Here is a 57,671-nt window from a genome sequence, read left to right on the forward strand (position 1 = left end):
GTATAGGGCGCAGCCATATCGTAAACCCATTCATACACGTTGCCACTCATATCGTAAATACCGAGTTCGTTGGGCTGTTTCTGCTTGACTGCATGAATGCCGCCGTCGCTGCTCGTCCAGCCGACCTGCGATAGCGTATTGCTGCCGGAATAGGTGTATCCTTTGCTTTTGTTGCCGCCTTTGGCTGCAAATTCCCATTGTGCTTCGGTAGGAATTTGGAAATTCATATCATCGGGAATAAGCCCCTGATTGTGGGCTATGTCATTCAGGCGACGGGCAAATTCCACGCTTTGGTTGCGGGTGATGCTGGCGACAGGTGTCGTGTTGCTACCTCCGCCGGAACCCATAACGGCATTCCATAGAGCTATGGTTACTTCCGTTTCCCCGATCCAATAGGAGGAAAGCGTTACCTGATGTTCATGTGCCTGATTTGCCCTCTGTGTGCCGGGCAGTGCCGCTTCCGCATCCGACCCCATCGTGAACGTACCGCCCTCGACATAAATCATCGTAAACCGAACTCCGTTTATCGTATAATCCGCCGATGCGCCGGAGGGAGGAGTAACAACCGTTGCTTCGGGAGTGAATCCGTCGGATACGATGCCTGCGCTCATGTTGCCGGCGACATCCACCGTCTTCAATGTAAACACATACTCGGAACCGTTCTTCAATCCGGCGATTACCGCCTCTTGTCGTCCTTTACCTATCTCTATGGCTGTTGTCCCGCCGGGAGAATAGGTAATGGACACTTTGGCAAAATCCGCATCCGTGGGGTCTGTCCAGCGTAAAGTCACCTTGCCGTTGCCTGCTTCGCCGGAGAGTTCCGACACTTCGGCGGGAGGTGTCACATCGCCCGGATCGACGGAAACGGGGATACACGGGGGCGTAACGACGCTCCGTCCGGCATTGCCCGCCGCATCTACCGTCGTCAGGGAAAACGTATATTCTTCGCCGTTTATCAACCCCGTGATCAGGGCGGTCTGTATGCCCTTTCGGGCGAGAATCGCTCCTTCCCGTTGCGGGTAGGTAATCTCTACATGGTCGAAATCGTCCTCTGTCGGATCGGTCCAATTCAGCGTTATCTGTCCGTCTCCGACAATCGCATTCAAGGCGGTAACCGCCGAAGGAGGAACCGTATCGGGTTCCTCGAAAGTTTCATTTTCGCCACATGCTGCAAACAGCAGGAGCGACAAGAGGGGAAAAACAGCCCATACGTGCCGTTTCCCCGTCTTCGATGATTTTATGGAACTACATTTCATGTTTTCTCTGTTGAAAGTTATTCTTTGAAAAAATCTCTCGGCGTATAGTTTCCCACTTCGTCCAGTTTGCCTCCATATACTGGAAAGAGGCTTGCCTCGCCGTAATTCCTGATGCGCTCCACGTTTTTCAGGATTTCCATGTCCTGTGCGGAAATCTCGAAATTCACGTCCGCATTCGCTTCCATGTGTTCAGGGTTGGCGGTCTTGGGCAGAGGGAGAAGACCGAGTTGCAGGCAATAGCGGATGCAAAGCCGGGCGACGCTTACGCCATACCGGTTTGCCATATTCTGCACATGCCGATTCTTCATCATCTCGCCGTGTCCCATCGGTGAATAGGCTTCCACGAGCATATCGTGCTTGTGGCAGTAATCGACAAGCGAAAAGGGCGTATTGCTGACATGTGCCAGAATTTGGTTCACCATCGGCTTCACATCGCCGTTCCGCAACAGATTCTCTATATCTACCTGCTGAAAATTGCTTACGCCGATAGCCCGCAGACGACCTGCTTTGTATGCCTTTTCCATCGCGCACCATGCGGCGAGATTGCCTTCGAAATAGTGATTGTCCTCGCGGAAGGCAGTCCACGGCTGCGGTGCATGGATAATCATCAGGTCGATGTAGTCGAGCCCCAACCGTTCGAGCGAGCCTTCGATGGCGGCTTGCGTTCCGTCGTAGTCTTTGATGGCAGCATCGAGTTTGGTCGTGACGAAAACCTCTTCCCGTTTCAGTCCGCAGGTACGGATACCTTCGCCCACGCCACGCTCGTTGCCGTAACCCTGCGCCGTGTCAAAATGGCGATAACCGATTTCCACCGCACGCCTTACGGCTTCCGCCGCCTTGTCATCGTCAATCATCCATGTTCCGAGTCCGAGTTTGGGGATTCTCACCCCGTTGGAGAGCATAAAGCTCTCCGATAAAATCTTGTTGTCCATCGTTCTTATTTTTATTTGTTCATTGTACTCATGTCGATCACATAGCGGAACTTCACCTTGCCGTCCAGCACATTCTTGTACGCCTCGTCTATGGTGGCAGCATCGGCAGGGATTATTTCAACCTCCGGGTAGATGCCATGCGCTACGGAGTAGTCCAGCATCTCCTGCGTCTCCTTGATACCTCCGATAAGCGAAGCATATACCTTACGATGTGCCGCCGTCAGTATCATTTGCAGCGTATTTATTTCAGCTTTACCGTCAAGCCCGACAATGGCAAGTTCTCCTCCCATTTTAAGCATACGGGCGTACATTATCGGGGTAAAGTTTGCAGGAATGGTACTAAAGATAAAATCGAAGGAATTTGCAAGCCCTTTCAACTCCTCTTCATTGTTTACATTCACATAACGGCTTGCCCCCATTCTTAACGCATCGCCGCGTTTCTCCTCCGTGATGTCGAAGACCGTAACGTCCGCTCCGAGATCGACCAGATATTGCACGGCCATGTGTCCCAAACCGCCATAACCGGCTACGGCAACCTTTTGTCCCTTCTGCACATTGCTGAAACGGATAGGCGACCATGTCGTGACCCCTGCACAAAGCAGCGGGGCTATACGTTTCATGTCTGCATCTTTGGGAATGGATATGGCAAACCGTTCGCTTACCACTATATTGTCGGAATATCCGCCCTGCGAGAGTTCGCCGCCGTGATACTTGTCGGGATAATCGTATGTGAATGTCGTGCTGTTTTCGCAGAACTGCTCCTTATCCGCATCGCACATGGAGCATGAGCCGCAAGAATTTACCATGCAACCCACTCCGGCGTAATCGCCCACCTTGAATTTGGTCACGTTCTTGCCGACAGCGATAACCTCTCCGGCTATTTCATGTCCTAACACGCACGGTGCTCCGTTTCTCTCCTTAATACCCTCTGCTTCGTGTATGTCGCTATGGCAGATTCCGGCATAAAGGATTTTAATTTGCACATCATTATCGCCAATCGGATGGCGTGTAAACTCATAATCGTGAAAATGTCCGTCCTCGGCATGGAAGGCAAAGCCCTTTGCCGGAATACGGTCGTTACTTTGTTGTGCCTGACTTGTTGCTACTGCCAGCAACAGGCCGGCAATCAATAATAGATTTCTTTTTGTGTTCATAATCGCTTCGTTTTTAATTTCTGTTGCAAAATTAGGGAGGTTGCCTTTGCCGGCCGATACCCCCACAAAGGCGATATTTACCATTTTTACTTTTTCCGGCGGAATTATCCGAAAAACCGCCGCAACTACACAGTAAATCACTACTTTTGCACCATAAAAAAAGATAGTATGGATGTAATAGAACTGAACTCGATAGAGACCTATTGCCGGGTATTCGAGCTGCCGTTCACTCATCCGCTGGTTGGAGTGGTGGAGTGCAACGAACCGGAGAAGCTGAAACCCTATATGATCAATTGGGGATTTTACGCCTTGTTCCTGAAAGACATGGCGAGTTGTACCATCACCTACGGCAAGACACGCTACGACCACGGCGACAAGAGCATCATCGCCTTTGCACCGGGGCAGGTCTGCGCGTTCGAGGCCATACCGGGCAAAGACCCCAAGTTCGTCGGTGTGTTGTTTCATCCCGATTTCATTCACGGCACGGGATTGGGGCGGAATATCCTGCGCTATTCGTTTTTTGCATACTCCTCCAACGAGGCCCTGCATCTTTCCCCTTCGGAGTTCCGAATCATCCGCAACCTGATAGAGATTATCGGGACGGAACTCGAAATGGCGACCGACGACCATACGCACGGCATCATCTGCGATAACATTCAACTGTTGCTCGACTACTGCGTGCGTTTCTACGACCGCCAGTTCACCGAGCGGCATGAACTGAACCGTGACGTGTTGCAGCGTTTCGAGAACCTGCTCAACGAATACTTTATCAGCGGCGATGCCGAACGGTTAGGACTGCCGACCGTGAACTATTTTGCGGATAAGATAAGTCTGTCCCCAAACTATTTCGGGGATTTGGTCAAGCGCGAAACGGGAGTGTCCGCCAAAGAATACCTGCGGAAGAAATTGTTGGAAGCGGCGAAAGAACAACTTTTGAATCCGCAGAAAAGCATCTCACAAGTCGCCCAATCGCTCGGTTTCCAATATCCGCAGCATTTTGTCCGGTTCTTCAAAAGCATGACAGGCACGACACCGGGCGAGTTTCGGGAGAGGCTGCATAGATGATTGTCGATAGATGAAAAATCAGGGCTTTATTCCGTTCGAGGCGGAACAAAAACGATTCACTTCGTCCCTTTCGAGGTGGTGCATTCTCCCAGACGAGTGGAGTAGAACCGTCGTGGCGGAATATCCTTGACGACAAAAGACCCGAATCCGGACCACCTCACCGGCTCGCCGAAGGCAAGGGTGCGCTTGGTAATCTCGACTGCCTTGTCGAGAATTAGGGCGATTCGGTCCTGCGACATTGCACTGTTGAGTTCCAGTGAAATGGTCCGGATAAGGGCTTTCTTGTTCATGGATTATCGTTCCCTGTATTTTCGCTTACAGATAATCTTCCCTATGCGGGGTGAACACGTCCACCACTTCACCGCCTTCGAGCACCTCGAACGAATGAGGTATGTTGCCGGGGATGGCATAGGTGTCGCCGGCGGTCAGTATCACGTCGATGTCGGCCGGAGCCTCCACTTTCAGACGGTATTTGCCTGAAATGACATACCCGCATTGTTCGTGCGGATGCTGATGGGTGGTGGCGAAATTGCCTTTCACATAGTTCATCTTCGTTACCATCGATTTCTCGCCGACGGCGAGCGAATCCAGCGACACGCCCTTGAACACACGTTTGAGCGCATCGGCTTTCTTTACTACGATTTTCGTTTCCATTTTTTCTTGTGTTATTACGGGTTAAGTATAAGTTCCATCTGAATGTCGCCGCGCACATACGCCGGATGGTATTCCTTCAATTCACGGAAGCCGAGTTTCCGGTAGAGCGATATGGCCGGACGCAGGACGGTGTTGCTTTCCAGAAAGAGTTTCCGCGCGCCCGTTTTGCGTGCCTTATCGATAGCCGCCTCACAGAGCATTCGGCCTATGCCGAATCCCCGGCTTTCGGGGGCGACGGCGAGTTTCGCCAGTTCGTAATCGTAGCCGCCGCTTTTCATTTTGCACATGGCGCATACTCCCACGGGATCGCCGTTGTGGAGCGCGACGAGGATAAAGCCGCCTCGGTCGATGATATGCGTCTGCGGGTCGTCGAGAAGCGCCGTGTCGTGCGGTTCGAGCTCCCAATGGCGCGTTATCCAATATTCGTTGAGCGATTGAAACGCTTTTTGATATTCCGGCGAGTAGGACACGATTTCTACTGCCGATTGCTTGCGTCGTCTCTTCACCTCCTTCACACGTTCCAGCAGGGATTTCTCCCCCAGAAGGTATTCCCATTCGTCGATTGCTCTCCACAGGTCGTGCGTTGCTTCCCGACAGATACCCTCGACGGCCTTTTCCACGTCGGCGCATGTCTCCTTGATGGAGGCGGCCATTTCAAGTCCCTTTCCGGAAAGGCGCACGAGGTTGCATCTGCCGTCGGAACGTTCCGTATCGCCGGCAATCAGCCCCCGGGCTTTCATTTCCTTCACGATGTTGCTCACCGACGGGTGGGAATGTCCGATTTCGTGGGCGATCGACGTCACGGTCTTCGCCTCGCCGCCCGCCAGCACGAAGAAAACCGGAAACCATTTGGGCTTGAAATCGTTGCCGTACAGACGGTATATGTCGGCAGCGTCCGCCGTGATGCGGTCCGTGAGCAGCCGCAGCCTGCTCCCAATGGCCATTTTACCTGTTTTGTCGAAAAATTCCATACTTGATTATTTTTATCGTTCTTAAATACGTAATCAATTACGCAAAAGTATGTATATTTTTTCATCCGGCAAAACAAACCGCCGGAAAACAAGAACGGCGAGTTGTTTCCGCACGTTTTTTTAACAGAATCGCCCCTGCCGGATTTTGTGGCAGGGGCGATATCTATCCGGCATGCGTTCCGATGCACCATCGTGTATGCCTATTTCATCAGTTCCTCGAATATCTTGACCACATATTCGGCAATCTCGCAGTCCTGCGCTTCCGTGCCGCCACCCACTCCGATCGCACCGACAATCTTCCCATCGGCGAACAACGGATAGCCGCCGGCCACGAGAGTAATGCGCGGGTCGTTCGTCTGAATGCCCATCAGCGGGGCACCTTCGGCGGCCGCTGCCGCCACCTCCTTTGTTTTACACTGCGTCACGGCTGCCGTGTATGCCTTGCCCGGTACGAGCGTGATGCTCAATACCAGCGCATCGCCATAACGACGATAGACACGGGGCAGTCCATGACGGTCGGCAACGGCAAAGCTGATGTCGATACCTAATTCCTTACTTTTCTCGCGCGCTGCGGCGCACAGTCTGTCGCACACTTCGTCCGACAGAATCTCTTTGTTCGTGATTTGAGCCATACTGAATGTCGTTGAGAGGATTGCAAGCAATCCTGCGGTTAATAATCGTTTCATACGTTCTTTGTCTTCATTCGACGGCAAAATTATATAAGCAGCTATCTATAAGCAATATGTGATAAATTTATCACAGTATGATTCTTTCCCCATATCGCAGGATTTGGCTATTTTTGCGTCCTATAAACTATCGAATGCGTATGTATGAGTATAAGATACCCCCGATCGATCTGGACTGCGGCGTTACGATTACGCAATATGTCATGGGTGCGAAGTGGAAACCTTACCTGATTAACTGCATGACGAAGGGCATTCACCGCCCCGTGGAGTTTCAACGAGTGATAAAGGGTGCGACCCGACGTGTGCTGGTGCAGCAATTGGGCGAACTGGAATCTGTCGGGATCGTGCGCCGTGTGGTGCATGACACCGTGCCGATGAAAACGGAGTATTTTCTAACGGAGTTAGGCGAGTCGCTCGTGCCGATTATCCGCATGATGGATGCGTGGGGCAACGAACATCGCGGAATGTTCGACGAAATGGGCAATATCCGTGCGGCAGACACCGAATAGAAGATGGCATGTGTTGCGGATCCCGGGCCTTTGTGGGCCGCCGGCTTTCCGCCGTTCACGCCGCGATCTTTTGAAAAACTGCGTATCGACCTCCGAATTAACAGGAAACAATTTGTCGGATTGGAGAATAAGCCGTAACTTTGTGGCATAAATCTCGGATAAAAGAGTTTTGTAATCCTCATCGGAGGGCTCGGATATATGGGCCGGATAAGATGACCGGGTGGAACCGATCAGATTATCCGACCCATTTTTGTTTGAGCATGAAAAGAGACACCATCGATTTCGGACATGACAGCGTGTCCGCATTGTTCCGCCGGATGTTTGCGGCCCGGTTGCTTGTCGGATTGTTTCCGCTGTTCCCCTTGCGGCTCGGAGCGGAGGGGATATGGCTTGCGATGCCGATAAGCGAGTTCCTTACTTTGTCTTGTGCGGCGGTCTTCTTTCTCAAAAACAGATGAACATCGATATGGAACTGATAAAGGTTATGGAAAAATGGCCGGATTTCGATAAGTTCGATGCCATTAACACCGAGGCTTTCCCGGACGACGAGCGTCTGCCGTCAGTGGAATTTCTCGACATCGTTTCAAGATTCGGCTGCCGGACGTATGCGGCCTGCGACAAGGACGAAACGGTGGGCTTTGCAGCCATAGCGCATTGAAGCTGGCTTTCCTGTGGTTTCTTGCCGTTGATTCCGAACGACGAGGCGGCGGCTATGGCAGCAAAATCCTCGACTTGCTGAAAGCGAAATTTCCCGACTGCCAGCTCGTCCTGGATATGGAACAGGTGGCGGACACATCGGCCGGCAACCCGGAGCAGCGCAGACGCCGGCTGAAGTTCTATGAACGCAACGGATTCCACCGGACTATGGTCGGAATCTCTTATTTCGGGATGAATCTGGAGATAATGGTTACCGACCCTCCATTCCGGATGGAAGATTTCGAGGCGATGCTGCGCAAACTCCCCGCAAGCGATTTCAAGCCCGTGATGTATCCGTTGTAGTGCCGTGCATCCATACGAAAGTTCGGTTGTCGGGTAAGTGATGACTATTTCGTCCGCAGCGGCACGAAGACGATTTTTCTGATGCCTTTGGAAACGACGAACTCTTTGCGTTTCGGGGAATAAAATCGGCGTGGTGGAATGTCCTTGACGACGAAAGAACCGAATCCCGACCATTTTACGGGTTCACCAGCCGCAAGGGTGCGTTTGGCAATCTCGACCGCCTTGTCGAGAATCAAGGCGATTTCGTTCTGCGGCACGGGCGGGTCGAGTTCCTGCGAAACGGTGCGGATAAGGTTTTTCTTGTTCATGTTATTTATATTTCCTACTACTCTATTAAGGATTATCAATATCTACTCAATATGTTTATTGTTTTCCTACATTAACAACAAGTGAGACCTCTATAGATTAGTTTGCTTTGTTTTTCCCCTATAGGCACCCGGATTAAAGTAAACCTAATTCTGTTTGCAATCCGACTGTATGTAGATGTAAAAACAGCCCTACTTTATACTTCGATTTGTATGGGTCAATCGAATAGTCCGTTTACCAAATTGACGGCATCATCCTTCTTTTGGTTGATGATTTTTGCGTACACCTGCGTCATCTTTACATCGGCATGGCCGAGCAGTTTCGAGGTGGTGTAGAGGTCTGCTCCAAGGGTCAGCATCATCGTGGCAAAGGTGTGCCTCGCGGTGTGAAATGTAAACCGCTTGTCGATACCTGCGGCTTTCGCCCAAGGTTTGATAAGCAGGTTCATCATCGACGGACTGGGCAAATCGAACACATGATCGTCTGCTGTCTTTTCTCCTCGTTCCGGCATCCACTTCAACGCTTCAGGAGAAAGCGGCAGATAAATCGGTTCTTTGGTCTTCTGCATGGACACTGCCAACCGATATTGTCCTCTATCGACGAAGACATCTTTCCACTTCAATCCAACAATATCGCTCACGCGCAATCCGCAGAAGCAGGAGAACAAATAAGCGGACTTTACAGCCTCATTATTCATCGGAGTGGCAATCAATGCCCGCACTTCCTCGATAGTCATATATGACCGCTTGCTCTCCGGCAGACGAATCTTGTCCGAATTATTGATTTTGGTAAACGGATTGACTTTGATAATCTCCTCACGAACGGCAGCGTTCAAAGCTCCATTCAGGATACGGTAAGGTGTGGAGTGTAAAGTTCGACACACGTTTCCCTTTTGGGCGATATTCCGTCATCAGATAATCGAGGTAGTCCTGGCAGAATGCTTTGTCTATCCGATCCATTGTCATTCGTTCTCCTGCATAATCTTTCAAAATGCGAATGGTAACTGAGATTTGGTTCCCGTCTTTCTTTCCCCATTTTGCCTGATTCTCTTTATACGTATTCATCCAATCAAGCAAGAATACCTTTTCCCTATTCTCGATCCCTGCCTCTCCATTCGTCAATTCAATGATGCGTTTCGACTTGATGGCATTGGCTGCGTCCATCGTAACCAGATTCTGTTTCCGAGCATTATTATCCGTTTCCGGGATGATATACATTTTGAGGTACTCGTATGTCCGCTTTCCGTCGCGGTATATATCCAGATACAAACTCTTACTTCCGTCACTCAGCGGTTTCATCCGAAGACGGATCGGTTCTTTGACTTTCGTCGGCTTCTTTACTCGTGGCATAAGCAATTCCTTTTTTCGTTATTTCTGTCGCAAAGGTAGAAATAATAATCCAAAACAAGGAACAAATAAGAAACAAAAATGTACCAAATAAGGACCAATCAACCGAAAATAATGAAAGCAACTGAAAAGAAATATACCCTTATAAATAGCTATAAAACAGCGTATTTATTTTCATTTGTTTGGTTGTTGTTTTCATTTCAGATATGTATTATATAAATCTGGTAAATTTTAGCATATGCAGATAATAAGTGAGACTCTCCACGTCCAAGAAGTGTATGACTTTGTTATATACCATCTTGGCGTGGGGCTATTACTTATTATTTATATGCGGGCTTACCAGAGCCATGATGGGATAATATAGTATATAGCTCCCACGCCTTTTCATCATGCATGGGAGCATAAATAAATTAAAAGCACACAAATAATTATGAATGAATTAACTTGTCCCTGTTTCATGAAAACAGATCTTGAACTCGCGGTTGACAAATTATCCTTTCTTGAAGAAAACTATTCCTGCATGAATTCTCCCGAATATCTTAAGACTCTTCCCAAACATGAACTGTTATGTTGCTTGTGCCTGATCGATGTAGTTATACTTTCTATCAAGCAGAAACGTTATACATGTACAATCACAGAGCTGATTCGGTTATATGAATGCAGAGAAAATATTATTTTGGTAATTTTCGTAAAATATAAATTCCATCCACGCCTGTAATATCTTCAGATAAACAGACATATCACGGGAAGTGAACAGAATACCTCTTATAGATTTACTTCTAAAAGAAGCTATCTGTTTCGCGGAAATAGAAGGTTAAGGGATACAAGGTACGGATACAAGGCTCTTAACAATAGCAGGCAAACTATCCAAAACCATCACAGGATTATCCGTAGAAACAAGATTCACACCCAACGTTACCATCTCCCGCAAATCTTCAGGTGTATTGATGCCCTGTACATTCACAGTCATCCCCAATTCCTGCGCTTCCCTGATCCATTGAGGGTGGTCACGATATTCTTTCCGATGATAATGAATTCCCCGTATCCCCATTTCATAGACCTCAGCCGGTGCCATTCCCCCTTTGAGACAGGCCACTACCGCCTCCGGATCAATCCGAACGAGCTCTTTGCATATATCCAAATTAAACGTGATATACTGCACCTTATTCTCCACTTTATAATACCTCACCGTATCCAGCACAGCCTTTACCACAGTCATATTTCTCTCGAAACTATCATGCTTCTTAATCTCGATAAAAAGTTTGGTTGGAGATTCCGACTGCTTAAGTTGCACAAGAAAATCCTTCAATTGAGGTAACTTTTCACCATTAGACAGTTTCATATCTTTCAATAAATCATAATCGGTATCTTGAAAGGAAAGACCATTCATTTTTTTATCATGCCCTACCACCAAATAACCGTCTTTAGTGAGCCATACATCCATCTCCGAGCCATAAAGCCCCATTTTTTGGGCATTCTTCAAAGCGGTAACCGAATTCTGTGCCGCTCCTTCCGTATTCCAATACCCCCGATGGGCAACAATGCCCGGCTCCCGGTTTCCTCCGTTCTGAGAACGGAGAGAAACACTTGGGCAAGCCAAAAAATAAACTAATACACAAATCGAAAAAACACGCATATGTTTTAATGATAATAATTACATAATATTATATTTATACCTTTGAAAGTACGCTACTTCAAGGTGACCATCACATTAACGGTAGAAACCACTTCCATCTCATTCGCTCCATCAACTGATGAAACAAGCTTGTAGGAAACCGCTTTATCAAAATCGACAGCAGAAGAACCCGAAATCTGCTCCACATCATTTATATAAACCTTATCTGATGGAGAAAGCGTTTCAAAAACCGGAACTAACGCACCTGTATCCGTACCTTCGGGAAGAGTCACATATAAATCGAACGTAGTATAATCAAAAGCACTTCTATCCAATATACCTGCCACACCGGCTACCCTGAAAGATTTAAATTCGGGATAATAGCAAGTATACAGTTTATAATGACGTTCCGTCCCTGAATAAGCCTCCACCAAGATATCCATCGGAGAGGATAAATCGTACTTGGTATTTGAGGAATATAACCGATCGTTTATAAATACCTTGGTAGAATCGGAAGCGATTGAGAAATTCAATTTCTGAGACATGCTGATAGATAAATCCTTATTGTTATATCTCATTTTATAGGGCAACATCAACAACCACTCATCATTCTCCTTCTCTTCGGCATATATCTCGTCATAATAAATTTTAGACGAAAGTTTATCGATATCCGTCACATTATCTACCACGTTGACTATAACAGAAGCCGTGTCTACCCTCATGTCTTTACCCAAGTCCAGATAAGTGGATGCCACACACACCACCCGGTAAGTACCTGGTACGGAATATGAGTAAGTGAATACTCCCTTATTGACTACCATACCGGTATTGTTCTGACTCCGTAATTCATAATTATGCGACTCATCGCCTGTGAAAATAGCTACCTGATCGGCAATACCTGTGAACTTAACCACCATTGACTCATTGAGTTGAAGCGTAGTCTTATCTACCGTCATTCTTGCATAAGGAGTAGCAGACGACTCGTCTTCACAAGCTATAAACAGCAAAGTCATACATGCCCCCGACAATATTCTATATAGAACTTTCATATTCATCTTGATTACTTTTTATGATATTAATAACCCGGATTTTGCATAACCGCTCCTTGAGAAAGGTCAATCTCGGCTTGAGGGATCGGGAACAGTTCATTCACCCCTTTCCGAAAATAAACTCCCCGCTTGTTGGTATTCGCCAATCCAAAAGCCTTTATTACTTCCGCAGCACGTTTTTGGCGGACAAGATCAAAGAACCGGTCCCATTCGAAACATAACTCTTTGCGACGCTCCGACCAGATCTGATCGCGCATGTAACCATATCCACCGGCCAAATAAAGATTTCCGTTTCCGTCGATGATATTTGCCTGCCGTTTATTAGTATTTAACTGTTCGAGCGCACGGGCTCCTTCACCACATTCATTAAGAGCCTCGGCATAAATCAACACTACTTCGGGATAACGGATTATCCGCCTGTTTTTACCATTGTCGCCCGTATATAAAGGTCTTTCCTTAATGGGTGTATACCATTTCAAAGTCAATTTCTGTTGCGGACCACAGTCGAGCATCTCCAAATCGGGAGCACTTTCCTTTTGGCCTACCATACTCCTGCGACGCGGATCGGTTCCGAACATGGATTCCAAAATAGCTTCCGTAGCCCACATTAACGGAGAATTACAATAAAGCGTCTGATAGATAGCATCACCTTCATTGTCATTTCCAGTAGAACCATCTCCCGATTCCTTGAAAACAATTTCAAAAATAGAACCTTTGCAAAATTCTCCGGACTGGAAAAACTGTTCGTAATACCTCAGTACATTTCCATAGAAATCCTTATATTCAAGAGAATATGCTCCTTTCAGCATCGGAAGTGTAGTCTCCGGCAGTTCATAGGGATCGGCAGAATGATTCAGCGCTTTAGGTTTGAACCAAAGACGTTCGCGAAGCTCTTCCCAATCTTCTTCGGAAGCATCATAATGCAATATGTCACCAAAGGTCATTGTAGTTCCATCTACAAAATACTCACCCAGCCGAACGACTTCTTCCCATTTTCCGGAAGGTATGCCGGGAGTGGCCTGATACATGAGTACCTTCATAAGCAATGCCACTGCCGCACTCTCACTGGCCCTGCCCGCATCGTCGTCAATAAACTTCGCAGGAAGCATGATAGCCGCTTCACGCAAATCTTTTTCTATGTAAGCGTACACCTCCTCTGCCGAAGACCGGGGAACAACCAAGTTGTCAACCATTTCTATCTCCGGACGAATAGGTACTCCCCCATAAGTTTTCACCAGATTAAAATAGAACAAAGCCCGCAAAAACTTTGCTTGTCCCAATATATAACGGATATCACGATAAGATGAATATTCTTCATCCGCCAATCTCACCCTGTGGGCATTAGCAATCACCTGATTGGCACGATATATACCTTTATAATTAATGGTATACCTCTTCTGAATCCATTCATTGGACGTATTAAAGCGGAAATTGACCAATTGCCCCATTTGGGTAGTCAAATCTTCATCGGTTCCTTTCACATCATCTCCACATGCCTCACCAAAACGCCAGTCACACTGGTTATAAACCTCCATTTGTAATACATCGTACGTGGCATTCAATGCTGATTCCAGTTTATATTGAGTATCATAAAAATTCTCATCCGTTGAATAGCCGAGCACATCTTTATTCAAGAAGTCTTCACACCCAGTCAAGAAGCAAACAGCTAGGCTAAATATCGTAATTTTAAATACTGTCTTATTCATATTCCCAACTTTTATAAAGTAATATTTAGTCCAAAAGTAAATGAACGTGCCTGTGGATAGTTTCCATGATCAACGCCCATGCTAAGATTATTGCTCTCGGTTCCGGAGACCTTGCCCACTTCCGGATCAAATCCATTATAGCCCGTCAATGTCAATAGGTTATACGCTCCGACAAACATCGACAGATTCGTCAGATGCCAACGGGAAGTCAGCTTGTTGCTGAAATTGTAAGTAAGCCGTACTTCCTTCAAACGTATATACGAGCCGTCCTTCACCATGAAATCGGAAGCCCGAAAGTTACGGGCTTTATCCGAGCCTCGTAAATCAGGAACAGAAGCATCCAGATTTTGCGTAAAGAACCGGCGGCTATCGATCGCATACTCTTCTCCTCCCGACCAATGCTTATCACGAATGTCGGCATATACATTTCCCTGAGCCGCATTATTAAGGTAGTAATCCATCACATTAAAAATCTTATTACCAGTCTGTCCCTGGAAGAATAACTTCAAGTCGAAATTGGCATAACTGAATGACATCGGGATACCAAAGACAAAATCAGGCAGAGGTGAACCCAAATAGGTACGATCTTCGGCAGTGATCTTTCCGTCATTATTCAAATCTTTAAATCTGAAATCGCCCTGCCGGGTAGATAAATCGAATTCATTTTTACCGGCATCATACTGGGCACTGGCTTTCACCTCGTCCAGAGAGTTGAAAATCCCGTCTGTCACATACCCGAAGAAACTTCCAATAGGCTTACCTACCGCAGTTTTCGTCACATAATCAAGAATACTCGATTCGCTAAGATAACCTCCGTAAACCGGTTCGTCACCCAATCCCAAACTTACAACTTTATTCTTGATATAAGACACGTTGAAACCAATTTCATATCTAAACTTTTTAATCTTGTTACGGAAATTGACAGACAGCTCCACACCACTGTTACGAACCGAACCGGCATTGGTCATCGGGGCATCATCATCCACATTATCGAAGTCATCGAATCCGGTAGAAAGCGGAACGGGCACACGTAAAAGCATATCAGTCGTCAACTTGGTAAACCATTCCAAGCCTAAAGTCAAACGGTTGTTGAACAAACCGAGATCCAATCCCACGTTAAATGTCTCGGTCTTCTCCCAATGAATGTCCGGATTGCCTATCAAAATGGAAGTGGTGCCCGGATAAACCCGGTGATTGCCTATACCAAACGAATAATTCTTTTCGGTATTCAAAAGAGTATAACGGGAAAGTTCGTTGATACGATTGTTGCCTAACTGTCCCCATCCAAATCGTAACTTACCAAGCGAAAGCCAGTCTTGATTTTGCATAAACGGTTCGGAAGTAAATTTCCATCCCACGGATACGGAAGGGAAATATCCCCAACGTTCGTTTTTGGAAAAGATAGAAGAGGCATCGGCACGAAAATTAGCTTGAAAAAGATAACGGTCGAGGAAATTATAACTTAAACGACCTACAAATCCCAATGCAGTCCATTCATTATCCAGTCCGGCCGCATCATCACCGGTATATCCGCTCGACAAAAACCAAAGATCGGAAGAATTGCTCGCAGTCCCTTTACGGGTACCTTCCATCCAACTGTTTTTATAACCTTCGGCTGTCTGCCCCAATAGTACAGAAATATCGTGTTTTTTGTCCTTCCAGGCAAAAGTGAACAGGTTATTGATCTCCCACTTGTTGGTTTGGTTACGCCGGTTGTAAATCCGGGTCAGATCGTTGGGCATCGCAAAGTCTTCATCCAGTTTATTAACCTCATAGAAACGTGACCGCTTCCCGATAACAAGGTAATCGGAAAATTTAAATTGATAAGTCAGCAACTTTCCTAATTTGGCAGTGAGGTTCAAATTCAAATCAATACGATGATTTTCTCTTTTATTGTGATTCCGGTCTATCACGGCAATGGGATGATTGGAATTATAATTTCCCCTGTAATTGTAAAGATATTCCAAAGGGCTCTGATACAAAGCCTTTTTCAAAACACTCTCACTTCCTTCGGGTACAATATTTCTATTTTCATTTGTATAGAACATGTTTGTAGTCATATTCAGCCAGCTATTCAACTGGTTATCCAGATTCATGCGCAAATTAAACCGTTCGTAACCGGAAGTTTTTACAATACCTTTTTCATTATAATAACTTCCACTGACCATGTACTTATGCCGATCCGTACCACCAGATACAGATAAATTATATTGTTGTTTCAATCCTGTTTGTGTTATCGCATCCCACCAATTATCCGGAGAGTTTCGTCTGATAGTATCTACTTTAGTATATTTGAGATTATCATAATAATAACCTCCGTCTTTGTCTTTAGAATAATACAATCTACCGTCTACCGAATAAATACTGTTTCCCGAAACGTAATCCCTCATCAATGCATACTCTTCTGCGTCAAGAACATCGATTTTCTTCCAAGGATTCGAAAAGCCCACAATCATATCGAAACTAATTTTCGTCTTCCCCGAAGCACCGCCCTTGGTTGTAATCACCACTACTCCATTGGCCGCACGCGCACCATATACGGCGCTCGAAGCCGCATCTTTCAGTATTTCGATATTGGCAATATCATTCGCATTCAGATGATCGATACCATCGACTATAAAGCCGTCGACCACATACAAAGGGTCCGCATCATTAACGGTTCCCGTACCCCGAATCTTAATAGTAGAACTGCTACCAGGAGCACCGGTATTCTGTATAATATTGACACCGGCAGCTTTTCCTTGCAATGCCTGCAAAGGTGAAGAAACCGGAATATTGGTTAGCTCTTCTCCCGACACGGAAGATATGGAACCCGTAATATCACTCTTTTTCTGAACACCATAACCAATGACCACCAGTTCGTCCAACTGGATATTCTCTTCATCCAGTAATATTGTCAATGGTTTATTATCACGTATGATAACCTCACTGGACCTATATCCCATATAAGTGATTTTAAGGATAGTACCGACAGGCACTCGCATAGAGAACTTTCCATCTATATCTGTTATCACACCGTTTTTGGTTCCCTTTTCCACTACGGTAACACCAATGAGCGGTTCTCTGTTCTTACCATCCAGCACCTCCCCCGAAATCGGTAGAACCGACTGCGCATAAGAGGATACTATGTGGACGATAGCCATGATAAACACTGCCATCCTGGGTAATATATCTTTATTCATCTGCTAATAATTAAATGAAGCGGTTATATAATGGTTATAAAAAATATTTCATCCGTGGATTATGCGGAATAGATGACCTCACCCGCAGATGAAATATGAAATAACAGAAAACACACTGAAAATCTGTGTTTTCATACTGGCATCAGATCATTTTTTAATAATCAGATTGGAAGACGAAACGCCTTTTGTGCTTTGTACATTTATCAGATACATGCCTTCGGCCAGTGAAGACACATCGACAGCGTTCTCGGACGGTTTATCCACAACCTTAACCAGTCTGCCGACAGAATCATAAATTTCGACCTTTTTAACGGTTCCTGTTGTTTTCACAAAGAATTTATCACTTGCCGGATTCGGATAGATCTGAGCTTTGTTTCCTCCGTTCACAGGAATATTTTCAATGGAAGTCCCTATCTCCGCACGTGTACGATATTCGATATCCAAATTATCGGCATCTTTTATAGGATCATAATCCGGTTTACGATAGTGATAACAATAAATACCTTCACCCTCATTAATGGCAAAAATAACATCACCGCCCAAATTTCTCATAGAATGTACCTTGTCGCCTTCGCCCGGCTTGATATTCGTTACACGAACAGGAAAATCGGATTTACTGTCTACCCGGAATAATTTTTCCTGCCACTCCTTGTTCTGCACACTCGAATCCCAGTAATACATACTTCCGGAAGCCACAATCGGCTCTTTCACCCAAGCATTAAGTTTGCCTGTACCTAAATCAGAGTGCAAATAAACATCCTCCCCATCTGTATAATGCAACTCTCCACCAAATCCCAACGGCATACCGGTACCTCCAGAATTGGCCGAAAACATATAAACACCATCAAATTCCACTCCCGCATCCGGAGAACTGTTTTTGGGTTTTCCATCTGTTCCAGGAACATTTTCATTGACATCGAATGCACCATAATTACCCGGTTCCAAATTGGTAAATGCAAGCTCGGAACCATACTCCTCATGCCAACCACGGAAATATATTTTTCCATTATAAGGAATAGGACTGGCATCGCTCACCCAACCACTCTGAGGACTGTTATTCTCATCCTTCCCCGGCCGGGTATCATAAATAAGATAAGTTCCCTCTTCCGTACCGTCACTGGCAAAAGGTTCACCGCCGTATTCGTAAGACCAAGCCTGAAAAAAAAGCTTTTCATTGTAGAAGTTAACCATATCATCTATGGCTGCACTCATAGTAGCGCCTGCAACTTCCGGATTAGGCTCTACATTCATATCTTTCACTAAATGTGTTCCGGCTTCCGTCCCATCAGTTACCCAAAGCTCCTCACCATACTTTCCATCTTTATCATCGGCCTTAAAAAACACTTTGCGACCCACCCGGCAATACGGACTGTAAGGAGAACCATTATCTGTCCCGGGATACCCCATCTTACATTCATAAATCAATTTGGTTCCTTCTTCGGTTCCGTCACTGACCCAAAGCCAATGTTGACCGCCATTATACTCCTCGCTGTCAAAATTCTTAGCAGCAAACACAAACTGAGTTTCATTCAATTGCGTAAAACCTTTCGGATCGGAAGAAGCTAATTCATGAATATCCTTCACCATATAAGTACCCTGTTCCGTTCCGTCAGAAATCCAGAGTTCCGCTCCGTTAACACCATCGTCTGCCTGAAAAACGACTTTATCATTAAACCGCGTCAACCAAACGACATTAGAACTTGTCGGCCCGGGAATGATATCTTTCACAATCCTCGTCCCGTCCGGAGTTCCATTCGTCACCCATAATTCCTCTCCGTGCGCAGCATCCGTTGCCGCAAAAAAAGCAAGGTAACCTTTCTCCTTACTTCCGGCAACCGTTATATTCTTTTGTTGGATAAGTTTACGAGTATTGTTAACAAATGCAGTTACCCCTTCTGGTAAGAGACTTCGTAATTCACCTCCCGGATCACGAGTAAAATCACCTGATGTCTGAGGTTGTCTTCCTCCTTGAGCAAAAACACTTCCCATAGCAAATAATGAAAAGACAAATAAAAAGCACAACTTTTTCATATTCTATAAAATTAAATTAAAAAAAGACTGAATAACTCGTATTTTACGGGATAACCAAAACTTTGTATTAATGTAATCGTTGTGTTTCTACATTTTTAATTCGAGCAAGTGTGTTCTTTTCCTTTCATAGTACAAAGATACACGACCCCGATGACAAAAATAGATCAAAACCATTACATATATGATACAAAAAGAAAAAGAACTACCGGTTAAATACCTTGTAAAAATGTAGTAAAGAAAGACTCCATTAATACCAGATTTTGGTTATAACACCTGCTATATGAATTCTCTGTTTTCTTTCATATTTCCCGGGTGCATCAAGAATAGAAAGAATGCATCAAGCAGGTACAATAGGTTATTAAAACATCACAAATGTACGGTCAAGGCAACTAAACGAATGTTAGAAATTGACCAAATATTACAAGATTTTCGTGAAAATAACCCTTCAAAGCCACGTAGTATCATTTAAATATTTTTTTCATTCGAATTACAACATCTATTCGAGAACAATATCAAACTGATCGTAAGACTCTGTCCGGTGGGCTAAATGCTTAGTCAATGCCGATATTCCGAACAACGGCGAATAGGTCCTGACCTTAATCGTTTTCCCATCAGGCATGAATTCCAGTATACGGAGCCATCCGTCACCACCATTTCCTTCCGGACCGCCTCCCAAAAACTGTACGTTGAACATCATCTGATGAATCGGTTTACCAGATGTATTATTGTCGATTCTGTATCCGACATTATCTTCGTATTTACTATTTCCATTACCGGTATGTCCACATATCAAAAGGCGGATATTGGAAGAAGGATAAAGTAGCTTTTCCCATATTTGAGTCCCTACGTTCATAGGAGAAAGCGCATACTTTTCTTTATCACGGATAGTACCGCCTTTCGGGGGGGTACCGGGATTAAGATATCCGTGGGTCATAAAGATGACTTTACTATCCTTATAAGTTTCGCTTGCTACGAGTTTTTTTGCCCAATCGAGCACCTCATCCCGTGGAGCAAACTCACTGGTGATAATCAAAATCTTTCCCCATGTCGGTTCATTGAATTCGAAAGCGGCATTCTCTAAAGAAGCAACACCGTTACGGTTTGGAATTGCACTGACACAAAGGTCTCTCCATGCCGTATTCCTTTCAAAAGGAAAATATTCGGGGAAATGCGTCATTCCGTTTTCAGAGCGTTTATAACCATATTCATGATTACCTGTCGATATGATGTAAGGAACCTTGTTATCGAGCCTGGCAAATGCCTTCGAACTGGCTTCCCACATTTCGCGACTGGTTTGATTAAGCATCTTCCGGTTACGCACAATATTCTCATTTTGCTCTACGACATCTCCCGTACATAACACTGCTTTAATCTTTAAATTTTCAATATGATCTACAATCCATGCCGTACACAATTCAAACAAAGGCTGATTAATATCGTACTTGACATATCCCTGCGGATCCCCCAAAAGAATCATCGAGAATGATTCCGGATCAATCAGATGTTGCTGGTCGGCTCTCTTTTGAGCGCCCAAGCCTATCCAAGCTCCTGAGACAACAGCTAAACATAAAAAGAACTTTCTCATAATTTACATTTCTCCTTTTTTTATACTTTATTCTAAATACACACATCTCAATATATCCTTACCGGGATTTTCCGGCAAACATTTTGTCTCTACTGCTAAACAAAGTCTTTCGGCAACACACCAAACTGTTTTTTAAAACAGCTCGAAAAATAAGAAGGGGTACTGAATCCCACCATATAAGCTATTTCCACAATTCCGTACTCTTTCTCCTGTAATAAAGCAGCCGCTTTCTTTAGCCGTGTAAGCCGTAGATATTCATTAGGCCCTATTCCCAACACTCCTTTCAGTTTTCTAAAGAAATTGGACCGCCCCATGTTCATCGCTCCCGCCATATCATCGACAGATAAATCAGGATTCTCCAAATGCCGAGCTACGTACTCCTCCAACTTGCTGATAAACTGTTTGTCGGCCTTCGACTGCGCTATGGTGTCAGCTTTAATAAAGGGAGATTCCATAAAGTGCCGGCACAGTTGTTCCCTGTTTTTCAGTAGATTGGCAACAGTAACACGTAAATATTCTACTGAAAAAGGTTTCTCGATATAAGCATCGGCACCATGCTCCAATCCTTCTATTTTCTGTTCCATAGCAGTTTTTGCCGTGAGCAACACAACGGGAATATGACTGTAATCCAAATTAGATTTCAGATGTTCACACAATTCCAGTCCATCCATTTCGGGCATCATAATATCCGTAATTACCAGACTTACCCGGGCATCGGAAAGAACCGAAAGTGCTTCCACTCCATTACCTGCCACCAGTACATGATACAAGCCGGCAAACTGGCGTTGGAGAAACGACAACATATCTTTATTGTCTTCTACAACCAGAATCGTCGTCAATTCCTCGTTTCCCATTTCCAAACTCCCCATTTCCGGCTGTTTCTCCGGTAAATCGTTAAGTTCTTCATTACTGTCCGGTACGAGGCATGGAGAACAGTGTACAATCGGAATAGAAAAAATAAAACAATTACAATCCAGCGAACGATCCATCACCAAGCTCCCACCATGCAATTCCGCCAATGAACGAGCCAGTGCCAGTCCGATACCCGTTCCCGATTCCACCTTATTCCCATCCCGATAACGCACAAAAGGTAGAAAAATATTATCTCTCATTTCCAATGGAATCACTTCACCGTCATTGTCCATTACAATCAAAAGACTACTTTCCTCATCATCGGCAGACAAGTACAAGTGTGCATAAGTCCCGGCGTACTTCAACGCATTAGAGAAAAGATTACTCAATACTTTAATAATCGCTTCCTTATCGACGCCCGCATAAATATCCGCTTCAGGCAACTCGATTTTCAAGTCGATCCCCCTTTTACGGGCAAGCGGAATGAAACGTTTGTACACCGAATGAATGACAGCTCCCATATTACATTCCGCAAGGTTAAGTTTAAACCCTTTATTCCCTGTTTTCCGAAAATCAAGTAATTGATTGGTTAAAGCCAATAATCTCTCGGCATTCTCATCCATAACCTCCAGTTCCGTTTTTATACTTTCCGGCAACGCTTTCTCTTTCAGTACACTTTCAAGAGGACTTTTAATAAGAGTAAGCGGAGTACGTATCTCATGAGCCACGTTGGTGAAGAATTCTATTTTCGAAATATACAGTTCCCTTTCTTTCTCCTGCTCGAATTTTTCCATATCACGCCGGTGTTTTTCGACTCCCCTTCTTCGGAAATAGAAAAACACAGAGCAAATTAATCCCAACAGAAGTAATATGTAGACAACATAAGCAGCCGTAGACAAATAAAAAGGAGGGAGAACCCGTATCTCAAGCGAACGGATTTCCGGATTCCACAATCCGTCACTATTAGCTCCCTTCACCATCAGTCTGTAAGTATCAAAAGGCAGATGCGAATACGTAATCGGTGCATTACCGGCGACACGCCATTCAGAATCATATCCTTCCAATTTATACATCAATGTATTCATCTCAGGTGCATGATATGCAAGCGCAGCCACACGAAAAGAGAATGAGTTCTGGTCCGGTTTCAAAACAATTTCATCGGATAAGGTAATGCTCTGCTTTAAAGGAGACCCCTCATCACCCACCGTCACCCTCTTGTTGAAAAGCATAAAGTCGGTTATAACAACGGGTGGCACATAGTCGTTGCTTATAAAAGTGGAAGGATCAAAAGAAATAAACCCGTTAATACTCCCGAAATACAGGTTACCGTTCTCATCCTTATAGCTGGACTGATAATTGAACTGGTTATCCAGCAACCCGTTGGCCCGTGTGTATACCTTGAAAGTCTCCTTCTTCGGATTAAAACAAAGCAGCCCTTTATTGGTAGAAATCCAGAACAAGCCTTTATTATCTTCTTCAATCCTGTAAACGACATTACTCGGCAGTCCTTTTTCAGAATCATAGCAAGTAAAATCGGTAGTGGACGGATCAAAACGACAGAATCCTCCTCCCTGGGTAGTAAGCCAAACGCGGTTCTCGCTATCTACAAAGACAGTAAGTACTTTATTTGAAGGAAGACTGCGCGGCTTATTCTCATCGTGCACAAAATGTTCCCATTTCTTCGTCCGAATATTCTGTCTGTAAACGCCGTTAACATAAGTCGCAAGCCACAGGTTTCCCTGTTTATCCTCGGTAATGTAATAAACAAACACTCCCGACAGTTCCGGAACAGAAGAGAATGTATCCTTTTCCGAATCATAACTTATCAAACCGGAAGGCGTTCCCAGATATAATTGTCCGGAAGTTGTCCGGAAAACAGAAAAAATGTTTTTCGGGAGATGGGCATAATGCTTAACCTTCCGAGTTCTCAGATCAATTTTGTTTAAACCTTGCGAAAAGGTACCTACCCAAAGAGCATCATCATCAAGACAGAGCCCGTGAATATTCTGATAGATCAAAGGATCTTTAAAAGGTTCTACCGAACGTGTTACCGGATTAAAATGAAACAACCCCCTGTCTTCCGTACCTATCCACAAAGTCCCGCTTCGGTCTGCGCAAAATTCTCTGACGCGTTTCCCCATCCGGTCTGTTTCCGAGCGAGGATAGAACTTCTCAAAATAGGTATATTGCCGAGGATAATAGTTCACTCCGCCAAACCAGGTTCCCACCCACATTCCTCCTTCACGATCTTTACAAACCGCGTAGACCGCATTATCGGATATGGAATAGGAATCACCGTATATACTTTGCAAATGAGTTGTTTCACCTGTACGTGAATTATATACATAGATACCGGACTCCGTACCTATCCACAGGACATCATCGGAATAGAAAACCATCTCTCTTACAAAAAGACTCTCTCCGGCAGCAGCAGTGCCCGGGAGCAGGGAAGACAATGCCCCGGAGGTTAAATTCACCTCCATTAATCCATCGTCTGTCCCTACATAAAGGCAATTATAAGGACCGGGAAGTAACTTATTGATTCTTTTGCCTTTGAAGGGCGCTTTGATTTCTGGAGAGAAAACAGGTTTCAACGTATGAAGCCCGTCTCTGGAACTGTATAGATTACCATCGTGTATATCCAACCAACACACGTCATCCTGATCAAACACAATCTGACCAGCATTCCTTAACCGTTTCTTTCCGGATGCATCAGTCTGTAAATGTTCCAATGTACCTCTGTTTGTATCGTAACAAAAAATCCCTTGCCTTTCCGAAACAATCCAGACCCTTCCTTTACGATCGCCTTTTATAGTATGAACAGTCTGTTCAATCGTAGTATTCAAATTGCTCTGTATAACGAAGCGTTCCACTTTCTCTCCAGAAGGAGAGTAAATATAGACTCCGACATCCGTACCGATCCATATCTGCCCGAGGCAATCTTCGTACAATGATGTTATAAAATTATTTCCGAGCGTTCCCGACTCTTTCATAAATGTTTGGAAAGAGACTCCGTCATAACGATTTAGTCCATCCTTTGTACCAAACCACATGAACCCGAAACGGTCCTGAATAATAGCGGCGACAGTATTCTGCGACAATCCGTTATTAATGTCGAGCGAACGGAAAGCATAACGCCCCATACCCGTACCAGCAAACATAGAGGAACAATATAATATCAGAAAAAAGCAAAAGATAAATACACGACGTGTTTTCATACTATATTTCTTTTTTAATCTTTCATGAATTTTTCCGCCCGCCCGGGAGTAAGCAATTCCCAAAGTGAAGCGACTGTCCAGCCGGGAGCAAAAATATTATTATAATACCCCTTGCCGTTTTTACCATAATCCCAGTTTGTGTGCTGAACAACTTCGGGATAATACCCCACTTTAGCCACACCACACAAATGTCCTTCGTACGGAAGCAATTGCCGCATGGAAGTGGAGATAACATTAGAAAATGCGGAGAAACGCGGCTCATCATACTCTTTTGCAAGCCAATTGAGTACAGAACCGAACTCAAAAACGAAAACATCTATATGATTATTCTCAACCGATACATTTCCCCAACCGCGCGTTTTGAAACCAAGATCTCCCAGCATCTCACCATCAGCAAACGGAACATCCCACACATAATACCAGGAAAGTGCAAAATAAGCAGCTTCACGCGTAAGATCGGCATAATGTTTTCTCTCTTCCCCTTTCGTAATCAGTGCCAGATAATAAGTTGCTGTAGCTGCATAGAGAGAAGCCTCCTTATCTTCACAATTCGCATCGAGCGTAGACGAAAAATAATCGGCTTTAGATATCAACTCTTTCTCCAGATAATCAGCCGTATGCTTGGCACTCTCCAGATAGCGTTTATCCCTGAAGTACTTATAAGCCATGACGAGTGGAAGTGTTGCAGAAGGAGTACTTCCACCACTTTTATCGGTAATGGTAAAATCATCCTTAAACTTACGGGGGAAACTGCCATCAGCATTCTGAATCTTTAAAAACATATCGAGTATATTCCTTAATCTATACTCCCACTCGGGATGTTTCCTGCCGTTCGCCCTCTCGTAATCCAAATAATGCAGCATTGCATACACCGCTTCCGACTGACGGCGGATACTATTAGCCGGTCTGTCTTCTCCCTTCGGATCGTTGATAAAACTTACACGCTCCCGAAAGAACCCTCCCGGCGTAAAGCCATTTTCCAGATAACTACCGAATATTTTTCTACAATCTTCCACCAACTCCTGCCGGTCGTGTCCATACCCATATTCCCAAGCATTGAAAGCGTTAAGCAAAACACGTCCGACAAATCCTACTTCGGCCACAGGAGGGCTATCACACGTCAAGACATGCATTCTGGGACTTGCATAATAAGAGAGAACAGGACCATCGATAAAACTTTCAACGAAATAATTGCTCATTACCTCTTTCATCTTTTCAGAAGAATAGGATGTACTTACGGGCTGCGGTCGGTACATGTCGTAACTATACTCCCAAGTACGACGCACAAAACCGGAAAAATCATCCGAACTGCCATATGCGATTTCCCAAGTAAGCATCACTGTTTCTCCTTTTCCCAACTTTTGATACGCTTCGACCTCTGGTGCCAGAGTCAACTTACGGACATAACTTTTAGGGGCTTCACGATAGGGAAAACCAAAGGAAAGAGTAGCCTTTCCGTTATGATTGGCAAAACCTGTAAATCCGATGGAAGTCTTACCCGAGAGAATTACTTCCCCTTCACTGTGAGTAGTCAAAGCGTCATGACAGAATTCATCTTTGCGGATCACCGTCAGATACTGCCCGTCTTTTACATTGTAAATTCCCGTCAAAGGAGTACTGAGACGATCTTCACGAACTTCCCAGCTATCGGATGTATGAAAAGCAGGCGCCCCTTGTGGCGATCGGAGGTTTTGTCTGTACCAAAATCCTGGCATATAGAACTGACAGTCACCATGACGGAAAGAAGTGGAAAATTGCTGGCTGAAATTGAAATAAATATCATCCAAAGCAGTGAGTGTCACCTCCATCTCCCAACAATCACTTTGGTTTCTGACACGCTCCGTGATTACCAATGGTAACTCTTGAGATGCTTCCAAAGAAAAACATCCTTTCCCGGAAGCAGACTCCAGAAAAGTTAAAGGATATTGTCTGGAATTATTTCCCGGTGTTTTCAACGAGATACACGCAGATAACTGCCCGGGCAAATTTTCAACAGCTTCGGCAGTAGTAACAAACACCCCGACAATCATAGCACAAATTAAAGATTTTATATTCATAAAACATGATTTTAACAGCGGGAAGTTTCCGGAACTTTTATTTTCAAGGCATTTCTTCCCAGCAATATTAAACAAAAAATAAAAAAGGTAATGTTAACAAGGTATCTTTAATACCACACATTACGAAAAAAGAAAATCGGTTAACCTTCATCCATAATTATAGATGCAAAATACGGGAATGATACAATCTTGCAGTACCACAAATAGGTATTTTTATAAGAGAAATCAGCAAAACTTGCCTTTTCTTCAAATTACAGACACAAGATATTTGTTCACAATTCAGAGACACGATAAATAAAGGCGGATTTACACAGAGACCAGACCGTATATTTACGATCTGGCTGCTGTGTAAATCCGCCTTTATTTAATAATTGAAAAAAAATCAATTTAAAATTCAAATCCTGATAATCCATCGTTCCCCCTTCCAAATTGAGCAATCCGGTGGTAGAATAACGGTAATTGAACAGATAAGATGCTTTATGTTTCTTGCTCAAAGGCCCTTCGGAAGCAAAATCAATTCCCATAATGCCCACTTGAAACACATTCTCGTTTTTCTGATTATTGCCGTTGCGCAACTTCATATCGAACACTCCGGATACGGCATTCCCATATTTGGAAGAGAAAGCACCGGTGAAGAAATCGGAGTTCTTCAATACCTGGCTGCTCAAAGATGAGAGTATTCCCCCGCCTAAAGAGGTAATGTCCGCAAAATAATTAGGGTTGGGAATCTCCACATCTTCAAGCCGCCACTGCAACAAATGGGCGCATTACCATGAATAGAGATACCATTGGTAGAAACACCCGGTGCCACTCCGGCAAACGAAGCTACCAGACGGGCAGGATCATCGAAACCGCCGGCATAATGACTCGCCTCTTCCACACTCAGCATACGGGCACCAGCCAGGACCATCTTATTCATCTTATCCTTTCCATTATTTTCCGACAAAGATACGTCAGACGAAAGGACTGTCGTAATAAATGAGACGTAACGCAGAATTTCTGAGACAAAATGTATATACCCGGAAGAAATGCCTACCACATAAAGGGATACAGCATAAAAAAGAAAGTCAATACGATAGATTATTATTCGCCCAAACTCAATGGAAGCCTTACAATAAAACGAGTACCGCGTCCCATCTCCGAATCTACCGAAATTTTTCCGCGAAGATGTTCCACAATTGTCAGACAAATAGACAATCCCAAACCGGTACCCTGCTTGAAACTGTTCACCTTGTAGAAACGTTCGAAAATATGTTCCAAGTGTTCACGAGCAATTCCTTCTCCTGTATCTTCCACAAACAGTGCCACTTTTTCTTCTTTTTCAAGAAGAGTATAGCCTAATTTAATGTAACCTTCCTTGGTAAACTTGCGAGAGTTGTTCAGTAAATTGCCGAGAACCTGTTTCAATCGGGAGGCGTCTGTCACAATACATAAATCGTCATCCGGAAACACAGCAGTAATCTGCATCTTTTCAGAATAGAAATTCATATTCTGTTCGGTAAGAATTTCATTCATCAATGCCCGAAGAGAACATGGAGCAAATACAAACTCCATCGTATTCGACTCAATCCTTGATAAATCAAGAATATCGTTAATCAGCCGCAGCAAATGTTCACTGTTCGTATTGATCAGGTTTACAAATTCTTCACGTTCTTGATGCGACAATTCCTCGAAAGTAGAACTCAGTACATCAGAGAATCCCACAATCGCATTCAGAGGTGTACGGATCTCATGGCTCATGTTGGCTAAAAAAGCAGTCTTCAGCCGATCACTTTCTTCCGCCTTCATCCGGGCGCTGATCAAGGTATCCTCAATATCCTTATGTTCCTGTATACTCATACAGATACCGACCAAACGATAAGGCAAGCCGGACAGTTTTCCGATGTAAGTGGATTGCCCTTCAAACCACTCCCGTCTTCCGTCTCCACGCAATATACGGAACGGGACAGGCTTTTCGTATATGGTATCACCACTGAACTGAACACTGAAAGCATCGAACAACTGTTTTTGGTCATCCGGATGAATCAATTTCAGATACCTGTCCATAGATAAAGTATAACCCGGTTCCGGTTCAATACCCAGATATTCGAAATAACGCGCATCAAGACTGAATATTTGGCGATCCAAATCAAAAAACCAAGGATAAATACGGGTACGGTTCAATGCCGTGTTCAGAATATATTCCTGCGTCAGTTCACTAGTTATATTCCGGAAATAAAAGATAATAACTTCTACTCCTTCGTCAAAAGGAAGTCTGCAAAAACGTCCTTTCACCGGAAATATCGTATTGGTAGACTTCTCACGGATACTGGTATTAGGAGGTAAAATTAATTCTTCTTTTCCCTGACGTATCACATCCAAAGCAGATGTAAGGATATTCTTATCCCGATAAATCAGTTCAAACAGTTCACCGGCATATAGATCTTTTTCATAAGAATCCGAGGAAATATTAATGTGAAGTCCCGTTTTTGCCTGCAAGTTAACTTGCAAAACTCTTTCATCAAATGTCAGAATAACAATGCCATCGGGCAGTATATTCAACAAACTATCGGCATAACTGATATTATCTACAGTATTCATCTCTGCTTTTTTATTTTGTTCGGTTTGCAAAGAAAGATATTTTTATTGATTCCATACAAATCAAAAAGAGAAAAAATATCATGAGAATACATTATTTATCATTAGAACCATTGAAAAAGAAACCATTACCCATAAAAACAAATGGTCTTCTGATTTGGATATAAAATAAAAAGTTATAACTTTACGGCGCAGGAAAACAGAAAACACTCAAAGCAATCAATATAATTGGAAAAACAAAGTACATTAAAACAATATGTATTGCCGTTTATACGGGTCAATACTATAATGATATGTGGATGGGTAATAATCGTTCTTCTATTCAAAATGAGCAAAATGGAAATGACAACTTGCTTATCAAGGCAATACGGCATTCTCATTCTGTTCGGAATCAGTGCATTTGTTTATTTCCTGTGGATTTATTGCCCTTATTTCAACAAATTATACCGGAACTCGGAAAGGAATGACAACGTAGGCCTGCCGTTGGCTTCATTAGGAATGGCTCTCTGCATGTTCACATTTGCAAAAGAACAATACCTGTATGCATTCACGCTCTATATAGCTTCAACCACTGTTTTTGTACTTTTACTATACTGGGATTTATACAAAATCAGACAAAGAAAACAGAAAAGAAAAAGAGAAAAGACGCGGAGAAAATCATAATAGAAACAATGACCGTTAATTAAGAAAAGAAGAGTACGAAGAACTTTTTCCTAACCAGAACTTTTCTCTCTTATTTCGCGTTTATATGAATGATAAAACATAAAACTATGAGCGTAAAAGAACAATACTGGAGATATTCACTTATTGCTATCATTATCGTACTTGGCATTGTCCTGTTCCAGCAAATCACCCCTTTCTTAGGCGGACTGCTGGGAGCACTGACCATCTATATCCTTGTCAGAAAACAGATGATACGCCTTACCACAAAACGAAAAATGAAACGGAGCACTGCCGCTCTGCTGATCACGACTGAAGCCGTCTTCTTCTTCCTGATACCTATTTCATTGGTAGTATGGATGTTGGTCGACAAACTGCAAAACCTCAATCTCGATCCGCAATCCATCATTGCTCCTATCGAAGAAATAGCCGGAATCATCAAAAGTAAAACAGGCTATGACGTATTGGGCAGTGATACGACCTCGTTTATCGTATCCGCCCTTCCCCGCATCGGGCAAGCCGTAATGGGAGGGATCAGCAGCTTTGTCGTCAATCTGTTCGTACTGGTCTTCGTTTTGTATTTCATGCTGATCGGCGGTATAAAGATGGAAGCATATGTCAATGCCATCCTGCCTTTTAATGCAACCAATACGGAACACGTGATACATGAGATCAATATGATTGTCCGATCCAATGCCATAGGTATTCCTCTTTTAGCCGTCATACAAGGAGGAGTTGCCATGATCGGCTATTTCATATTCGGAGCCCCCAATGCATTGTTGCTCGGTTTCCTCACCTGTTTCGCCACGGTTATCCCAATGGTGGGTACAGGCTTGATCTGGTTCCCCGTCGCCGTCTATATGGCCCTGACCGGAGACTGGCCCAATGCCATCGGACTGGCAGCCTACGGTGGTATTATCGTCTCGCAACTCGATAACCTGATACGCTTTATCCTACAAAAGAAGATGACCGACACTCATCCGCTCATTACTATTTTCGGGGTAGTCATCGGCCTGTCGTTGTTCGGATTCATGGGAGTGATCTTCGGACCGTTACTGCTTTCCCTGTTCTTCCTGTTTGTCGATATGTTCAAAAGAGAATATCTCGACACACGAAAATAACCGCTTGGCAAAGCATGTATCCTACCGAAAATTTGCGTACTTTTGTATCCTAAAAACGACATTACATCAATGGAAGCATTTACATTCAGTATGGCAGAACTGATATTATTATCAGTGGCAGGAGTTTTTCTGATTATCCAATACATTTACTATCTGGGAATTTACAACCGGATACATATGCGGAATATCACCGACCGGAAAAACGAACTGCACTTCACAAAGGAACTTCCTCCCCTGTCGGTCGTGATCTGTGCACGTAACGAATCAGAAAATCTGCGCCGTTTCCTTCCGGCTATCCTGGAACAGGATTATCCGCAATTTGAAGTAATCGTCATCAATGACGGCTCTACGGACGAAAGCGAAGCCGTACTGTCCGCTTTTGAAGAAAAATACCAACACCTGTATCACAGTTTCACTCCGGACAGCGCCCGGTATATCAGCCGTAAAAAACTGGCACTGACATTGGGTATCAAGGCAAGCAAACATGACTGGCTGGTGTTCACCGAAGCCAACTGCCAGCCCGCAAGCAATCAATGGCTGCGCCTGATGGCCCGTAACTTTACTCCGCATACCCAAATCGTATTGGGATACAGTGGATATGAACGTGGTAAAGGATGGCTGCACAAACGAATATCGTTCAATACCTTGTTTACTTCACTGCGCTATTTAGGCTTTGCCCTTGCCGGAAAGCCTTACATGGGATTGGGACGAAACCTCGCTTACAGAAAAGAACTTTTTTTCAAACAAAAAGGATATTCCACGCACTTGAACCTGCAACGGGGAGAAGACGACCTGTTCATCAATCAGATAGCCAATACGGAAAATACCCGGGTGGAAACCAATGCCCGTGCCATCATGAGAATGCAACCCATAGAAAGATACAAGGACTGGAAAGAAGAAAGAGTGAGCTATATGGCTACGGCACGTTACTACAAAGGTGCCCAACGCTATCTGCTGGGCTTCGAGACATGTTCCCGCCTGCTGTTCTATGTGGCTTGTATAGCCAGTATCGTATTCGGAATCATTCACTCGCACTGGCTGGTAGCCGGCATCGCTTTCTTTATCTGGCTGTTGCGTTATACCGTGCAAGCCATCGTCATCAATAAAACAGCAACCGATCAGGAAGAAAACCGTCATTATTACTTCTCCCTGCTCCTATTCGACCTGCTGCAGCCTTTACAAACCCTCCAACTCAAGCTTTACCGCCTATATCGCGGTAAAGGAGACTTCATGAGACGTTAGAGGCACTCAATTCTAAAAAACTCTTATCAGATATTTTATGAAAAACAAAATTTTAATTATGACTGTCCTATTAATAGGACTATTGAGATGCCAGAATCAAAAACCTGCCGAAAACGGTTCGTTTACGACAGCATCTTACAATCTTCGTTATGCCAATGCAGAAGATTCTGCCGCAGGCAATGGCTGGGGAAAACGTTATCCCGTGATGGCCAAACTGATACAATACCACAGTTTCGACATTTTCGGTACTCAAGAAGGATATATCCGGCAACTGGAAGACATGAAAGCCGCTTTACCGGGATATGAATATATCGGCGTAGGGCGTAATGACGGCAAAGAAGCAGGAGAACATTCGGCTATATTCTATCGTACGGATAAATTCGATCTTATTAAAAAAGGAGATTTCTGGCTTTCGGAAACACCCGATACGGCAAGTATCGGATGGGACGCGGTATTGCCCCGTATTTGTAGCTGGGGACACTTCAAATGCAAAGATACCGGATTCGAGTTCCTTTTCTTCAATCTGCATATGGATCACATCGGAAAAAAAGCGCGGGTGGAAAGTGCCTTCCTCGTACAGGAGAAGATGAAAGAACTCGGAGCCAATCTGCCGGCTATCCTCACAGGAGATTTCAATGTAGACCAGACACACAGTTCCTATAAAGCATTAGTAAGCAATGGAGTGTTGAAAGACTCTTATGAATCCGCAGATTTCCGCTATGCAACCAACGGAACTTTCAACAGCTTCGATCCGAACAACTTTACAGAAAGCCGCATCGACCATGTATTCGTATCGCCGTTATTTAAAGTAAAGAAATACGGGGTATTGACAGATACTTACAGAAGCACTAAAGCCACAGGTACTGAAAAAGCAAATGTCAAGGACTGCCCGGAAGAGATCTCCATTGAAAGTTATGAAGCACGTACACCGTCGGATCATTTCCCGGTCAAAGTAGAACTGGAATATTAACAATCATAATCCCGTCAGAACAGCTCCGGCCCTCCTGTTATTCGTATCGCATGGAGCTGGCCGGATTTATCTTGGTAATCAGATAAGAAGGCCCCAACAACATTAGTACAGAAGCAAGCAAGGTACCGGCATTGATGAGCAGAAAAAGCCAAACATTAAAAGAGACAGGTACCGAATCGACATAATAACTTTCGGGATCCAATTTGAAAAGATGAAACTGTGACTGTATGAGACAGAATACCAATCCGATAGCATTTCCCCAAATCATCCCCTTGCCTATCAGGAATACCGAAAACCAAAGAAACACTTTACGGATCGTAAGGTTATTCGCTCCCAAAGCTTTCAGGATACCGATCATGTTGGTACGTTCGATAATAATAATCAGCAAACCGGAAATCATGGTAAAGCCTGCTACCCCGATCATCAGAATCAAAATCACCCACACATTCAGATCGAGCAAGCCAAGCCACTCGAATATCTGAGGATTGGACTCCTCTATATTCTGCACAAAATATACACCGCCATATTTATCCGCCCGGTTATCCGTGCTTTCGGCCACCTCATAGGTGATGTCTGGCAAACGGTCATAATCCTTCACTTGCAACTCCGCACCGCTCACTTGATCGGGTTTCCAATTATTCAACCGGTTTACGGTATATAAATCCGTCAGCAGGAACAGGTTATCATATTCCGAAAAGTTAGTCTGATAAATCCCGGTAACGGTCAACGGACGAACCCGCACATTGTCCTGGATATAATAAGTAAATATCTTATCCCCCAATTTTAGCTTCAGCTTATCGACAAGTGCTTTTGATATGACCACCTGTCCGGTGGCAGCCGAATCGCTGAAAGCCGGAATCTCACCTTCCAACAGATTGTCACGAAAAAACGTGGCATCAAACTCCGGCCCTACTCCTTTCAGAACCATTCCTTGGAAAGCATCGTCCGTCTTAATCATCCCCGGCTTTGTGGAGTAACGCTGCACATGCTTTATGTCCGGATTAGCCGCCAAAGCAGCCAACATACTGTCACCCACCACCACAGGATGAGTTTCGTATGACCGGACAGCATCGAAATTAGTAATCTGGATATGAGACCCGAAACCGGTCACCTTATTACGCACCTCCCTCTTAAATCCAATCACTACGGCCACCGTAATGATCATCACTGCCAAACCAATAGCAATCCCCACCATAGCGATGAGAACAGCCGGCCGCGATACCTGTTTCCCACCATCGGTATCACGATAAAGGCGACGAGCTATGAAGAGGGGAAAAGACATAGAAAATAGTGATTAGCGGGTTAGTGATAATTGATTAGCAATTCGAGTGACTGACGGGGTATCACCAATTCACTTCTATTTATTCCGTCTTCCCCGGATATGCCTCCAACGCCTTTTTAAGCACAAAGAGCGCGCGGTTCAAGTCTTCTTTCTTTAAGACATAGGCGATACGGACTTCATTCCGTCCGGCTCCGGGAGTAGTATAAAAACCGGAAGCAGGGGCCATAAAAACTGTCTGGCCTTCGTATTCGAAATCGGAGAGACACCAGGCACAGAATTTATCCGAATCGTCTACTGGCAACTTGGCTACAGTATAAAACGCTCCCATCGGAATAGGAGAATATACACCCGGAATACGGTTCAGACCGTCAATCAGGCATTTACGACGTTCCACATATTCATCATAGGTATCACGCAGATAATCTTCATTGGCATCCAATGAAGCCTCAGCAGCAATCTGACCGATCAAGGGAGGACTCAGACGGGCCTGGCAAAATTTCATCACAGCATCACGTATCTCCTTATTTTTCGTGATCAAGGCGCCGATACGGATACCACATTCAGAGTAGCGTTTCGATACCGAGTCGATGAGCACCACATTGTTTTCAATGCCTTCGAGATGACAGGCAGAAATGTAAGGAGAACCGGTATAGATAAATTCACGGTAAACTTCATCGGAAAAGAGGAAAAGATCGTATTTCTTCACCAGGTCACGTATCTGATTCATCTCTCTGCGAGTATACAAATACCCGGTAGGATTGTTCGGATTACAAATCAAGATCGCTTTGGTACGCTCGTTGATCAGTTCTTCGAACTTCTCTACCTTAGGCAAGGAAAAGCCCTCTTCGATGGTAGTGGCAATGGTACGTATTTTTGCTCCGGCAGAGATGGCAAAAGCCATGTAATTGGCATATGCCGGTTCGGGTACAATAATTTCATCACCCGGATTCAGACAGGAGAGGAATGAAAAAAGCACCGCTTCCGAACCTCCGGAAGTGATAATTATATCATCAGCCGTCAGGTTGATATTGAACTTTGCATAATATCCTACCAATTTCTCCCGGTAACTGCAATATCCCGCACTCGGGCTATACTCCAATACTTTACGGTCAATATTACGTATGGCATCAATCGCGACCTGAGGTGTGGGCAGATCCGGCTGTCCGATGTTCAGGTGAAACACATGTACCCCTCTTTGCTTTGCTGCATCAGCCAAAGGAGCCAGCTTTCTGATAGGAGATGCAGGCATCTCGTTTCCGCGAATGGATATTGTTGGCATAATGTTATTTACTTATTTATCGATTTACTATTTTTAATTAGAGAGGGCAAATGTACACAATAAATCGGACACAGAGACATAAAAACTTTAAAAACCTTATCAAGGGTAAAAACGTTATGGTATTATGAAAAGAAAGCTATACATTTGTCATATACAAAACCCAAAACAATACCATAATGACCATAAACCTCATTACGTTTGCGTCACTACTACACAAACAGGCTTCTGCACTCAATTCGCACGAAGTGATATTGAATGAATTAGAGAAATATTTCACGGTCCGGTTTGTTAATTATGAGGATATCGACAAGCTGAGCAATGATGATTTCAAAATCATCTTCATAGCCACCGGCGGAGTAGAAAGACTGGTTATACAACATTTTGAATCTCTCCCCCGCCCTGCCATCCTTCTGGCAGACGGCATGCAAAACTCACTCGCAGCAGCGCTTGAAATATCTTCCTGGCTCCGTAACCGGGGTATGAAGAGCGAAATTCTCCACGGAGAACTCCCATCCATCATAAAACGTATACAGATTTTATATAATAACTTCCAGGCACAACGTTCTTTGTACGGAATGCGTATAGGCGTTATCGGGACACCTTCTTCATGGCTCGTAGCCAGCAATGTAGATTATTTGCTGGCCAAGCGTCGCTGGGGAGTGGAATACATCAATATCCCCCTCGAACGGGTGTACAAAATTTACGAACGCATCAATGACAATGAGGTGGGTGCTTCCTGCGCTGCCGTCGCTTCGCAGGCACTGGCTTGCCGGGAGGGGACTCCGGAAGACATGCTAAAAGCAATGCGTCTCTACCGGGCTGTAAAAAGAATATGCAAAGAAGAAAAGCTGAGTGCAGTCACTTTAAGTTGTTTCAAGATAATAGAGCAGATCGGCACTACCGGCTGTCTGGCATTGGCTATGCTGAACGATGAAGGTATCCTTGCCGGATGTGAGGGTGACCTGCAATCCATATTCACGTTGTTAGCAGCCAAAGCATTGACCGGAAAGGCCGGATTTATGGCTAATCCTTCCATGATCAATGCCCGAACCAATGAGATTATTCTGGCTCACTGTACCGTTGGATTAAAACAGACGGAAAAGTATGTGATCCGTAATCATTTTGAAACGGAAACAGGGATCGGTATTCAAGGAATTTTGCCTACAGGAGACGTCACCATCCTGAAATGCGGCGGAGAATGCCTGGACGAATATTATCTTTCCACAGGCACACTTACCGAAAATACGAACTATATCAATATGTGCCGCACACAGGTACGCGTCAAACTGGATACACCTGCCGATTATTTCTTAAAGAACCCGTTAGGAAATCATCACATCCTGATACACGGAAATTATGAGACGGTACTCAATGAGTTCCTGCAAGCTAACTCCTGTAAAAGAACGGAATAGAGAGGAAAGAATCAGACGCTTTCCCAAAAATCTTCTCATCCCTACTGACCCCAAAAAAGAGACCGTTCATATACTTGCCAATATACAAGTATTATGAATGGTCTCTTCTTTTATCTTGGATGATCTCTCTTTTTGAAATGACGGAAGAAACTGAATTTATTCTTCCATTACCCACTCCTCTATATTTCTGGCCTTACTACTAAAACTCACACCTATCTTGAACAGCCGTCGAGGATCATTTTGAAAAGATTGCCCGTAACATTTCTCATTGATTTGCGCCAAAGCCTCTGCAGCCGTAGCGTCCTGTTTGAATTCCATAAGGTAGATATAATGATCGGTTGTCAGCACCAAGTCCACACGCCCCCGGTTCGTATGGTATTCCACCCGAACATAAAAGCCCATCATCTTGAACACGATAAAAAGCACGTTCTGAAAAAACAACTCCACATTACGTTGCGGCTCCTGACCGACAATCACCTCGTAGGGAGCATCCGCAAAGAAGCTCTGCAGACGACGGAAAAAACCGTCCACTTTCGCATGTTCCACCTCAGATACAAACTTGCGGATTTCAAACGGTGCTTCAGATTCACTCTTGTCTGTATAGAAAGGCATCAGATAATTCAAAAAGCCTTCCTCTACTTCCTGATTAGGATAATCCAACGTATAAAGTCTAAAACGGCTGTCGTAATCCTTTATAGTCAGATATCCGCTCTGATAGATAACAGGAATGGGATGGGTACCTTCCGAATCGATACTGTCCAGCACATCTGCCGTAACCTCCACTCCCTGAATTTCTTCCAACCGGTAATTATGCTTTTTCAGCAGGTAAACCAAGTAAGAGGGAGTACCTGTAGCAAACCAGTAATTGCCGAATGCCATAGAGTCGAACGTATTGAGCAGACTGAAAGGATTGTAGATACCGGGAGTGTTGAAATTAAAATGATAGCCGTCATAACGTTTCTTCATTTCAAGGCACACGCTATCATAATCCATATTCTGCGCTTCGGCAAGAAGATGCAGGTCTTTGTCAAAATACTGATGCAGTTCTTCATCCGTGATACCGCAAATATCGTTATAATCACGACGCATGGAGATATCCTTCAAGTTGTTCAAGTCACTGAACACACTCACTTTTCCAAACTTCGTGACTCCTGTCAGAAATCCTAACTTGATGTAGCCGTCCATACTTTTCAACACACCATAGAAAGGCTTCAAGGTATTACAGAACTCCTTTTGCAATTCAGGATTACCGATGGCCTGCAACATAGGCTTGTCATATTCGTCCACCAGAATAGCGACACGATGTCCCGTCTTTTCCACAGCACGCTCTATGACACCGGCAAAACGCAAGGCAATCGTACGTTCCGATTTGTTGGCGCCATAAAGCTCTTCCCATTTGGCAACGTTCTTTTCCAGCATGTCATCCAGACTTCCGGGTATGTCATATTTGCCGATATTCAAGTCGAGATGAAAGACCGGACGCACCGTCCAATTCTCCTCCAACTGTTCTATCGCCAACCCTTTAAACAGTTCACGTTTTCCTAAAAAATAGGCTTCAAGGGTGGAAATCAGCAGACTTTTACCGAAGCGGCGCGGACGACTCAGAAAATAGTAACTGCCGGTGGTCACCAGCCGATGTACCCATGCGGTCTTGTCCACATAGACATAACCGTCTTTGCGCAGCTTCTCAAAATTCTGTATGCCAATAGGATAAATTCTTTTTTCCATATATTTTTATTCTCTATAAAGATAGGCATTTCCTGTTTACTTTCAATCTTTCCACCGGAAATGATTGGCCTTTTTCTCTTTCACTTTGCCAAATCACATTCCACCCACTTTCCCTGATGCATCTCCATCACCGTACTGAATCCTGCACGTTTCAAAGCCGCCAGCGCTTCCGGACGTCCGGCATTGATTTTTTCGGGATAATGGGCATCACTATTCACCATCACACGGATACCCAATTCTTTCAACAACGGAAAGTAACGTTCGTTCGGAAAAAATGTGCCGTAAAGATGATAAGCCTTGGAATTGATTTCAACCATATACCCTTTTTTTGCGATCCGGGCGAAATAATCCTGCATCAGTTTCTCATACCACGGTTCGTCCAACAGGCCGGGACGATAGCAAGCCGAATTATAATGCATCTTGTCCGCATGCCCTAAAATATCAAAACCACCCAACTCGATCATGCGAAGCTGACGGTCGTAATAAAGACGGATCACCCGATCGAGATCGCCGCCGAAATGCCCGTCTACTATCTTACGGAATACTTCGGGAGCCACATCGACATCCACCACTTCTCCTTTGTCATTATACAACAGATGCACGGAACCGATGCGATAATCCAACGGCAATTCCCGGAAACGGGAAACCGACGGATTGCTCTCTTCATTCAGATAATCGATTTCCAGGCCGACATAAAATTCGATCTTGCCGGCATACTTCTCCCTTACCCGGCGAAACTCCTCTAAATAGTCCTCCATACTGTCCCATTCCATCGTCCATGCAGTGGGAAAAGGCAACGGCGCATGTGATGAAACACCATACGATGTAAATCCTTCACTGATGGCAAAGCGGATGAAAGAGTCCATATCGGCACGTCCGTCACAATAAAGGCAATGGCTATGATAGTTCGTCAGGTTCATGATTCTATTTCGCTTAATTCCAACCAACGCATAGTTTTCTCATCAATCAAATCGTTCACTTCGGGCAGGCGTTTCGACTTCTCCGTAAGCTCGTCTACAGAAAGCGTACCACTGCAAAGCTGCGCTTCAATAAGCGCTTTCTCTGTTTCCAGCTCTGCTATCTCCTTTTCCAACTGCTCGAATTCACGTTTCTCCTTGAAACTCATTTTACGTTTTTCATTCAGGCGCACACGCGCAGTCTTCTCTTCCTGGGATTTCTCGGCCTCTTTCTCCTTCTGGGACTTGGCTTCTTTCCAATCACGATAATCGCTGTAATTTCCGGGGAAATCACGAATATCCCCCTGACCGTTGAATACTAACAGGTGATCTACCACTTTATCCATGAAATAGCGGTCGTGAGACACCACAATCACACATCCTTTAAAATTCTGAAGATACTCTTCAAGAACATTCAGTGTAATGATATCGAGGTCGTTGGTCGGTTCATCCAGTACCAGAAAATTCGGGTTACGCATCAGTACGGTGCACAGATACAACCGCCGGCGCTCTCCCCCGCTCAATTTATAGACATAGCTGTGTTGGGTTTCGGGAGTAAACAGGAAATGTTGCAAAAATTGTGAAGCAGTCAATTTCTTGCCGTTACCTAATTCGATAACCTCCGCGATGTCCTGCACCACGTCGATCACCTTCATCTGTTCGTCAAACTGCAACCCGTCCTGAGAGTAATAACCGAAACGAACCGTTTCGCCTATATCCACCGTACCGCTATCGGGCTGTACCTCTCCCATCAGTATCTTGATAAAAGTAGATTTCCCTGTCCCGTTATTGCCGACAATACCCATCTTTTCATAGCGGGCAAAAATGTAAGAGAAATCATCCAATATCTTCAGATCACCAAAACTCTTATAAAGATGATCCGCTTCGAATATCTTGCTGCCAATATAGGATGCCTTTACATCCAGTTTTACATTGTCATTATTAAAACGCTGCTTGGCCACTTTCTCTATTTCGTAAAAAGCATCCTGCCGGTACTTCGCCTTATGTGCGCGTGCCTGTGGCATGCGACGCATCCAGTCGAGTTCCGTACGATAAAGGTTATTAGCACGCTCTATCTCCACACTTTTTGCTTCGATCCGTTCCTGCCGTTTTTCCAGATAATAGCTGTAATTTCCTTTATACTGATACAACTGCCGGTTATCGATCTCTATAATCTCGGAGCAGACACGATCCAGGAAATAGCGGTCGTGCGTCACCATCAACAAGCTTAGGTTTGTGCGCCGCAGGTAATCTTCCAGCCACTCCGTCATATCCAGATCAAGGTGATTGGTAGGCTCATCCAGAATCAGCAGATCGGGCTCGGTAATCAAGGCATTCGCTAAAGCCACGCGCTTTAGCTGTCCTCCGGAAAGATGTTTCACCTGCTGGTCGAAATTACGGATTTTCAATTGCGACAGAATCTGTTTAGCCTTCTGCTCATATTCCCATGCTTTCTCATGATCCATGCGTACCAGCAAATCTTCCAGTCCCGGATGTCCCTCCGTTTCCATGCAATGCTCGTATTCCTTGATCAGTTCTACCACACTGTTGCCATGATGGAAGCAGGCTTCCAGCACAGTCAGTTCTTCGGGATATTTCGGATCTTGCTCCAAATAGTCTACACGGAGATCCCGACGGAAAACAATATTCCCGTTATCATATCCCTCCTTCCCGGAAAGTATATTCAGAAGGGTCGTCTTTCCCGTCCCGTTTTTAGCGATCAGTCCGATACGCTGCCCTTCGGCAATACCGAAAGATATATTTTCAAACAAAACTAAATCTCCAAAGGATTTAGTAAGATTATCTACTTGTAAATAAGGAACCATAAAATCAGTAATTTAGTAGTAAATGGTTAAAAGGAGCTGGTGGGTAAGTAAGAGGTTTAGCAGGTAAGTGATTTAGTAGTTAAATAGTCAAGTAGATAAGTAGTAAGTAGTAGATAGTTTAAGTAATAAATAGCAATTAAAAATATAGGAGTGAAAGATCGCATTAAAATCCATAGCCCCCTACACGCTGCACAGCTACTTAACTACTTAACTACTTAACTACTAATTCTATACCGCCGATTTAAACACTTCCTCCACATCACACGTCTCGTCATTTTTCACTTTACTCCAAAACAGTTTCAGAGGATCGATGAGTTTTCCATCTTTATATTGCAGTACGGGCACTTCCCGGTTACCATCGATTAAAGTCATCCATTCGAATCCCTCCGCTTCATTGACCAATATGGTACAGACAGTGATGCCGATAGCCAGCCATTCTTCCTTCTTCTTTTTTCCTATCACGCCGCTATCAATCACCTGCTGGAGTTTCGGTAAATCTTCTTCCAAACCTTGGAAATCTTTTTTCAATTCCTTCTTTACGGTATTCACTGTCCATTCATACCCCTCATTAATCACGTAGATCTCGGACAAACGTACAGGAATCACTTCCGCCGGGTACTTCTGTCCGTCTTTGCGTATATCCAACGTACCGATCACTTGTTCCGCTTCTTTCACGCTTCCGCCTTTAGGCACGGTAAACGAACATTCGAACGCCACATTCCCAATGCCGGTAATCCAAAGGTGAGTGGTGTAATAAGCCCCCTCTTCCTGAAACATTTCTTTACTGTAAGCACATGCTAATTTTCCGATTTTCACCAATGAAGCCGAAGGATTCTCTTTTAGCTCCTGCTTCACAGCTTCTTTGCCATAATCCATAGCGCCGCGTGTAGCAGCATCCGCCTTGAAAGCCGAAATCCGGAAATTCCCTGTCCAGGTATCGGGGTTGTAAAACAGAAAGGAACCTTCACCGTCTTCAAACTCATTCCAATCTGAAGGATAAACCATGGTGAACCACGCTCCCGGAGAAATAAATTTCTTACCTTGTATCATCTTATTTTGTTTTTTTCTTCTACTCAACAGATATTTCGACAAAAATAACACTCCCGAAGCGGATATGCAAAAAACAGGAAACAATAAATGTTGTCTCATTTGTTTTTCCTTCAAAGAACCTTTATCTTTGGAGCAAATGCAATAACTAAAACCGCAAGAATATGAAAACATTCGTAGTACTTGTCACTCTATGGCTAAGTGGCATCCTGGCAATCTCCGCACAAGAAGACAACAACTCCCGCTACATCGAAGTGACCGGCAGTTCCGAAACGGAAATCATCCCGGACGAAATTCATTTTATGATTACCATAAAGGAATACTGGCAGGAAGAATTCGAAAAAAAAAGCAAGCCGGAAGATTACCAGACCAAAGTACCCGTCAATGAGATTGAACATAACCTGATGAGCGCCTTAAAGCAAGCGGGTATCGCTCCGTCGGATATTCAGACCAAAGAAGTAGGTGATTACTGGCGCGAACGTGGAAAAGATTTTCTCATATCCAAAACCTTTGATATAAAGTTACAAAATCCCGACCAGATCAACCGGATCATACAGACAGTAAATACCAAAGGGATTCAATCGATGAACATCGGCGAACTAAAAAATAAAGATTTGCAGGAATACCGCAAACAAGGAAAAATAGAAGCCTTAAAAGCAGCACGCCAAAAGGCGGATTATCTGGTGGCGGCAATGGGACAGAAACTCGGGAACGTTCTTCGTATCGTAGAGCCGGAAGAACGGAGCTTCAGCTATTTCCAACCACAGTCGGCTATGAGCAACGTAGCAATACCAAGTTATGACAGTAATCCGGAAAATTTCAGAACGATCAAGCTCAGATACCAGATGACGGCCCGTTTTGAAATACTCCCTGCCGAATAGTTACCCCACACGGAGGAAGATCTTACTTCCCTATCGGCTGGATTTTCCTCCGTACCTCTTTTGATATTTCCAGAAACATGTAGTTCAACCTACCGGAATGAATACCTTCTTCATTCTCCTTATATTTCTTGTTGGCATACTGTTTCGACTTCTCAAAAGTAAGCAGAGACATCTGGTTCTGAGATTTTCCCACCATGGTAGAGTCCAATTGCTCATCCGGAAAAAAGTCGTCCAGATCGACATCACCGATCATCGTCGTTTCCAGGAAATTCATATCCTGATGGGAACTGTCCGTATAATATCCCACAAACATATGCCCCGGCGTACGCACCAGAATCGGATCGATATTGATGGCACGAAGCAGAGAAGCGAACAGTACGCTGCCATCCACACAGTTTATCTGCGACGATTCCAAAGCATCATCGAACGTACGTACCCGCTGTGAGAAAACCACATTACTGGATAAGCTGGTATTGGACACCGAACTGTAACGGAACTTACGCTTCTGCAACACGTTCCAAAGGGCATACACCTGTTTATCCACCGCATCCGCCTTTGCATTCTGATATCCTAAGAAACGATTCACAATACGGGTATTCAATGCTTCACGCAGCAATTTATCGATCATCGGATTCTCTTCATTGACATAGGCGGCAAAGAATATGCCGGTATCATGGAATTTCGTACCGTTAGTGACGTATCCTAACAGACATTCATTGATACTTCGCACCGAAAAGGTACGTACCCTCTGCCCCAGATCATCCCCATTCATCTCTACCGTTACCGCTACACTGACCGGTTCTGCCTGCACGTTATTCTTCAACGCTTCGTAGTTCCAGATAATATCGGGATAAATCATATATTCTCTATGCGGTTTCTCAAGAATAAACTCGGATACGGAACGTGAAAAGAAAGGAGTCTCCGCCACTTCAATACGTACCCGGCTATATGCCGAACGGGATTTCACCCTGATGGCGATGCACGATTTCGGATTACCGATATAAAAAGAATCGGACGGTTCGATGACCTGGGCATCGGTAGTAGCCACAGACAGGATAGCAGAAGGAAAGATGTTTCCTCCCAAATCATCCGTTATTTCAAAACCGGAACTGAAAGAGGCATATTTATAGATGGACATTCCTGTCACAATAACAAATAATATGGCAATCACTCCCAGCACTTCCCGCTTTCGCTGTTTCAAATCTATCTTTATCATTTTTCCCTCTACTTTTTTTGTAGCACATACAAAGGTAAAAAAATAAAATCGATAGATTGAATGAAATACAACATTTAAGAAAAGGTTGTATTTCTCATCGGATGCCTGCCCTACCCTTATTTCATTTTTTTAGGTTCATATCAGTAATATTCGCTCTTTTTATTCATGAATATGGCTTATCTTTGTCCATTTCTAAAAACAGACTCCAAATACATTGACTTATGCCGACATTCTTCATTATTCTTATCAGCGTATACCTCGCAGGAAACATTTACATATTTATCAAAGGATTACGGGCACTGCCTACCTGCCATTCGGGAATAAAAGTAGCAGCAGGCATTCTGTTCTGGTGCGGTGCCTTGTCACTATTCGGCAGTTTGCTGAGCCGCAATGTAGAAATGCCCTCTTTCATTTCGCATACGATGTACGAAATAGGTACAGGCTGGTTGATATTCACCCTATACATGGTGATATTCCTGTTGTTGACCGACATACTGAAACGATTCTATACGCCTTTCAGATACGGATTTCCCGTGTCATTGCTGTTAACATTCATCCTATTGGGATGCGGATACTACAATTACCGCCATCCGAAAACGAATGCAGTCGATATAACAATCAACAAACCGTATGAAAACAACTCGCAACCGATAAAAATCGTAGCTGTAAGCGATATTCATTTAGGATACGGAACGGGAAAAAGCGCCTTGAAAAAGTACGTCGATATGATTAATGAACAGAAGCCGGACCTTATACTGATCGGCGGCGATCTGATCGACAACAGTGTCGTTCCCCTCTACACCGAAAAAATGAGCGAAGAATTATCGGAATTAAAAGCACCGATGGGTATCTACATGGTTCCCGGTAATCACGAATACATCAGTGGCATCGACGAAAGTGCCCGGTTCATAAAAAGTACTCCGATACAACTCCTGATAGATTCGGTGGTAACTTTGCCCAATGGCATACAATTGATAGGACGTGACGACCGGCATAACCCCTCCCGCCGTTCCTTACAGGAATTGATGGAGAATATCGATAAAAGCCGTCCCATCATCCTGCTGGATCACCAACCCTATAACCTGACAGACGCAGAAGCTGCCGGCATCGACCTACAATTCAGCGGGCATACCCACCACGGACAGGTGTGGCCTATGAGTCTGGTTACGGATTATATCTATGAACAGAGCCACGGTTACCGCCAATGGGGAGACACGCACATATATGTATCCAGTGGATTATCACTATGGGGACCTCCCTTCCGGATAGGAACAGAAAGCGAAATGGTGGTGTTCGAACTGTCTGCCGGAAGTACCGACATCTCAAATACCTCATCGCCATTACTTTAATAATCCCTTTTTATGAAAAACCACAAATTGTAACGTAATTGTAACACGTGTTTCACCCCGTCGTAACAAAAATCGCTCACCTTTGCTGCGAAATAAAATAAAAGATTATATTTGTAATGTCATATAAACAGAGAATACAATGAACGATTACCGCATTTTAGTTGTCGACGATGAAGAAGACCTTTGTGAAATCCTGAAATTCAATCTTGAAAATGAAGGTTATGAAGTAGATACTGCCAATTCCGCCGAAGAAGCTCTGAAAATGGATATCAGCAGTTATCATTTGCTATTGCTGGATGTGATGATGGGAGAAATCTCCGGATTCAAAATGGCTAATATACTGAAAAAAGATAAAAAGACGGCTCATGTACCTATCATCTTCATCACCGCCAAAGATACGGAAAATGATACGGTGACCGGCTTTAACCTCGGTGCGGACGACTATATCTCGAAGCCTTTCTCCCTGCGTGAAGTGATAGCACGCGTAAAAGCGGTTCTGCGGCGTACCATTACCCCCGAAACCGAAAAAGCACCGGAACAGATCACTTACCAGACGTTGGTAATCGACATTACAAAAAAGAAAGTCAGCATAGACGGAGAAGAAGTGGCACTGACCAAAAAAGAATTCGAAATCCTATTCCTGCTATTACAGAACAAAGGACGGGTATTTTCGCGCGAGGACATCCTTGCCCGCGTATGGAGCGATGAAGTATACGTACTCGACCGTACGATCGATGTCAACATCACCCGTCTGCGTAAAAAGATCGGCATATATGGCAAGCGGATCGTCACCCGCCTGGGATACGGATATTGCTTTGAAACAGAATGAAATAATGAAATAATGTGCCAATCGGGCAATGTGCCAATGTGCCAATTGACTGCGCCATAAATGCGTGATAAAGAGACACACCACATAGCCCTCCTATTTTTCATTCCTTCATTCTTTCATTTTTTCATCATTCCACCATGAACCTACCTGTCAATCAAAAGCATTTTCTTTCATTCAGCCGGAAGCTCTTTCTTTCGGTCATATCATTGTTTCTGGTTTTTGCCGCTTGCTTCATTGCTTATCAGTACCAACGGGAAAAAGAGTACAAAGTAGAGCTTCTTCATTCCCAATTGCAAGACTATAACGCACGTTTGAATGAAAAGATAGATACGCTTTCGGGCATCCGGAATGAAATGAATGAGTATATCAATAACCACGCATTGCAAGATTTACGCGTGACAGTTATCGATCTCCAGGGAAATGTATTGTATGACAGCTATAAAACAAACAACTCCCTTTTAGAAAACCATATCACTCGCCCGGAGGTAGAAAAAGCATTGGCAACCGGTAGCGGATTTGATGTTCGCCGTACTTCGGAAACAACAGGAGTACCTTATTTTTATTCGGCTACTCTTTACAATGATTATATCATACGCTCGGCATTGCCTTACAATGTCAGCCTGATTAACAATCTGAAAGCCGATTCGCATTACCTCTGGTTCACTGCTATTGTGACCCTGTTATTGGTCGTCATCTTCTACAAATTCACCAATAAATTAGGTACCTCCATTAGCCAGTTGAGAGAATTCGCCATGCGTGCCGACCGGAATGAGCCGATCGAAATGGCCATGCAATCCGCTTTTCCTCATAACGAATTGGGAGAAATATCACAGCACATCATCCAGATATACAAACGACTGCACGAAACCAAAGAAGCCCTTTACATCGAACGGGAAAAACTGATCACCCACCTGCAAATTTCTCACGAAGGACTTGGGGTGTTCAACAAAGATAAAAAAGAAATTCTTGTCAATAACCTCTTTACCCAATATAGCAATCTCATCTCTGACTCCAACTTAGAGACAGCCGAAGAGGTGTTTACAATCAATGAATTGAAAGAGATCACCGACTTTATCAACAAAGCCCCTAAACGGCCTTCCGGTAAAGAAGAAAAACGAATGTCTATCACTATCAATAAAAACGGGAAAACATTTATTGTGGAGTGTATCATCTTTCAGGATATGAGTTTCGAAATAAGCATCAATGACGTGACGATGGAGGAAGAACAGATACGCTTGAAACGCCAGCTAACCCAAAATATCGCACACGAATTGAAAACTCCCGTAAGCAGTATTCAGGGATATCTGGAAACCATCGTCAACAACGATCACATCCCACATGATAAAATAAACGTATTCTTGGAACGCTGCTATGCACAAAGCAATCGTCTGAGCCGCCTGTTACGCGACATCTCGGTGCTGACCCGCATGGACGAAGCAGCCAACATGATAGATATGGAAAAGGTGGATATCAGCGTACTGGTCACCAATATCGTCAATGAAGTTTCTCTGGAACTCGAAGAAAAGCAGATCACAGTGGTCAACTCTCTGAAAAAAGATATTCAGATACGGGGTAACTATTCGCTATTGTATTCCATTTTCCGAAACTTGATGGATAATGCCATTGCCTATGCCGGTACCAATATCCAAATCAATATCAACTGTTTCCGCGAAGACGAGAATTTCTATTATTTCAGTTTTGCCGATACCGGCATAGGAGTATCTCCGGAACATTTGAACCGCCTGTTCGAACGATTCTACCGGGTAGATAAAGGCCGTTCACGTAAATTGGGCGGTACCGGGTTAGGGCTGGCCATTGTGAAAAATGCGGTAATCATACATGGCGGTAGCATCTCTGCCAAAAACAATCAAGGCGGAGGACTGGAATTCGTATTCACGTTAGCAAAGGAAAGGTAAAAAACATCCGGCAACAAGAAAGTTCTTCTTCCGGAATTAAATTTACACCTAACAATGACAGCCAAGATTCAATAAAGCACCTCTTGTCATATTACCTAACCATCCGGTTCGTTTCTCTACGAAAAACGAACCGTTTCCCGTAGAGAAACAAGATGAAACTCGTAGAGAAAAGATGTGTTTCTCTACGGGCAAAAATAATATTATATAATACACTGATAAACAAAACATTATAAACAAATCAATTTGTAATACATTTTCATTTCGAAATAAATCGTATCACTATCTTTTCAAATCTTACTTCACGGCATAAATACTTACACTAATCATATAGAGCAATATAAACAAGAAAAGATTTAAGCCATCATAACAATAAGAAAGAAGGTTCGAAAATAAACTGATAAAAATCATAAAAAGGAAAAATAAAACGGATTCTTGTTGTTTCGACGGAATAATCGCATAATTTTGTAGAACGATTAAAACAAGAAAAATGAATTATATAAAACATCTTCCGATAGCTCTCGTATTCTGTCTCTTTTCCTGTAAAAACGGAAAATCTTCAAGTCAAGTATCCTATATACCACAAGATACCCTCACTGCCTTTTATTTACCGGCTATACCGGCCATGCTGAACACTCCCGAACTACGGGCGGATTTTCTGGTGAAGCATTATTGGGACAATGTAAACTTTGCCGATACAAACTATATCCATCATCCTGATATTACGGAACAGACCTGGGCCGATTACTGCGATTTACTGAATCACGTTCCTTTGAGTACGGCGCAGGAGGCGATAAAGAAAACAATCGCCCGAACAGAAACCGAGAAAAAAGTTTTCGATTATATCACCGGACTGGCCGACAAATACCTTTATGACCCGAATTCCCCTTTAAGAAATGAAGAATTTTATATTCCGGTGCTGGAAGCAATGATCTCTTCATCTGTTCTGACAGAAACAGAAAAAATCCGTCCTCAAGCACGCATAGAGATGGCATACAAAAACCGAGTCGATACAAAAGCGATCGATTTTACCTATACATTAGAATCGGGTGCGCAAAGCACACTCTATAAAATAAAATCCCAATACACCGTATTGTTTATCAATAACCCGGGCTGCCATGCCTGTACGGAAAACATAGAAGCACTAAAAGACTCTCCTATTATCAATGAGTTGATCCAAAAGAAACAGCTGGCAGTAATTGCCCTCTATCCGGACGAAGAACTGGACGAATGGAGACGACACCGTGATGAGTTTCCCCAAGAGTGGATCAACGGATATGACAAATCACTTACCATCAAAACCCAAAATCTATATGACCTGAAAGCAGTACCCACCCTTTATCTGCTGGATGCAAATAAGAAAGTGCTATTGAAAGATGCCACCGTGCAAGCAATAACCCAATATCTGATGAAATAAAGTATACTCCATACAGTCCGGCAAAGTATATTATAGCTAAATAGATTATGGATAGATAAATGATGTATCGGCACAATAATAAGTCCGTACCATTCCTTTGCCATTCTGAATATTCTTTCTATCTTTGCCACGCATTGGTTCATAGTCTTCCTTCGGAAGATGTGATTAAAAAGGGAATCAGGTGCAAATCCTGAACAGTCCCGCTGCTGTAAGTTCCATAAAAACGTTACGGACAACTACCTTTAGCCACTGGGAAATCCCGGGAAGGCGTCCGCCACAGGAACAAGTCAGAAGACCTGCCATGCAATCTTTTCATTGCTTTCGTGGAAAAAGCGTTGAGTCTAATGAACCGGATAAATTCTATCCATCATTTCATTCATCACTCTGATTCAGAGAAAGTATAATTTACAAATAAACTCTGCCAAGTTTATTGATGTGTCCGGTCGAAGTGATTTCGCCCGGACATTTTAATCAAAACTGATTAGATGAACAGATTGAACCGGATCTTTGAATACAAATTTTTCAGTGCAGTAGTTTACTGCCTTTGCCCTGTTGCATTACTTTCCGCCCAACAGCAGAAGGTAGATACGACACATGTTTATTCTATTCCCGAAGTAGTGGTTTCCGACCGATATCAGACACGGGAAGTACGCGCAACGGCACCCACCCAGATATTTTCCAAAGAAGAATTAAACAACTTGCATGTATTACAGGTTTCCGATGCTGTAAAACACTTTGCAGGAGTAACTGTAAAAGACTATGGAGGCATTGGCGGATTGAAAACCGTATCCATCCGCAGCTTGGGAGCACAACATACCGCCATAGGATATGACGGCATTGCCATAACCGACTGCCAGACAGGACAAATCGACATCGGACGCTTCTCCTTGGATAATGTAGACCGCCTTTCCCTCAACAACGGGCAGAGTGATAACATATTCCAACCGGCACGCTTTTTCGCTTCCGCAGGTCTACTGAATATCCAGACACTGACCCCGCAATTCAAGAATAATAAAAACACCCATATCATCGGTTCGTTCAAAACCGGTTCTTGGGGATTGGTGAATCCGTCCGTACTGATAGAGCAGAAATTAGCCCGGAAATGGGCACTATCTGCCAATGCCGAATGGATGTCGGCAGACGGCCACTACCCTTATACCCTCTATTATGGCGATAAGGATGATTTAACCTCACGCGAGAAAAGAAAAAACACGCAAGTGGAAAGCCTGCGTGCCGAAGCCGGCCTGTTCGGTAACCTCTCCGACAACGAACAATGGAGGCTGAAAGCATACTACTACCAATCGTCTCGCGGGTTGCCCAATGCCACTACCTTCTATTACGACTTTGCCAACCAACACTTGTGGGATAAAAACACGTTCGTACAAAGCCAATATAAAAAAGAATTCAACCGGAAATGGGCATTCCAGGCATCGGCCAAATGGAATTGGAGTTATCAGCGTTACCTGAACCCTGATTATGCCAGTTCAGCCGGTAAAGAAGATAACAGTTATTACCAACAAGAATACTATCTGTCGGCTTCGGCACTCTACCGGGTATTGGATAATCTGTCTTTTTCTCTTTCCACAGACGGTAGCATCAATACGCTGAATGCCAACTTAACCGATTTTGCTTATCCTACACGATATTCATGGCTGACCGCACTCGCCGGAAAGTACGTGAACGAATGGCTTACGCTCTCCGCTTCGGCATTGGCCACGGTCACCAATGAAAAGGTGCAGCAAGGCACCAAAGCGGATAATCACCGCAGACTGACCCCTTACGTCAGCGCTTCTTTCAAACCGTTCAGGAGTGAAGAGTTCCGTATCCGCTTCTTCTATAAAGACATTTTCCGGTTACCCAATTTCAACGATCTGTATTACAGCCGGGTAGGAACGAGAGATTTGCGTCCGGAAAGCACCCGGCAGTATAATGTAGGCATTACGTACAGTAAATCTGTCTGCACATTTCTGCCCTATGTATCGGCCACGATAGATGCCTATTACAATAAAGTGACGGATAAAATAGTCGCTATTCCCAACAAGAACATTTTTGTATGGACCATGACCAATCTGGGAAAAGTAGATATAAAAGGTTTGGATGTCACCGGAAGCATATCCTTGCATCCAATGGAGAAATTACAAATCAACCTTTCCGGAAACTATACTTACCAACGTGCACTGGATGTCACCAGTGCAACAGACAATACTTATAAAAAAACTTATAAACACCAGATCGCCTATACTCCGCGTGTATCCGGTTCGGGGCAGGCAGGCATCGAAACACCCTGGATCAACCTGTCCTACGCTTTCCTCTTCTCGGGCAAACGCTACACACAAGGAGAAAACATAAGCCAGAACCGTCTGGATGGCTATAGTGACCACAGTCTTTCGGCCAGCCGCAATTTAAAAATACGCGATATAAATACATCACTCAGCATCGAGGTACTCAACCTGCTGAACAAGAATTACGAAATCATAAAGAGCTTCCCTATGCCGGGACGTTCGGTACGTGCAACATTGAAAATTACTTATTAAAATACATATATCTTATGATGAAATATAAATATCTCACATTATTCGTATTCAGCTTGTTAATTCATGCCTGTGATGATATTACAGATAAAGATAGCCCCGAAGACAACGGAGGGAGCAACACAGAAACCGGAACCGCCGGTATTTATGTATTGAGTGAAGGACTGTTTAACCTGAACAACAGTACGCTCATGTTTCATTCACTCAAAAACGGACAGACGGACACTGATTATTTCCGCAGTAAAAACCATCGAGGATTGGGCGATACCGCCAATGATATGGCTATTNNNNGCCAAACCCCGCCAATGATATGGCTATTTACGGCAGTAAGCTCTATATCGTAGTGAATGTTTCGAGCCAGATCGAGGTAATAGACCGGGCATCAGGACTCTCTCTGAAACGGATACCGGTACTGAATGAGAACGGTAGTTCGCGGCAACCGCGTTACATCGCTTTTCATAAAGACAAAGCATATGTCTGCTCGTTCGACGGCACTGTGGCCCGAATAGATACCACCTCATTGGAAATCGAAGAGTATGCCACAGTAGGACGGAATCCGGACGGAATTTGCGTGCAGGGAGATAAACTCTATGTATCCAATTCCGGAGGGTTGGATTGGGACGGAATTGGCGTGGACAACACCGTGTCCGTAGTCAGCACAGAACCGTTCAAAGAAATAAAGAAAATACAGGTAGGTTACAATCCGGGGCGGATCAGGGCGGACAATTACGGCCACGTCTATGTGGCAACACGCGGTAAAGACATCAGTGCGGGCGATTATAACTTTGTTCAGATAGACACCCGCGCGGATGAAGTGAAACAGATTTATGACGAAAAGGTAATGAATTTTGCCATCAACGACCAACTTGCTTACTTATATAATTTCAACTACACCACACAGGATTCGCAGATAAAGGTATTCAACCTGCAAACGGGAACTACCCTGCGCGAGGATTTCATTACAGACGAAACCGAGATCAACACCCCTTATGGCATCCATGTCAATCCGTATAGTGGAAATATATACATTACAGACGCCTATAACTATTTGGTAAGAGGTGATGTACTCTGTTTCAATCCACAAGGAAAATTAATATACCGTCTCACTAATATCGGACAAAATCCCAATACAGTGGTTTTCTCCGACAAAGATACGCAAAGTGGCAACGACGATCCGGATACCCCGCAGGCAGCCGCCTTCGCCAACAAAGTATTGGAGTATCGCCCCGCCCCGACGCAGTTCATGAATACCACCGCCACCGCTTATAAGGAGGGGTTTACCTATCAGCAAGTATTGGAATATGCTACGGAACTGTTATCAGACCGGAATGTATGCTTACTTTCATTAGGTGCTTTTGGGGGATACATCACAGTAGGTTTCGACCATACTGTACCTAATATATCGGGCGAATATGATTTCAAGATATACGGGAATGCCGCCTATGACATATATGGCACCAATGAAGACAAACCCGGCGGAAGCGCAGAACCGGGCATCGTACTGGTTTCCAAAGACACCAATGGAAACGGACTTCCCGATGACGAGTGGTATGAACTGGCAGGAAGCGAATACAACTCCCCCTCCACCATCCGGAATTATGAAATCACCTATTACCGTCCCGAACTGCCCGGAGACAATGTACAATGGACGGATAACCAAGGTGGTCAAGGAGAGATAAAAAGAAATGACTTTAATACCCAAGACTCCTATTATCCGCAATGGATAGAAGAAGACCGGATCACCTTCTCCGGAAACCGCTTAGCCGACAATGCAGTAAACGAGCCACGTCCTGACATGCCGGAACATTGGGTAGGCTATTGCTATGCTTGGGGATATGCCGACAATCACCCGAATGATACGGAATATTCTAAATTCAAAATCGATTGGGCAGTAGACAAAAACGGTAATCCGGTACATCTTGACGGAATTGATTTTGTAAAGATATACACGGCTGTCAACCAAGACTGCGGATGGACAGGAGAAATATCAACAGAGATACAGGCAGTGGAAGACCTGCATTACAATAAATAGAAATATTTTATTATCAATAATTACATTTAAAAAACAACATGAGAAAATTAAATTCTTTTTTCAGTAGACTATGTATGGTAATGCTATTGGCATTACCAATGGTATTTGTATCTTGTGAAGATGATGATAATGAAACACCTCAAGATGAACTATCAATATTAGACTTGGGAATTGGTAACCATGCCCCAGAGTCCGGATTAACATTCACAATTGCCATTGATGAGTCCCTTACTATTACCCCTGTACTAAGTCAGGCAGAAAACATCTCATACGCATGGATTGTAGACGGTACAAAGGTATCAGATAAATCAAGCTATACATTCAATGCTGCCGAAGCAGGTATAGGTTCACACACTATCTTATATCGTGCCACTTATAAAACTGTTGAAGCCGAAGCAACCTTAACAATAAATGTTGCCCAAAACCGTAGTTTTTATGTAGTCAATGAAGGTCAAGCTAATGGTTCTATCTGTTTTTACGATAACGATGGAACATGGAACTACAACATCTATCAGGCAAGCAATGCCGATGAGAAACTGGGTACAACTTCAACGACAGCTGTATTCAATAACGGAAAAGTATACATCGTATCCAAAGATAATCCTTGTTTGGTAGAAGCCGATGCTACCACTTTCAAGAAAACATCTTCTATAACCAAAGCTGTTATTGATGATAATCAAGCGTACAACTTTGCTGTCATCAACAGCACTACCGGCATCATTGCAACTGCCCGTGGAGCATATAAAATAACCATAAACCCATTACCAACCGAAGGTACAAAAGCGGAAAAAGTAATAGACGGCTCTTGCAAAGACATGTATGTATCTGGAGATTATTTATTTATCATCGTAGACAATACTATTAAGGTATATAAATCGAACGATCTCTCTTACATAAAAGATTTAGAAGCCGCTAATACAGGTTTTGCCAGAGCTAAAGACGGTTCCCTTTGGGCAGCTAACGAGACCCAATTGGCAAAAATAAATATCAAAGACCTAACATCTGAAACAATCGACTTGCCGGAAGGTTATGCAGTAAACTATAATAGTTTTGCATATACCCCTTCCTGTTTGTGTGCGTCAATTTCCGAGAACGCCTTATACTTTGTCAAAAAAGACGGATGGAATTCTAAAGATGCATACAAATACGATATCACTTCCGGAGACTTGAAAAAGATCATGACAGCACCGGAAAACTACTCTTTCTATGGTGCCGGACTGGCCGTTGCCCCTTTTACCGGAAATGTTTATGGTACATTTACGGAAGACGGATATGGTGATCACTATAAGAATAATAAAATTGTCATAGCAGACGGCATCAATGAAACGCCTCTTGAAATTATTGACTATTCCGGTTACTTCTGGTTCCCATCCAAAATTGTATTTAAATAAAATTCAATCATATTATAATCAGGGGGGAGTACCATATTCGTACTCTCCTCTTTTTTTATATCCGAATATCAAAATGTCATATGTTTATTGCATATTCCAAAGGTTTTCCTTAAATTCGACGAATAAAACCAAATATCCAAGAATATGGAATTACCTTTTGCAGAATCATGGAAAATCAAGATGGTAGAGCCTATCCGTAAAAGTACCCGTCAGGAACGCGAGCAATGGATAAAAGAGGCGCACTACAATGTATTTCAACTGAAAGCCGAACAAGTATACATCGACCTTATTACCGACTCCGGTACGGGTGCCATGAGTGACCGTCAATGGGCAGGAATGATGTTGGGAGACGAGAGCTATGCCGGCGCTTCTTCCTTTTTCAAACTGAAAGAAATGATCACCCGGCTCACCGGTTTTGAATATATCATACCAACCCATCAAGGACGCGCAGCCGAGAATGTATTGTTCTCCTATTTAGTTCATGAAGGAGACATCGTACCGGGAAATTCGCATTTTGATACTACCAAAGGACACATCGAAGGGCGCAAAGCCATAGCATTGGACTGCACCATTGACGAAGCCAAACAAACCCAATTGGAAATCCCCTTTAAGGGCAATGTAGACCCTGTCAAACTGGAAAAAGCATTGCAGGAACATGCCGACAAAATTCCCTTTATCATAGTAACCATCACCAACAACACAGCAGGCGGACAACCCGTTTCCATGCAAAACCTAAAGGAAGTACGCGCCTTGGCCGATAAATACAAAAAGCCGGTACTTTTCGATTCGGCACGTTTTGCCGAGAATGCCTATTTTATTAAAACACGGGAAGAAGGATA

Annotated in this window: 42 protein-coding genes, 3 pseudogenes and 1 riboswitch (1 of these 46 running past the window's edge); of the genes and pseudogenes, 18 read left to right on the forward strand and 27 right to left on the reverse strand. The window is 43.9% G+C overall.

The window, feature by feature from the left end:
- The 3 genes from QVP90_RS10320 to QVP90_RS10330 form a co-directional block, all read right to left on the reverse strand.
- Positions 1–1,256: SUMF1/EgtB/PvdO family nonheme iron enzyme (locus tag QVP90_RS10320; RefSeq protein ID WP_288204264.1), on the reverse strand; the 1,256-nt coding region annotated here is incomplete at its 3' end.
- A gap of 17 nt (positions 1,257–1,273) precedes the next feature.
- Complete coding sequence (locus QVP90_RS10325; protein WP_021936359.1) at positions 1,274–2,188, reverse strand: aldo/keto reductase; 915 nt, start codon at positions 2,186–2,188, stop codon at positions 1,274–1,276.
- Between the two features lie 11 nt (positions 2,189–2,199).
- Positions 2,200–3,342: an NAD(P)-dependent alcohol dehydrogenase gene (locus tag QVP90_RS10330; protein WP_264381021.1), complete on the reverse strand. Its 1,143-nt coding sequence runs from the start codon at positions 3,340–3,342 to the stop codon at positions 2,200–2,202.
- Between the two features lie 168 nt (positions 3,343–3,510).
- On the opposite strand from QVP90_RS10330, the gene QVP90_RS10335 reads away from it, so the two are divergent.
- The gene (locus QVP90_RS10335; RefSeq protein ID WP_196213579.1) at positions 3,511–4,407 is read left to right on the forward strand and encodes a helix-turn-helix domain-containing protein; all 897 of its coding nucleotides are present in this window, start codon (positions 3,511–3,513) and stop codon (positions 4,405–4,407) included.
- Between the two features lie 56 nt (positions 4,408–4,463).
- Here the strand turns inward: QVP90_RS10335 and QVP90_RS10340 are convergent, their stop codons facing one another.
- The 4 genes from QVP90_RS10340 to QVP90_RS10355 all read right to left on the reverse strand — a co-directional run bounded on the left by QVP90_RS10340 (position 4,464) and on the right by QVP90_RS10355 (position 6,718).
- Positions 4,464–4,697 carry an HU family DNA-binding protein gene (locus tag QVP90_RS10340; RefSeq protein WP_021936361.1) on the reverse strand — a complete coding sequence of 78 codons (234 nt, stop codon included), beginning with the start codon at positions 4,695–4,697 and terminating at the stop codon, positions 4,464–4,466.
- 25 nt (positions 4,698–4,722) lie between these two features.
- Positions 4,723–5,061 (reverse strand): cupin domain-containing protein, encoded by a 339-nt coding sequence (locus QVP90_RS10345; RefSeq protein ID WP_021936362.1) that lies wholly within the window; start codon positions 5,059–5,061, stop codon positions 4,723–4,725.
- Between the two features lie 14 nt (positions 5,062–5,075).
- Positions 5,076–6,032 (reverse strand): bifunctional helix-turn-helix transcriptional regulator/GNAT family N-acetyltransferase, encoded by a 957-nt coding sequence (locus QVP90_RS10350; RefSeq protein ID WP_021936363.1) that lies wholly within the window; start codon positions 6,030–6,032, stop codon positions 5,076–5,078.
- A 200-nt stretch (positions 6,033–6,232) separates the two neighbouring features.
- On the reverse strand, positions 6,233–6,718 hold the full coding sequence (locus QVP90_RS10355) for a GlcG/HbpS family heme-binding protein (RefSeq protein WP_021936364.1): 486 nt from the start codon (positions 6,716–6,718) through the stop codon (positions 6,233–6,235).
- A gap of 140 nt (positions 6,719–6,858) precedes the next feature.
- On the opposite strand from QVP90_RS10355, the gene QVP90_RS10360 reads away from it, so the two are divergent.
- The gene (locus tag QVP90_RS10360) at positions 6,859–7,227 is read left to right on the forward strand and encodes a winged helix-turn-helix transcriptional regulator (protein ID WP_224203253.1); all 369 of its coding nucleotides are present in this window, start codon (positions 6,859–6,861) and stop codon (positions 7,225–7,227) included.
- 235 nt (positions 7,228–7,462) lie between these two features.
- Here QVP90_RS10360 and QVP90_RS10365 read toward each other — a convergent pair whose 3' ends face one another.
- Positions 7,463–7,675, reverse strand: a complete 213-nt coding sequence (locus tag QVP90_RS10365; RefSeq protein WP_224203254.1) for a hypothetical protein — start codon at positions 7,673–7,675, stop codon at positions 7,463–7,465.
- 6 nt (positions 7,676–7,681) lie between these two features.
- Between QVP90_RS10365 and QVP90_RS10370 the strand changes: the two genes are divergently transcribed.
- Positions 7,682–7,885, forward strand: coding sequence for a hypothetical protein (locus QVP90_RS10370; RefSeq protein ID WP_224203255.1), 204 nt, complete (start codon positions 7,682–7,684; stop codon positions 7,883–7,885).
- On the forward strand, positions 7,882–8,226 hold the full coding sequence (locus tag QVP90_RS10375; RefSeq protein WP_021936367.1) for a GNAT family N-acetyltransferase: 345 nt from the start codon (positions 7,882–7,884) through the stop codon (positions 8,224–8,226). Before QVP90_RS10370 ends, QVP90_RS10375 begins: the two co-directional genes overlap by 4 nt.
- Before the next feature lie 44 nt (positions 8,227–8,270).
- Here QVP90_RS10375 and QVP90_RS10380 read toward each other — a convergent pair whose 3' ends face one another.
- The 12 genes and pseudogenes from QVP90_RS10380 to QVP90_RS10435 form a co-directional block, all read right to left on the reverse strand.
- The gene (locus QVP90_RS10380; RefSeq protein WP_224203256.1) at positions 8,271–8,534 is read right to left on the reverse strand and encodes an HU family DNA-binding protein; all 264 of its coding nucleotides are present in this window, start codon (positions 8,532–8,534) and stop codon (positions 8,271–8,273) included.
- Between the two features lie 215 nt (positions 8,535–8,749).
- Positions 8,750–9,881, reverse strand: a pseudogene (locus tag QVP90_RS10385) (tyrosine-type recombinase/integrase).
- An 811-nt stretch (positions 9,882–10,692) separates the two neighbouring features.
- A complete protein-coding gene (locus tag QVP90_RS10390; protein WP_224203258.1) occupies positions 10,693–11,478 on the reverse strand; it encodes a glycerophosphodiester phosphodiesterase family protein in 786 nt (261 codons plus the stop codon).
- A gap of 89 nt (positions 11,479–11,567) precedes the next feature.
- Positions 11,568–12,548: a hypothetical protein gene (locus QVP90_RS10395; protein ID WP_005930575.1), complete on the reverse strand. Its 981-nt coding sequence runs from the start codon at positions 12,546–12,548 to the stop codon at positions 11,568–11,570.
- A 20-nt stretch (positions 12,549–12,568) separates the two neighbouring features.
- Positions 12,569–14,248, reverse strand: a complete 1,680-nt coding sequence (locus QVP90_RS10400; protein ID WP_005930572.1) for a RagB/SusD family nutrient uptake outer membrane protein — start codon at positions 14,246–14,248, stop codon at positions 12,569–12,571.
- A gap of 11 nt (positions 14,249–14,259) precedes the next feature.
- Positions 14,260–17,430, reverse strand: a complete 3,171-nt coding sequence (locus tag QVP90_RS10405; protein WP_224203260.1) for a SusC/RagA family TonB-linked outer membrane protein — start codon at positions 17,428–17,430, stop codon at positions 14,260–14,262.
- 147 nt (positions 17,431–17,577) lie between these two features.
- The gene (locus QVP90_RS10410) at positions 17,578–19,461 is read right to left on the reverse strand and encodes an ELWxxDGT repeat protein (RefSeq protein WP_005930566.1); all 1,884 of its coding nucleotides are present in this window, start codon (positions 19,459–19,461) and stop codon (positions 17,578–17,580) included.
- 496 nt (positions 19,462–19,957) lie between these two features.
- The gene (locus tag QVP90_RS10415) at positions 19,958–21,046 is read right to left on the reverse strand and encodes a metallophosphoesterase (RefSeq protein ID WP_005930564.1); all 1,089 of its coding nucleotides are present in this window, start codon (positions 21,044–21,046) and stop codon (positions 19,958–19,960) included.
- A 95-nt stretch (positions 21,047–21,141) separates the two neighbouring features.
- Positions 21,142–25,116, reverse strand: coding sequence for a hybrid sensor histidine kinase/response regulator transcription factor (locus QVP90_RS10420; RefSeq protein ID WP_021936371.1), 3,975 nt, complete (start codon positions 25,114–25,116; stop codon positions 21,142–21,144).
- A gap of 14 nt (positions 25,117–25,130) precedes the next feature.
- Positions 25,131–27,173: a hypothetical protein gene (locus QVP90_RS10425; protein ID WP_007481804.1), complete on the reverse strand. Its 2,043-nt coding sequence runs from the start codon at positions 27,171–27,173 to the stop codon at positions 25,131–25,133.
- Positions 27,174–27,550: 377 nt separating this feature from the next.
- Positions 27,551–28,098, reverse strand: a pseudogene (locus tag QVP90_RS10430) (hypothetical protein); the annotation flags it as partial.
- A gap of 158 nt (positions 28,099–28,256) precedes the next feature.
- On the reverse strand, positions 28,257–29,753 hold the full coding sequence (locus QVP90_RS10435) for a PAS domain-containing sensor histidine kinase (RefSeq protein WP_021936374.1): 1,497 nt from the start codon (positions 29,751–29,753) through the stop codon (positions 28,257–28,259).
- A gap of 339 nt (positions 29,754–30,092) precedes the next feature.
- On the opposite strand from QVP90_RS10435, the gene QVP90_RS10440 reads away from it, so the two are divergent.
- The 4 genes from QVP90_RS10440 (at position 30,093) to QVP90_RS10455 (ending at position 33,743) form a co-directional block, all read left to right on the forward strand.
- Complete coding sequence (locus QVP90_RS10440) at positions 30,093–30,413, forward strand: hypothetical protein (protein WP_148359708.1); 321 nt, start codon at positions 30,093–30,095, stop codon at positions 30,411–30,413.
- Positions 30,414–30,520: 107 nt separating this feature from the next.
- On the forward strand, positions 30,521–31,531 hold the full coding sequence (locus QVP90_RS10445; RefSeq protein WP_021936375.1) for an AI-2E family transporter: 1,011 nt from the start codon (positions 30,521–30,523) through the stop codon (positions 31,529–31,531).
- A 69-nt stretch (positions 31,532–31,600) separates the two neighbouring features.
- Positions 31,601–32,773, forward strand: a complete 1,173-nt coding sequence (locus QVP90_RS10450; RefSeq protein ID WP_021936376.1) for a glycosyltransferase — start codon at positions 31,601–31,603, stop codon at positions 32,771–32,773.
- A gap of 37 nt (positions 32,774–32,810) precedes the next feature.
- Entirely contained in the window at positions 32,811–33,743 is a 933-nt protein-coding gene (locus QVP90_RS10455) for an endonuclease/exonuclease/phosphatase family protein (protein WP_264381020.1), read from the forward strand.
- A gap of 37 nt (positions 33,744–33,780) precedes the next feature.
- Here QVP90_RS10455 and QVP90_RS10460 read toward each other — a convergent pair whose 3' ends face one another.
- Together QVP90_RS10460 and QVP90_RS10465 are read right to left on the reverse strand one after the other, a co-directional pair.
- Positions 33,781–35,025, reverse strand: coding sequence for an ABC transporter permease (locus QVP90_RS10460; protein WP_005930546.1), 1,245 nt, complete (start codon positions 35,023–35,025; stop codon positions 33,781–33,783).
- Between the two features lie 79 nt (positions 35,026–35,104).
- On the reverse strand, positions 35,105–36,304 hold the full coding sequence (locus QVP90_RS10465; protein ID WP_021936378.1) for a pyridoxal phosphate-dependent aminotransferase: 1,200 nt from the start codon (positions 36,302–36,304) through the stop codon (positions 35,105–35,107).
- 176 nt (positions 36,305–36,480) lie between these two features.
- On the opposite strand from QVP90_RS10465, the gene QVP90_RS10470 reads away from it, so the two are divergent.
- Positions 36,481–37,716 carry a hypothetical protein gene (locus tag QVP90_RS10470; RefSeq protein WP_005930540.1) on the forward strand — a complete coding sequence of 412 codons (1,236 nt, stop codon included), beginning with the start codon at positions 36,481–36,483 and terminating at the stop codon, positions 37,714–37,716.
- A gap of 156 nt (positions 37,717–37,872) precedes the next feature.
- Here QVP90_RS10470 and QVP90_RS10475 read toward each other — a convergent pair whose 3' ends face one another.
- From QVP90_RS10475 to QVP90_RS10490, 4 genes are all read right to left on the reverse strand, one after another.
- The gene (locus QVP90_RS10475) at positions 37,873–39,444 is read right to left on the reverse strand and encodes an ATP-binding protein (RefSeq protein ID WP_021936379.1); all 1,572 of its coding nucleotides are present in this window, start codon (positions 39,442–39,444) and stop codon (positions 37,873–37,875) included.
- An 80-nt stretch (positions 39,445–39,524) separates the two neighbouring features.
- Entirely contained in the window at positions 39,525–40,364 is an 840-nt protein-coding gene (locus QVP90_RS10480; protein WP_005930535.1) for a histidinol-phosphatase, read from the reverse strand.
- On the reverse strand, positions 40,361–42,226 hold the full coding sequence (locus QVP90_RS10485; RefSeq protein WP_021936380.1) for an ABC-F family ATP-binding cassette domain-containing protein: 1,866 nt from the start codon (positions 42,224–42,226) through the stop codon (positions 40,361–40,363). Before QVP90_RS10485 ends, QVP90_RS10480 begins: the two co-directional genes overlap by 4 nt.
- Before the next feature lie 228 nt (positions 42,227–42,454).
- Positions 42,455–43,276 carry a DUF3805 domain-containing protein gene (locus tag QVP90_RS10490; protein ID WP_021936381.1) on the reverse strand — a complete coding sequence of 274 codons (822 nt, stop codon included), beginning with the start codon at positions 43,274–43,276 and terminating at the stop codon, positions 42,455–42,457.
- 161 nt (positions 43,277–43,437) lie between these two features.
- On the opposite strand from QVP90_RS10490, the gene QVP90_RS10495 reads away from it, so the two are divergent.
- Positions 43,438–44,154, forward strand: coding sequence for an SIMPL domain-containing protein (locus QVP90_RS10495; RefSeq protein WP_005930526.1), 717 nt, complete (start codon positions 43,438–43,440; stop codon positions 44,152–44,154).
- Positions 44,155–44,176: 22 nt separating this feature from the next.
- On the opposite strand, the gene QVP90_RS10500 is transcribed toward QVP90_RS10495, so the two are convergent.
- Positions 44,177–45,370: a hypothetical protein gene (locus tag QVP90_RS10500; RefSeq protein ID WP_005930524.1), complete on the reverse strand. Its 1,194-nt coding sequence runs from the start codon at positions 45,368–45,370 to the stop codon at positions 44,177–44,179.
- 221 nt (positions 45,371–45,591) lie between these two features.
- Between QVP90_RS10500 and QVP90_RS10505 the strand changes: the two genes are divergently transcribed.
- The 8 genes and pseudogenes from QVP90_RS10505 to QVP90_RS10540 form a co-directional block, all read left to right on the forward strand.
- Positions 45,592–46,719, forward strand: a complete 1,128-nt coding sequence (locus QVP90_RS10505; protein ID WP_005930521.1) for a metallophosphoesterase — start codon at positions 45,592–45,594, stop codon at positions 46,717–46,719.
- A gap of 139 nt (positions 46,720–46,858) precedes the next feature.
- The gene (locus QVP90_RS10510) at positions 46,859–47,548 is read left to right on the forward strand and encodes a response regulator transcription factor (RefSeq protein ID WP_021936382.1); all 690 of its coding nucleotides are present in this window, start codon (positions 46,859–46,861) and stop codon (positions 47,546–47,548) included.
- A gap of 137 nt (positions 47,549–47,685) precedes the next feature.
- The gene (locus QVP90_RS10515; protein WP_005930517.1) at positions 47,686–49,464 is read left to right on the forward strand and encodes a sensor histidine kinase; all 1,779 of its coding nucleotides are present in this window, start codon (positions 47,686–47,688) and stop codon (positions 49,462–49,464) included.
- 487 nt (positions 49,465–49,951) lie between these two features.
- Complete coding sequence (locus QVP90_RS10520; protein WP_021936383.1) at positions 49,952–50,878, forward strand: DUF5106 domain-containing protein; 927 nt, start codon at positions 49,952–49,954, stop codon at positions 50,876–50,878.
- Between the two features lie 118 nt (positions 50,879–50,996).
- Positions 50,997–51,196, forward strand: a riboswitch (cobalamin riboswitch).
- A 167-nt stretch (positions 51,197–51,363) separates the two neighbouring features.
- The gene (locus QVP90_RS10525; RefSeq protein ID WP_021936384.1) at positions 51,364–53,412 is read left to right on the forward strand and encodes a TonB-dependent receptor plug domain-containing protein; all 2,049 of its coding nucleotides are present in this window, start codon (positions 51,364–51,366) and stop codon (positions 53,410–53,412) included.
- A 17-nt stretch (positions 53,413–53,429) separates the two neighbouring features.
- Positions 53,430–55,441 (forward strand): annotated as a pseudogene (locus QVP90_RS10530) (DUF5074 domain-containing protein).
- Between the two features lie 38 nt (positions 55,442–55,479).
- Positions 55,480–56,832, forward strand: coding sequence for a DUF5074 domain-containing protein (locus QVP90_RS10535; RefSeq protein ID WP_021936387.1), 1,353 nt, complete (start codon positions 55,480–55,482; stop codon positions 56,830–56,832).
- Between the two features lie 144 nt (positions 56,833–56,976).
- Positions 56,977–57,671 carry the 5' portion of a tryptophanase gene (locus QVP90_RS10540; RefSeq protein WP_007481774.1) on the forward strand. Its footprint extends 682 nt past the window's final position, so only the first 695 of its 1,377 coding nucleotides appear in the window; its start codon is at positions 56,977–56,979; its stop codon lies off the right edge, out of view.

Source organism: Bacteroides sp. CAG:189 (assembly GCF_000432295.1).
GTDB classification, from domain to species: Bacteria; Bacteroidota; Bacteroidia; order Bacteroidales; family Bacteroidaceae; genus Bacteroides; species Bacteroides salyersiae.

Bases quoted from the DNA above. Each gene is read 5' to 3' on its own strand.
- QVP90_RS10325 (WP_021936359.1), bottom strand. From the start codon at position 2,188: ATGGACAACAAGATTTTATCGGAGAGCTTTATGCTCTCCAACGGGGTG.
- QVP90_RS10330 (WP_264381021.1), bottom strand. From the start codon at position 3,342: ATGAACACAAAAAGAAATCTATTATTGATTGCCGGCCTGTTGCTGGCA.
- QVP90_RS10335 (WP_196213579.1), top strand. From the start codon at position 3,511: ATGGATGTAATAGAACTGAACTCGATAGAGACCTATTGCCGGGTATTC.
- QVP90_RS10340 (WP_021936361.1), bottom strand. From the start codon at position 4,697: ATGAACAAGAAAGCCCTTATCCGGACCATTTCACTGGAACTCAACAGT.
- QVP90_RS10345 (WP_021936362.1), bottom strand. From the start codon at position 5,061: ATGGAAACGAAAATCGTAGTAAAGAAAGCCGATGCGCTCAAACGTGTG.
- QVP90_RS10350 (WP_021936363.1), bottom strand. From the start codon at position 6,032: ATGGAATTTTTCGACAAAACAGGTAAAATGGCCATTGGGAGCAGGCTG.
- QVP90_RS10355 (WP_021936364.1), bottom strand. From the start codon at position 6,718: ATGAAACGATTATTAACCGCAGGATTGCTTGCAATCCTCTCAACGACA.
- QVP90_RS10360 (WP_224203253.1), top strand. From the start codon at position 6,859: ATGTATGAGTATAAGATACCCCCGATCGATCTGGACTGCGGCGTTACG.
- QVP90_RS10370 (WP_224203255.1), top strand. From the start codon at position 7,682: ATGAACATCGATATGGAACTGATAAAGGTTATGGAAAAATGGCCGGAT.
- QVP90_RS10380 (WP_224203256.1), bottom strand. From the start codon at position 8,534: ATGAACAAGAAAAACCTTATCCGCACCGTTTCGCAGGAACTCGACCCG.
- QVP90_RS10395 (WP_005930575.1), bottom strand. From the start codon at position 12,548: ATGAATATGAAAGTTCTATATAGAATATTGTCGGGGGCATGTATGACT.
- QVP90_RS10400 (WP_005930572.1), bottom strand. From the start codon at position 14,248: ATGAATAAGACAGTATTTAAAATTACGATATTTAGCCTAGCTGTTTGC.
- QVP90_RS10405 (WP_224203260.1), bottom strand. From the start codon at position 17,430: ATGAATAAAGATATATTACCCAGGATGGCAGTGTTTATCATGGCTATC.
- QVP90_RS10410 (WP_005930566.1), bottom strand. From the start codon at position 19,461: ATGAAAAAGTTGTGCTTTTTATTTGTCTTTTCATTATTTGCTATGGGA.
- QVP90_RS10415 (WP_005930564.1), bottom strand. From the start codon at position 21,046: ATGAGAAAGTTCTTTTTATGTTTAGCTGTTGTCTCAGGAGCTTGGATA.
- QVP90_RS10420 (WP_021936371.1), bottom strand. From the start codon at position 25,116: ATGAAAACACGTCGTGTATTTATCTTTTGCTTTTTTCTGATATTATAT.
- QVP90_RS10425 (WP_007481804.1), bottom strand. From the start codon at position 27,173: ATGAATATAAAATCTTTAATTTGTGCTATGATTGTCGGGGTGTTTGTT.
- QVP90_RS10435 (WP_021936374.1), bottom strand. From the start codon at position 29,753: ATGAATACTGTAGATAATATCAGTTATGCCGATAGTTTGTTGAATATA.
- QVP90_RS10440 (WP_148359708.1), top strand. From the start codon at position 30,093: ATGACAACTTGCTTATCAAGGCAATACGGCATTCTCATTCTGTTCGGA.
- QVP90_RS10445 (WP_021936375.1), top strand. From the start codon at position 30,521: ATGAGCGTAAAAGAACAATACTGGAGATATTCACTTATTGCTATCATT.
- QVP90_RS10450 (WP_021936376.1), top strand. From the start codon at position 31,601: ATGGAAGCATTTACATTCAGTATGGCAGAACTGATATTATTATCAGTG.
- QVP90_RS10455 (WP_264381020.1), top strand. From the start codon at position 32,811: ATGAAAAACAAAATTTTAATTATGACTGTCCTATTAATAGGACTATTG.
- QVP90_RS10460 (WP_005930546.1), bottom strand. From the start codon at position 35,025: ATGTCTTTTCCCCTCTTCATAGCTCGTCGCCTTTATCGTGATACCGAT.
- QVP90_RS10465 (WP_021936378.1), bottom strand. From the start codon at position 36,304: ATGCCAACAATATCCATTCGCGGAAACGAGATGCCTGCATCTCCTATC.
- QVP90_RS10470 (WP_005930540.1), top strand. From the start codon at position 36,481: ATGACCATAAACCTCATTACGTTTGCGTCACTACTACACAAACAGGCT.
- QVP90_RS10475 (WP_021936379.1), bottom strand. From the start codon at position 39,444: ATGGAAAAAAGAATTTATCCTATTGGCATACAGAATTTTGAGAAGCTG.
- QVP90_RS10480 (WP_005930535.1), bottom strand. From the start codon at position 40,364: ATGAACCTGACGAACTATCATAGCCATTGCCTTTATTGTGACGGACGT.
- QVP90_RS10485 (WP_021936380.1), bottom strand. From the start codon at position 42,226: ATGGTTCCTTATTTACAAGTAGATAATCTTACTAAATCCTTTGGAGAT.
- QVP90_RS10490 (WP_021936381.1), bottom strand. From the start codon at position 43,276: ATGATACAAGGTAAGAAATTTATTTCTCCGGGAGCGTGGTTCACCATG.
- QVP90_RS10495 (WP_005930526.1), top strand. From the start codon at position 43,438: ATGAAAACATTCGTAGTACTTGTCACTCTATGGCTAAGTGGCATCCTG.
- QVP90_RS10500 (WP_005930524.1), bottom strand. From the start codon at position 45,370: ATGATAAAGATAGATTTGAAACAGCGAAAGCGGGAAGTGCTGGGAGTG.
- QVP90_RS10505 (WP_005930521.1), top strand. From the start codon at position 45,592: ATGCCGACATTCTTCATTATTCTTATCAGCGTATACCTCGCAGGAAAC.
- QVP90_RS10510 (WP_021936382.1), top strand. From the start codon at position 46,859: ATGAACGATTACCGCATTTTAGTTGTCGACGATGAAGAAGACCTTTGT.
- QVP90_RS10515 (WP_005930517.1), top strand. From the start codon at position 47,686: ATGAACCTACCTGTCAATCAAAAGCATTTTCTTTCATTCAGCCGGAAG.
- QVP90_RS10520 (WP_021936383.1), top strand. From the start codon at position 49,952: ATGAATTATATAAAACATCTTCCGATAGCTCTCGTATTCTGTCTCTTT.
- QVP90_RS10525 (WP_021936384.1), top strand. From the start codon at position 51,364: ATGAACAGATTGAACCGGATCTTTGAATACAAATTTTTCAGTGCAGTA.
- QVP90_RS10535 (WP_021936387.1), top strand. From the start codon at position 55,480: ATGAGAAAATTAAATTCTTTTTTCAGTAGACTATGTATGGTAATGCTA.